This window comes from Blautia sp. NSJ-175 (assembly GCF_022867815.1).
Classification (GTDB): Bacteria; Bacillota; Clostridia; order Lachnospirales; family Lachnospiraceae; genus Blautia; species Blautia celeris.
Genome location: NZ_JALIFQ010000017.1, coordinates 57,672 through 115,342, shown reverse-complemented (window position 1 = coordinate 115,342; position 57,671 = coordinate 57,672). Strand labels below are relative to the sequence as shown.

Sequence of the window (57,671 nt, the reverse complement as noted above, 5' to 3'; positions counted from 1 at the left end):
ATCATTGCTCATGCGGATTCGCAACCCATTTGCTTCGATTTCAATCGTATGTGAATGGTCAAGGTACAGAGAACTGTTTCTTTTCATTGAAACCAGTTCCTCCGGTGTATTATCCGGCTCTATAGCAATCCGGACAACATCCTGTTTATGGGATGTAAGATCGAGAGTGCTGTCCTTTACAGATGGTTCTGGTATCTCGCAGGCTCTTTTGCGAAGTCTGCTGACAGCATTGTAAAAACAGCTGGGAGAAATCTCATTTTCATGGCACCAGGCAGCGTCGGTAAGACCGCTTTGCCTGCAGGCTGTCACCAGTTCCATCCATTCGTCCAGGGAACGACCTGGGGCACGTTTAGCATTCATAATGAAACCTCCAATTGTAGTAAAAAATCTATTTCCTATCAAGATGATGGAGTAAAAAACTATTTTCTATCATTATGAATGATAAAAGAGTAAATTTGTAGTTACCCAAAAATTAAGCGCTTACTGTCAAGGAAGAGCAAAGTAACACCTCTGGAAAAAGTAAAAGCCGTTGAACGATATCTGAATGGCGAAAACAGTCTGGGTGAGGCGGCTAATAGCCTCGGTGTCGGAACGACCAGTATTAGCAACTGGATACGAATTTACGAAGCAGAAGGCCCTGCGGGACTGCTTAACCAGGCCCAGAATAGATGTTATCCCAAAGAAATAAAACGCCAGGCTGTCAACGACTACCTGGACGGGAAAGGTTCCCTTTCCGACCTGTGTAAAAAATACGAAATTCGCTCAGAGAGGCAGCTCAGAGAATGGATAAAGATGTATAATACCGGTAAGGAGTTTAAAGAACTTACCGGAGGTGCATACATGAAGAAAGCAAGGGAAACAACACCAAAAGAGCGTTTGCAGATTGTCCGGGATTGCCTGGAACACAACCGAAACTATGGGGCGATGGCATTGAAGTACCAATGTTCCTACCAGCAGGTCCGCCACTGGGTCATGAAATATGAGAAAATGGGCAGCGCCGGGCTTGAGGACCGCAGGGGAAGGCGGGCTGGCTCCCAGCCAAGCCGAACCCCGGAAGAAGAAATGCGAGTTAAAATCGCAGAGCTGGAACGACGGAACAGGGACTTACAGATGGAAAATGACCTGTTAAAAAAAGTCAGGGAGCTGGAAAGGGGGAATCGCTATCTCTAGTACGCAGGCTGTGTACTTATCAGTCGGTTAAAGAACTATCCCAAACGAAAGGATACCCGGTAGAAAGGCTGTGCGCGTTCCTTAAAATCAGCCGCTCTGCCTACTATCACTGGATCAGGCACCCGGAAAGCAGCAGTGAGATCCAAAACAGTCGTATTGCTGTGGAAATCCAAAAGATACACGAAGCCCATCCGGACATGGGATACCGGCGCATCCGGGACGAACTTGATGTATACCATGGGATTCATGTAAACGACAAGCGGGTTCTGCGTATCTGCCGGAGCCAGAAGATACAATCCTCCATCAAATGGAAACCTAAGAGCTGTACACGGGCGGAGCGAAACCCGACCCACATCGCAAAGAACTACTTAAATCGCGAGTTCCACGCAGAAAAGCCAAAAGAGAAATGGTTGACGGATGTATCAGAATTTAAATACGATACTGGTATGGAGGTCCATAAAGTCTACCTGAGTGCAATCCTGGATTTATATGACAGGAGAATCGTGGCATTTAAGCTAAGTGACCGCAACGATAATGCTTTGGTCATGGATACATTTGATGAGGCGGTCCGGTGGGAAACGGAAGCGCATCCATTGTTCCATAGCGACAGAGGATTCCAATACACCAGCACACAGTTCCATACCCTCTTGAAGGACCATCACATGAAGCAGAGTATGTCGAGGGTCGCACACTGTATAGACAACGGACCGATGGAGGGATTGTGGGGAATCTTAAAGAGAGAAATGTACTATGGTCACCGCTATAAAAGCAGGGATGAACTGGTGCAGGGGATTAAGGGATACATAGATTACTATAATAATCAACGATTGTAGCGGAAACTAAATGTAATGTCCCCAATGGCGTTTCATGAATTGGGGTTAAAGGCAGCATAAAAATACCGCCAGCTGGTAAACCAGCTGACGGCAAAAAAGCTTATTATAAAGCTTATTATTTTTCATTGTCCTCTTGACGGGTAGCACACCACCCTATAAATATATCAGGCAGAAAGTAGATGTACGTTTAACACGCTCTGCTGTGGAAGTCTTCTACCACAATCAGCGGATCTGTTCCCATAAACGCCTGTATGGACATCCCGGTCAATACAGCACACTGGAAATTCATATGCCGGAAGACCATCAGAAATATCTGAAATGGGATGGGAACAGATTTATTGAATAGGCTGATAAAATCGGCACCAGTACAAACATTACAGAAAAATCGATCCTTTCCTCTTACAAAGTGGAACAGCAGGGTTATAAAGCCTGCATGGGACTTCTGAAGCTGGCGGATAAATATTTGGTGGAACGGTTAGAGGCTGCCTGTCATAAGGCACTTTCCTATACACCGCACCCCAGCTATAAAAGTGTTAAAAATATCCTTACCACAGGGCAGGATAAAATTGACATTCAGACAGAAGTACCTATAACACCACAACCGGAAAGCAATGCTTACGGTTACACCCGTGGCGCAGAATACTATGGAGGTAAGGATCAATGACAAATGAGGCAGCCATAAATAAATTGATTGAAATGCGGCTTACTACATTAGCAGACGCATATCGGACTCAGCTTTCCGATGATTCCATGCAGACAGTATCGTTTGAAGACCGTTTTGGTCTGCTAATAGACCTTGAATATACTACTCGTAAGAACAACAAGCGGCAACGGCTTATAAAAAAGCAGCTCTTGATCAGCCACAGGCAAATGTTCATGATATCAATTACACATCAGGCAGAAGGCTGGACAGAACCTTCATTGAGCGGCTTGCCACTTGTGAATACATACAGGAGAAGCACAATATCATTATTACCGGAGCAACCGGTTCTGGAAAATCCTATTTGAGCTGTGCCCTTGGTATGGAAGCCTGTAAGCGTTACTACTCAACAAAATATATCCAGCTGCTGGAACTCCTCTCAGAACTGGCAGTTGCCAGAGGAGAAGGAAAGTTCAAGGAAACCATTAAGCAATACCAGAAATATACACTGCTTATTCGGGATGAATGGCTTCTGGTAAAACTTACAGAAACAGAAGCAAGGGACTTACTGGAGATCATCCATGCCCGGCATCATAAGGCATCAACAATCTTTTGTTCTCAGTTTACCTCACTTGGCTGGTACAATAAATTTCCAGAAGGACAGATCGCAGATGCTATCCTTGACCGCATTGTTCATGACTCTTATATGATAGAGATTCAGTATATCGATAAAGAACATGACAAATCGATGCGGGAAGTATACGGTATTAAAGAAAACGGTTAACGGTTCCACACCGGAACCATTGGGACATCAGCCCGGACTGGTTGGAACCAACCTCTGGTCTGGGCGGTTCCAACCAGCGGAATATTCATGGAAGGATCTTATCGGTTATTTTGCTGACCATCTCAGCAGACATTTCAATTCCGTAAAGGTGAATATTCCGGGCGTGATTTCTCACTGAGACCGGACTTGTCAAATCTACCGGATGGATGAAAGAATCAGAGAACTGGATGATAAGCTGCTTAAGGCTTATATGGATTATGCGGAGAAGATTCTGGATGAGGAAGAGTATCAGTATATCAAAAATAAAATGTCTGTTGAGAGAGCCAATTTGAAGGAGAAACGGTCGGAACAGGAAACAAAGCTGAAGGAGATGGAGCTGGCAATCAAACGGTTCCACGCAATGGCGGATAAACTTAAGAAATATACGGATTCTATGGAGTTTTCACAGGAACTGGTGAAAGAACTGATCGATGAAATCTGGCTATATGAGGATGGTCAGAGAGTGGAAATCAAATTTAAGTGTCAGGATGTATTTACGGATGCTGTGATTGATGAATTTATTGAGGGAGGGGATGTATGTGACGATAGCACTTTATCTGAGGTTGTCGGAGGCTGATGGAGACTTAGGTGTAGACCATAAGGATGAGAGCAACAGTATTGAGAATCAGCGATTGCTACTGTACAGCTATATTCAGAACAGAGATGATTTGGCAGGTGAGATTAAGGAATATGTGGATGATGGATACTCCGGAACAAATTTCAATCGCCCTGCTTTTATGAGAATGAACGAAGATGCCAAGAAGGGATTGATACAGACTATTTTGGTGAAAGACCTTTCCAGACTTGGACGGGATTATATTATTACCGGCGATTATGTAGAGCAGATTTTCCCAATTCTTGGAATTCACTTTATTGCTGTGAATAATCGTTATGACAGTAAGAAGAACGGTTCAGGTTCCATGAGCTTTGATATGGCAGTCAGCAATCTGATCAATACTTTTTATAGCCGTGATTTATCGAAAAAGCTTAGAAGCTCCAATGCGGTAAGATGGAAGAAGGGAATCAGTACATCTGGGCAGGCTACCTTTGGCTACAGGAAGGATCCGGAGAATAAGGGGAAGTTCGTGATTAATCCTGAGGCAGCAGACATCGTACAGAAGATATTTGGACTTGCCTGCCAGGGGATGAATACCAGAGAAATATGTGATGCGTTAAACGAGGAAGGAATGCCTACTCCGCATACTTATCATAAATCCAAGGGGAAATACTCTCATGCCGAGCCGGTGACACCAGAAGCGGAAAGATTGTGGACGACGAAAAAGGTTGGATCGATTATCAAGAAATATGAATATACCGGCGCAATGATCATGGGGAGGAAGCGGAGTCAGATTGTGGGTGCGAAGACTGGGAAGCTGCAGGAAGCCGATAAATGGACCGTTGTTGAGGATATGAATCCTGCACTGGTCAGTAAAGAGGATTTTGCCAGGGCGCAATTGGCGATTCAAAAGCGTACTGCAAGTCGAAACACCAAAGAAAAAGAAGTATGCTCTGCGAGGTAAGCTTCGGTGTGGCAATTGCAGGCAATGTATGTCTTATGTGGATATGGGGACTGTTCCAGTATTTGTTTGCAGAAATAAGGCACGGGCTGGAAAGAAATCCAATTGCAGTGGTGAGCGATATGAGGTCTCTTATATTGATAATCTTGTATTTGATGTTCTCAAGTCTCATATCAAATTATTGAAGGAATGCGGTTTAATCAGGGAAAAGGAAGCAAAAGAAGCGATTCGTGTGAGCAAATCCCAGATCATGAATCTGGTGGTTCAGCTGGATGGACTGAAGGCTGATAAGCTGAGATTGTATGAGGCATATGCAGAGGGGCATTTTACGAAAGAAGTTTATCTCCACCCAAAACAGGAAGCACTTCGTAGGATCGAGGAGCTGGAAGAGCAAATTAAGGTATGTGAGGAAACCTTGGTTGAGAAGGCTGATATCCTGGATCATGCGAAGGAGATGGTTGAACAGGCAAATGGAAATGGGAAAGCGAAGAAACTTACGCGTGAGCTGGCAGATGTATTTATCCGTAATGTGTATGTATATAGTCAGAGCCAGATTGAGATAGAGTTTATCTATGAGGATGTGCTTGGTGAAATGATGAAAACAGAAGAATAATTTGTAATTAAACTTGCTTATGGCGGAATATAGAGGTACAATCCTTATGGGTGGTGATGATATGGCAAAGACAAAATACAAGATTATTCTGAGTGATGACGATATTGAGATGTTAAATTCCATACTTGCGGATGATGAGTCTTCTGACAGGATTAAGCTTCGTGCGAGGATCGTTTTATTATCAGATGAAAATAATAAAGAGAAGTTGTCTGTTCCAGAAGTGGCGAAACGCCTGGGAACAACGCATACAACAGTGCAGACAGTTCGGCAGACTTATGGTATGAACGGAGTTGAAGCGGCAGTTAGTAGGAAAAAACGAGTGGAGACCAAAGAGCACAGAGTTGTTCATAGAACAGATTATAGTAAGAGTCCCAGTAAACTGACTCCTGAGGTGGTGGCAAAGATATTTGAGATTGCTTCCAGTGATCCACCAGAAGGAATGAACAGATGGACTCAGAAGGCTATTGCAGAGGAAGGTATCCGACAGGGACTATTTGACAGCATAGCACAATCGACCATAGCCAGATTATTAAAGAATAAAGAAGTGTAAACAGAAAGCCCTTTCTGCTGGAGTAATTACTCTGGCGGAGAGGGCTATTTTTCTCTTTTCAAACAGTCTATGTGGTGGTTGATAGTGTGAAATAGACTGGTGCAGAAAGGGGGTGAAAAAGAGAAATTGAATGAGGGTAACAACATATTATTAGACGTTTCTGAGGAAGCCATACAGCAATTAGTGGAAGCGGAAGATCCATCTCCAACAGCGCCAGTGTTGCAGGTGAGAAAAACCAAGAAGAAAAAGAAGATTATGATTTCAAATAAGTCTTTTGAGGTTCAGGTTATTCCGGCAACGAAGGGAGTGGTTGCTCCTGGAGAGATAGCGCAGCTTAAGCAAGTTGCAGCATATTGCCGTGTAAGTACGGATGAAGAGGCACAGGCAACCAGTTATGAGCTGCAGGTTCAGTATTACACGGAGTACATAGGGGCTCATGATGGCTGGATATTGGCAGGAATATATGCTGACGAAGGCATCAGTGGAACTCAGACAAAACATAGGGAGCAGTTTAATCAGATGATTCAGGATTGTGAGGACGGCAAGATTGATATGATCATTACAAAGTCTATCAGTCGATTTGCCAGGAACACAGTGGATTGTTTGACGAATATTCGGAAATTGAAGAAGCTGGATCCGCCGGTTGAAATCTATTTTGAAAAGGAACGGTTGTATTTCCTGGATGATAAGACGGATATGGTACTCAGCCTGATGGCTTCAATTGCGCAGGAGGAGTCGCGCAGCATATCCGCAAATATTCGTTGGGCGATCAGAAATCGCATGAAAAACGGAACCCAGAAGATTACCTGTAGTGGTATACTAAATTTGTAACACCCTGTTCGGATAATATGATAAAATTTATTTATTATCCAAGGAGGACTAAGAGATGTCAGTACGTTACAATGATGACTTCAAAAGAGAAGTTGTAAGAGCCTATATGGCTGGTGATAAATCAACAGTAGAAATAGCTACGGAATATAACATTGCCAAAAGCACCGTTTCAGAATGGGCAAAGAAATATAGTGAAGAATGCCAATATAAAAAAAATACCACTCCTAAAACAAGTGAAAGTGATTCTGCCAAGGAAATCCGACGCCTAAATCAGGAACTTCGTGAGAAAGATAAAGAGATAGAGTTCTTAAAAAAAGCAGCGGCATTCTTCGCAAAGGAAATCGATTAGTGGTATATCGTTTCATTGACAATAACAAAGATTATTTTGGTTTAAGGTGGCTTTGCCATAGATTCGGCATCAGCCCTAATGGCTATTATAATTATTTAAAAAATACGAAAGGTGAATATCATAAGCAGCGTGAGACCATCTATGTAAGGATTAAGTATATTTATTACAACAACAACTGAACTGTAGGACACAGAGTTATGCGTGTATTCCTGTCACGATACGGAATTCATCTAAGTAAAACTACAGTACATAAATATATGAATAAAACACTCAATTTAGCGGCTGTCATTATGCGTAAAAAACCAGGATACACTGCTGGTAAAAAACACAAGATATTTCATAATCTTTTGAAACAAAAAAAGCAATGAGAAAATTAAGTCTAATTAAATATTAATTAAAGATTAGAAAAAAATGTTGCTTAAAATAAGAGACTATGAAGAAAAGTCTGTAAATAAGATTCTTCTATGATAATGAGTGGTGAAAAGTCTTAAGAATAGGCTTTTCACCCTTACTTTATATATAACAGTTACAAAAAGGCATGTCAACAGCAGGCGGTAAATCCGCCTGTTATTTGCTCATGTTCGATCACTCCGGAAGCCGTCCTTCGTACATGATACTTAATTCTCCATACACCTGAGCCCAGTTCCGGATGGTTGTGGTCCATTTCTTTGTGGCCTCAAAGGTTGCTAAATATAACGCTTTGAGCAACGCTGTGTCGCTTGGAAATACGCTTCTCTGGCGGTTCAGCTTTCGATAAGTGGAATTCAGCGATTCAATGGCATTTGTCGTACTATGCCGATATCGGCATAAGTCGTATATATGACCTTCCTGACCATTGCTGAAAACTTGAAAATTGGGGATATGGCATCCCAGTTATCCTTCCAGCGCTTCATGGAATTCGGATATTTGGGCGTCCATTTTTCTGTTACCCGGTCAAGTGCTGCCAGCGCCTTTTTTTCATCAGCTGCCTGGTAGATGGTCTTTAGATCTGCGGCAAATGCCTTCCTGTCTTTATCTGGAACATATTTTAAAGTGTTTCTTACCTGATGGACAATGCATCTCTGATATTCTGTTTTGGGGAATGCGGCAGCAATGGCTTCCTTTATTCCCGTAAGGCCGTCCGCACAGATGATGAGGATGTCTTTTACCCCCCGGTTCTTCAGTTCATTTAAAACAGACAGCCAGTATTTTGAACTTTTATTCTCTCCCACATGGATTGTCAGTACCTCTTTCTTTCCTTCTGTATTGATCCCAAGGATGACATAGGCGGCAAGCTTGCGGATCACACCATTGTCACGGACAGAATAGTGGATGGCGTCAATGTAAAGGATGGTATAGACATTATCCAGAGGACGGTTCTGCCAGTCTTCGATCTGAGGAAGGATCTTGTCTGTAACATCAGAAATAAATCCTTCCGAGGTCTCAAATCCGTAGATATCTTCAATAGTTTCAGATATCTGCCGGGTAGTCATTCCCTTCGCATACATGGAAATGATCTTCTGGTCAATATCAGAAATGTCTTTCTGGCGTTTTTTGACCACCTGTGGTTCAAAGGTAGATTTTCGGTCTTGCGGCACATCGATTTCCATGGAAGCGTAACTACTGTTGACCCGTTTTCGTTTGAAACCGTTCCGGTAATCATCATTGTCTGAGCGTTCCGATTTTTGATATCCCAGGTGATCATCCAGCTCAGCCTCCATCATTTCCTTGATGGTTCCGCCAAGAAGATCTTTCAGGGCATCCTGAATGTCTTCAGCTGTCTGAATATCGTATTCTTCCAAAAGCTGATGGATAATGCTGCGCTTTCCTTCCGTCATTTGTACTCTGTGTACTGGTTTCTTTTGTCTTGCCATAATAAAAGGCCCTCCTATGATTTTTATTTTATCATAGAAGAACCTTATAAATCCTATTTTACAGAAAAAGTTTCACACTCTCTAAAATAACGCGAAAAACAGTTTCAGCAGGGCCATCGCCCTGCTGAACTCCTTCCCATTTTTTAATCCCCTCAATACTTCCACTTCCCAAGCAATTCATCCTTCAACCCCAAATCATCAATCCCCGTCATATCCGCATACTTAATATCCTCCGGATAATTCTCCATCTCACTTTTCTGCCCCTTCAATATTTTCCCCGGATTATAATGGTCCTTATCATAAACCAAATACTCATTCACCAAATACTCAAACACATCCCTTACATCCCCCTTATCATCCTTCCCCTTCACAACACTAACCCCATCCAGCGAATACGGCGATCCGGATTCCGGATAGATCATCTTCAGCGGATTGCCATTATTGATTTCCGTCACCACCTGATAAGTAAGCGCCGTACCCACAGCGCACTCCCCTTGGATCAGCAGCTTCACCGGCCCGGAACCCGACTCGGAATACTGTTTCACATTATCATTCAGCTTATCAAAATACTCCAGCGTCTTCTCCTCTCCCCATATATTCCTGAGATTCAGATAGAAATTATACCCCGTAGAACTGGATTTTGGATTTTGAATAGATATCTTATTCTTAAATTCCGGTTTCAGCAAGTCCTCGTAAGTCTTCGGCTCCGCAATCCCATATTTCTTCAAAATCTCCGTATTTACCGCAAATCCGCCCCCATAACTTTCCCATATCAAATACTTCCCATGCTCCGGCAGCATACCGTCAATATAATCCAAATGTGAATATTCTGCCACATCAGCCAGTGAGTCCTTCATTTTCTCCATATACCCTGTCTCAACCCCCAGCACAATGTCCGCATCGGAGTGCTCTTTTTCTGTCTGAATCTTAGCAGCAACCTTAGCAGTGGGCATATACATGATCTGCACATTCAAATCCGGGAATTTCTCAGCCAGATGAGCCTTCAGATCATCATTCCTGTACTGCTCCAGCGCAGAATAGATCACTAAAGTATTGCTTTCCTGCTTATTTATCGCAAAATATAAAACCATGATTACAACAACTAACCCCGCTAATATTTTCTTCATCCCTCAATTCTCCTTCCTTGCAAAATACATTTTCAGGAAATAGATCACGCCCTTTGCAATTACATTGACCAGCAAAATAATAATGGAAATAAATGCAATAGGTTCAATCAGTGATTGAGAATCAAACTGCGGGATGAGAAGCGCCAGCGGCATATTTCTGAAATTTGCCAGGAAGGAAATCGCCGAAATGGTCACCATACAGTTTACAAAAATATAGCTGAACATTTCCAGAATCGTTCCTCTTGTACACGGCATATACACATCAACCAGCATTTTCATCTTAGAGATTCCCAGAGAATACGCGACATCCTCCAGATTACTGTTAAACTTAGAAAGCGAATTATAAGCCAGCAGATACGGCGATGCAAAAAAGTGAGTGATATTTACTGTGATCAAAATTGCGATCGTTCCATAAACAAAGCTTCCCTGAAAGAACAGTACATAGGACAAACCCAGCACAATACCGGGAAATGACAGGGAAACCAGAGAAATCAAATGAATAGCCATGGAAGAAAAGTTTTTCCCTGAGCGCGCCGTCACAAATGCAGCATAATATGTAATCAATGTACCGGCCAGAGCTGTCGTCAGCCCGATAAACAGCGAATTCAGCAGATACCCGCCAATCCCCAGATCCAGAGATTCCGTTATATTGTCAAAGGTAAAACTAAAGTCTACAGGATACTGTTTCACAAAACTCAAAATGACAAACGTAATAATCGGAAGGCTGATCAAAACAAGAGTTACAACACATACAACCCTGGAAAAAATATCTCGTTTCCTGTTCTTCCCAATCACATACGGTTTTGTGATTGTACTGTTTGTCCCGTTATCTTTATTTAACAGATCAATAATAAAGGCAATCACTGCCGGAATCAGCAGAATGACCCCGATGATTCCGCCCTTTGAATAATCAAGCAGCCCAATAACTTCCCGATACATATAGACCGGCAGAGTCATCATTTTCCCGCCTACTATTAACGGCACACCATAATCCGTGAATACGACGGTAAACACGGCGAAGAAAGCGGAGATTAACGGTTTTTTAAGATTTGAAAGTGTAATTGCCTTTAACTGCTGTTTCTTAGAAAGCCCCAGCACATCTGCCATCTCATATACCGTAAAATCCTCATATTGAAAGATATCTGTCAGCATTAAAAACGCCATCGGACAGGAATACAAAGTTGCGCCGATCACAATTCCGGTCAATCCATATAAATGGATGTTGATCCCGGTTAGATTTGTAAAAAATCCATTGTCACCAAATAACAGTGTCAGCCCCATACCATGGGAAATAGACGGGATCAGCATTGGCAGCGTGAATATCACGGACCATACACCCTTATGCCGGATATTTGACCTGTTGACACACCATGCCAGAAGCAGGGCAATGCTTACAGAGACAATAGTAGTCACAAGCGATGAAAGAAATGAATTCCAAAGCATTGGGGCAAACTGTGCGCTTGACAGGACTTCACTGATATCACCATAGGAAATATGAGTAGCTAAGGCGATGATTGGGCATAAAACATGCAGAATTAAAAATATGCCTATGAAAAGTTTCAGGCTCTGAAAGGTTCTGTTCTTCATATCTCCTCCGTCCTACAATCTGCCGATACATTTTGATAAAGAATCAAATTTCTGGTTTAAATGGTTCACCACAAATGTTCGGATGTATTCATTCGCAGGGCTATTGTATATTTCCAGAGGGCTGTCCAGCTGTTCAATCGTCCCGTTGCTCATTACCATGATCCTGTCGGACAGGAAGAAGGCCTCCTCCTGGTCATGGGTGATATAGATCATTGTGGAATGGAATTTTTTCTGAATGTCTTTCAGTTCCCTCTTCATGATCTCCTTATTTTCAACATCCAGTGCGCTGATTGGCTCATCGAGCAGAACAATGGATGGGTTTAAGGCGAGAGTGCGGGCAATTGCAACTCTCTGCTGCTGGCCTCCTGAGAGGTGATGGGGCTTTTTGTTCAATTGGTCACTCATGCCAATCATGTCTAAGGTTCTTTCGGCACGTTTTCTTGAGTCTGCTTTTGTTTCAGGTTTGATCTTCAGGGCATACTCTACGTTTTCCAGAACTGTCATATTGGGGAATAAGGCATAATTTTGGAATATGATTCCCATTCCTCTCTGGGATGCGGGAAGCTTGCTTATGTCTTTTCCGTCCAGCAGTATTTCTCCTGCGGTCTGGGATTCCAGACCGATGAGGATTCTTAACAGTGTTGTTTTGCCGCAGCCGCTGGGGCCGAGGACACTGAGGAATTCCCCTTCCTTTACTACGAAGGAAAGGGATTTTAGAACCTGTTCTCCGTCGTATTCTTTTACAAGATTTTTTACGATCAATTTCTCTGTCATATGAAATTCTCCTTGGTATGATAGGCCGTAGATTATCGGCTGTGTATTAATATCCCTGCGGTATTTACATTTGGGGAGGGGCCATTGATTTTGTCGGAGGCATGATTGGCGGATTCGGGCTGTGAATGGCAAAATAGGGGGTGTTTTATGGAAAATCATGAGTACACTTCCTTTTATATTTTGTTTCAGTATACCATTTATTACTATTTTATGCTACTGTTGTTGCAGATTAGTGGATAAAAGTAAGGTGTAATGATGGAAATTAAGGAAGGCTTATAAATATTTTTGCATATTCATGCATTTGGGGGTAATGTTGTCTGCTGTGTTATATACTGCAGAATAAAATATGATTTTGGTGTAAGTGCGAAGAGATAGACTGTTATATGCGGACAATGCTGAAAAGTGATGTGCTTTTATGAAAAGTTGACATCGTGATGACCAGACGTTAAAATGGAAGAGATTTTCTAAATATCACTCCGGCGTATAATTTATAGAGGCGGGGTTAAAAGTAAAATCCAGAACTGAAAAATTTGCAGTTATTCCCACGTTGTTTTGTTTATTATCTAAAAACCAGGAGTAAAATAAGAATAAAGCTGTCACAGGGATTTATTTACATGAAGCAGGAAAATCTGCGCATTAGCAGCAGAAGAAAGGCAGTTGTCAGATATATGGACTTAATAGAAATATTCAATAATCATTTTCCGAAGATATCGCAGAAGCAGATTATATTGTTCCTGATTCTCAGTATCCTGCTGGCTGCTGTCCTCATCTTCATGGTACAAAGAAAAATAATAAAGACAGGGCAGGCAGTCTGTATAGCAGGTGTATTTGTCTGGTTGTATATTGTTTTTTTGTCCACCGTTTTCTCACGGAATCCTTATCCGGAAATGAAATATGAACTGATGCCTTTTTGGTCCTATGTTTTTACCATACAGAATCGCAGCGTATCCATGGCAGAGGAAATATTTTTGAATGTACTTCTGCTGATGCCCATGGGAGTGCTGCTGTACGCGGCATTTGGCAGACGTGTTGGGGTGATGAGGATAACCGCGGCAGGACTGTCAGTGTCATTTTGTATTGAATTTTTACAGTTAGTATTAAAACGTGGGCTTTTTGAGTGGGATGACATGATCCATAATACCTTAGGGGTATATTTAGGATGCTGGATATGTAAAAAGATAATGGATGTCTGTAAAAAAAGATGAATCTGCCGTATATGGCCTGCAGGCGGGTTCATCTGTTGGCATTTGTGTTTTTTACTCTTTGTGTTTTGCCTTGAAGTTACATATCCATGCAGGACGGCAAAAACAGGATGATGGAACAGCATTCTGAGTCAGGCATATTTCATCACTTCTTTATCACATCTTTTCATTTCTTCGGAATAGCAGTGGACTTTACAGGCACTGCAGAATGTCTTTGGCTTTATGATGAGACATTTATCTGTTTGTTTCCGGGCGTATTCCTCAATTCTGCTTATATAATAAATATCAAAGACCACCAAACACTCAATTTTGAATAAGCATGCGATTAATATAGTAAAAATGACGCAATACAACAATAAAATACAATAAATATTGTGCAAAATGTATACATGGTGTATAATGGAAATGTAACCGAGAGATAAAATAGAGGAAGATAAATGTATTTAGCCCATATAAGTGATGATAAATTAAGAGAACAGACCATCAGAGAACACTTGGAGGGAGTCGCTAAATTAAGCGCTGAATTTGCAGCTTCTTTTGACAGTGAAGAATGGGGGTACGGCTGTGGTCTGGTTCATGATATCGGAAAATATTCCGCTGAATTTCAGAAGCGTCTGCGCGGAGGTGCGAAAGTCGATCATGCAACTGCGGGTGCTCAGGAACTATACCGCAATAAAAATGTCATGCAGGCATATTGTGTAGCCGGTCATCATTCCGGTCTGCCAGACGGCGGTTCACCTGCAGAACCGGCAGCATTTTATGGAAGAATGAAAAAAGAACTGAAAGATTATCAGGCTTTTAAGGAAGAGATTGAAATACCGGCATTTCCGGCCCTGCCGCTGAAACCTATAGGACGAGGCGGGTTTAGCGCAGCTTTTTTTATCCGTATGCTCTTTTCCTGTCTGGTAGATGCAGATTATCTGGATACGGAGCATTTTATGAGGCCGGAAAGCAATACCAGAGGAAATTATGATTCTATAGAGCAGTTGTTTGACAGGCTGTATGAGCATATAGCCTCCTGGCTGACAAATTATGATGAAAATACAGTGAATGGAAGACGTTCAGCCATTCTGCGGGCGTGCCTGGAAAAAGGTAAAAAGCAGCAGGGGCTTTATCAGCTGACAGTTCCCACCGGCGGAGGCAAAACCATATCGTCATTGGCATTTGCCCTGCAGCATGCAGGAGAGCATAATCTGAAACGTATTATTTACGTCATTCCCTATACGTCCATCATAGAACAAAACGCCCGGGTCTTTAAAGAAATCCTGGGCAGCAGGAATGTCCTGGAAAACCACTGCAGTGTAGTCTGTGACAATACCGAGGAACTGGAAAACATGCAGTTGGCGGCAGAAAATTGGGATAAACCGGTGGTAGTCACCACAAACGTCCAGTTTTTTGAATCCCTCTTTGCAAATAAATCTTCTAAATGTCGTAAAATACATAACATTTCCAACAGCGTTATCATTTTCGACGAGGCGCAGATGCTCCCGGTGAATTACCTGAAGCCATGCATCCGGGCAATAAGTGAACTGATCTATAATTATCACTGTACCGCGGTTCTGTGCACAGCGACACAGCCGGCACTGAAAGATTTTTTTCCGGACTTTATGAAAGCAGAGGAGATATGCCCAAATGTTAAGGGACAGTATGAGTTCTTCAAAAGAACAGAAGTCATAAACATTGGTGAGATATCAGAGGAAGATCTGATTTCATATCTTGAAGAAAAAGATCAGGTATTATGCGTCCTAAATAGCAGAAAACGTGTTCAGAGAGTCTTTGAATCCCTGAAGGGAGAAGATGTATATCACCTATCCACCTATATGTATCCCGCGCACAGACGAAGGATATTAAAAGAAATAACAGAGAGGCTGAAGGATGGAAGGGCGTGTAAGCTGATTGCAACGAGTCTGGTAGAAGCCGGTGTTGATTTTGACTTCGCCTCTGTTTTCAGGGAACTTGCCGGAATTGATTCTGTGATTCAGGCAGCAGGCCGATGCAATAGGGAGGGGAACAGGAACAGAGTGGATTGTGAGACAATGGTGTTCACCCTGGAGCAGGATGAGGACGTACATATTCCTGCGCAGTTGAAGCTGCCCATATCTGCAGCGAAACAAATTACGGGAAAATATGAAGACATCACATCGCCAGAGGCAATCCACGAATATTTCAAGAGACTTTACCGTTTCCGGGGAGAAGGTCTGGATACCAAAAGTATTCTTGAGGATTTTGAAAAGGGAATCCCGTCTTTTAGTTTTCCGTTTGCAGATGTGGCAGGTAAATTCCATATTATTGAATCAGAAACCAAGACGATTCTGGTGGATATGGAGGAGGAAGCCGCAGATATTGCGGAACGGTTGAGAAGGGGAGAACATTCCAGGGAATTATTCAGGGCTGCAGGGCAGTATTGTGTAAATGTTTATGAAAATGATTTCAATAATCTGGACGGGGCGGGTATGCTGGAAGCGCTGTGCACAGATATAGACACGGATTTCTATATGCTGCGCAGCAAAGAGCTTTACACAGAAGACAGAGGTCTGACTGTCAAAGCCGAGAGAGGAGATGCATTGTTTGGGTGATTACGGACAGAAAAATAGATTTCTGCAGTGTGATCCCGGCAGCATCCATACCAGGTATGCAGGCAGAACTCAGAATATAGATTCCAATAGATTAACGGGAGGAGGAGAGACATGAGCCATGGTGTGCGCGTAAGAGTCTGGGGGGACAGGGCACTGTTTTCCCGGCCGGAAATGAAAGTTGAACGTTGCAGTTACGATGTCATTACACCGTCGGCTGCAAGAGGGATTCTGGAAGCCATCTACTGGCATCCCGGCCTTCGCTGGGTGATAGACAAGATTTACGTCAGAAAACCCATACAGTTTACCAGTATCCGACGTAATGAAGTAAAAAGCAAAGTGCAGGCCGGAAATGTATTGAGTGTTATAAATGGGGCAAATAAACCGTTGTACCTGAGCACTAAGGAAGAGATCGTACAGAGGGCTGCCATTCTGCTGCAGGATGTGGAATATGTGATTGAGGCGCATTTTGACATGACTGACCAGGCAAATCAGACGGACAACTGCGGCAAATTTAAGGACATTATTATGAGGCGTCTGCGCAGAGGGCAATGTTATCATATGCCGTATTTCGGATGCAGAGAATTTCCGGTGAACTTTGAGCTTTTTGAAGAAGAGGAGGTAGAGACGGCTTATCCGGATACAGTAAAGGATTTAGGGTACATGCTGTATGATTTTGACTACTCGAACCCGGAGGATATCACTCCTATGTTTTTTAGGGCAGTCATGGAAAATGGTGTACTTGACGTACGGGATTGCGAGGTGGTCAGATGATCCTGCAGTCATTGGTTAGATATTATGAGGCACTGGAAAAGAAAGAGAAAATTACAAGCCCGGGATGGTGTACGGCAAAAGTCTCCTTTGCGCTGGATATTTCTGAAAAAGGTGAGCTTTTACGCGTGATTCCTCTTAAGTTAGAAAAGCAGAAGGGCAAGAAAACGGTAATGGAGCCGCAGCTGTTGAGAGTGCCCGAGATGGTGACACGTTCTTCCGGGGTATCATCTAACTTTTTGTGTGATAATTCGGGGTATTTCCTGGGAATTGATAATAAAGGGAAACCAAAGCGTTCAGAAGAATGTTTCGCTGCGGCAAAGAAAAAACATTTGGAAATATTGGATGGGGTGGAAGGAAACGCTGCTGCCGCAGTTCGGAATTTTTTTGAAACCTGGAATCCGGGCGGTGCCGCAGAACATCCTGCGCTTGCAGATAGCCTGGAAGAGATGATAGCCGGGGCAAATCTGATCTTCTGTGTAGATGGTGACTGGGTGCAAAATGATTATGATGTGAGAGAAGCCTGGGAAATCTACAGAGACGGCGCTGAAACGGACAATGAAGGAATCTGTCTTGTGACCGGGCAGAAGACAGAAATATCCAGAATCCATGGGTTGATCAAAGGAGTGCCGGGGGCACAGTCCAGCGGTGCGGCACTTGTATCTTTTAACGCACCGGCATTTGAGTCTTTCGGGAAAGAACAGGGCTACAATGCGCCTGTGGGGACCTATGCGGCATATGCATATACAACAGCCCTTAATCATCTCCTTGCGGATAAGTCCCATACAAGCCAGATCGGTGATACAACAGTTGTATACTGGGCTGAGGATGGTGAAGAAATATATCAAAATATATTCGGCGGAGCGGTTGAACCTACAGTTGACAATCAGGCGATTGTAGCGGGTGTGTTTAATAGTCTGGAAATGGGTAAGCCTATTGTCGTGGAGGAAGTGGAAGGAAGTTTGTCCTTGGACCAGCGTTTTTATATCCTGGGACTTGCTCCGAATGCGGCCAGGATTGCAGTGCGTTTTTTCTACCAGGACAGTTTCGGAAACATCCTCAGACATTTGAAAGAACATTATGACAGGATGGATATTGTACGGCCGGCAGCAGATGAAATGCGTTATATGGGTGTCTGGCGTATGCTTCAGGAAACCGTAAATAAAAAATCCAGGGATAAGAAGCCAACCGCAAATATGGCCGGAGCTGTATACCGGGCAATCATTTCCGGAGGGCAGTATCCGGCATCCCTGTTCCAGGGCGTAATGGGCAGGATCAGGGCAGAGCAGGATGATAAAGACAGCCATATACATAAGATCACAAAGGGCAGGGCATCTATTATCAAGGCTTATTTGATCCGTAATGGATATGATAAGGAGGAGGAGATAACTGTGAGTCTGAATAAAAACAGTAGAAATATAGCTTATATTTTAGGACGAGAGTTCGCGGTATTAGAAGCAATTCAGAAAGAAGCCAATCCGGGAATCAATGCGACCATCAAGGATAAGTATTTTAATTCGGCGTGTGCCACACCGGCAGCAATTTTTCCTGTGTTGTTTAAATTGAAGAATAGCCATATTAAGAAAATATCAAACCATAAAAAAGTCGGCGATTTTGAAAATTTGTTGAAAGAATTACAAGATATAATAGAAATAACAAATGAACAGGAAGATTCTTGTCCACGAAGATTGTCTCTTGAGGAGCAAGGAATGTTTATATTGGGTTATTATCATCAAAAGCCGGAGAACTAATAAAGATAAATAAGGAGGAAGCACAGGATGTCAGAGATAATTAAAAACAGGTATGAGTTCGTGATTTTATTTGATGTGGAAAACGGAAATCCAAACGGGGACCCGGATGCAGGTAATCTGCCCCGTATCGATCCGGAAAGCGGATATGGGATTGTCACAGATGTGTGTATCAAAAGAAAGATAAGAAATTATGTGGAAGCAGTAAAGGAAGAAGAGGAAGGGTATAAGATTTATATTAAAGAGGATGTACCGCTTAATCGGAGTGATAATACCGCCTACGAATATTTGAAGACAAATGAGAAGGAAATCAAGGAGTTAAAGAAGAAGGATCCGGATGTGGATAAAAAGATACGCGATTTTATGTGCGGCAACTTCTTTGATATCCGTACGTTTGGAGCTGTCATGACCACATTTGTAAAAGCTGCCCTCAACTGCGGGCAGGTCAGAGGCCCTGTACAGCTTGGATTTGCCAGGAGTATTGACCCGGTCGTGAGTCAGGAAGTGACCATAACCCGCGTTGCGATCACAACAGAAAAGGATGCAGAAAATAAGAGCACAGAGATGGGAAGGAAGAATATTATTCCATATGCGCTTTACAGAATGGAAGGATATATTTCAGCGAACCTGGCCAGAAAGGTGACCGGATTTACAGAGGATGATCTGGAACTTCTCTGGGAGGCCATTATCAATATGTTTGAGATCGATCATTCTGCCGCCAGAGGAAAGATGGCGGTGCGTGAGCTTATTATTTTTAAACACAGCAAAGAATTCGGAGACTGCCCGGCATATAAATTATTTGATGCAGTTGAGGTCAGAAAACATGAAGATGTGATTTATCCCAGAAAATATCAGGATTACAGCGTTGAAATCCATGAAGATCAGATTCCGGAAACAGTGGAGATTTCAAGAAAAATATGAAGGAATATAAAGAAGAGGATTACCTGATGCTCTCAGGAATCCAGCATTTTGCTTTTTGCAGAAGGCAGTGGGCATTAATACATATTGAGCAGCAGTGGCAGGAAAATGTCCGGACTGTGGAGGGGGAATTACTTCATAAGAGAGCACATGACACATATTCTTCAGAGAAAAGGAATGATGTGGTAATCAGCAGAGGGCTTCCCGTACATTCCAGTGAAATGGGGGTCAGCGGTGTATGTGATATTGTGGAGTTTCGCCGGGCTGAGGAGGGAATCACTCTTCACGGGCACCGAGGGACCTTTCAGGTCTATCCCGTTGAGTATAAAAGGGGGAAACCGAAAGATACGCAGATAGATATTCTCCAGTTGACAGCCCAGGCTATGTGTCTGGAGGAAATGCTGTCGTGTACGATCGCTGAGGGAGCCGTTTTCTATGGAGAGATAAAGAGGCGGGAAAGAATAGAATTTACCGATGAGTTGAAGGAACAGGTGAGAACCATGTTTTCAGAAATGCATCAGTATTTTGACAGAAAATATACCCCAAAGGTTAAATGGTCGAAAAGCTGTAACGCATGTTCCCTGAAAGACATCTGTCTGCCGAAATTAGGAAAAGCGGCTTCAGTAAAAGAATATATAAAATCTGCCATTGGGGAGGATGACAAATGAAGAAATTGCTGAATACGTTATATATCACCTCTCCCGACGGATACCTTTCCCTGGATGGAGAAAATGTAGTGGTGCTTGATAAGGAAAAGGAAGTGGGAAGGGTTCCGCTGCATAATCTGGAAGCCATTGTTTCTTTTGGCTACAGAGGTGCAAGCCCGGCACTTATGGGAGGATGTGCGGAAAGAAATATTTCACTTTGTTTCATGACACCCCAGGGCAGATTCCTGGCAAGAGTGACTGGTAATGTTAGAGGAAATGTTGTTTTGAGAAAGAAGCAGTACAAGGTTTCCGAAGAAGATGAGGCAAGTCTTGTAATTGCCCGTAATTGCATTTTAGGGAAAATATATAATTCACGGTGGGTTCTTGAAAGAGCAATAAGGGATCACGCACTTCAGATTGATGTTGAGGAGGTAAAACGTGCCTCTGTCAATTTGCAGCAGTCCTTAAATTATGTGAAGAGCTGTACAAGTATGGAACAGTTGAGAGGATATGAAGGGGAAGCGGGAAGCGTTTATTTTGGTGTGTTTAATGAACTGATTTTACAGCAGAAAAAAGACTTTAAGTTTGAAGGCAGAAACCGTAGACCACCATTAGATAATGTAAATGCAATGCTTTCATTCTTTTATACTTTGCTGACGAACATGTGCGCTTCGGCACTGGAATGTGTGGGATTGGACCCGTATGTGGGATTCATGCATACAGACAGGCCCGGAAGGGTTTCGCTGGCACTTGATATGATGGAGGAACTGCGGCCTGTCTTAGTGGATCGTTTTGTGCTCACCATGATCAATAGAAAGATGGTGAATAAGAAGGATTTTTCTGTTAAGGAAGATGGCGCGGTATTGATCAGTGATAAATGCAGGAAGCTGCTGCTGACAGAGTGGCAGAATAAAAAGAAAGATGTTATCACACATCCGTATTTGGGTGATAAAGTGGAGTGGGGAATGATACCATATGCCCAGGCAATGCTTTTGGCTCGTTATCTGAGGGAAGATTTAGATGAGTACCCGCCATTTTTCTGGAAGTAGGTGAGAGGATGCTGGTTTTGATTACATATGATGTAAATACTGAGACAGATGCCGGGAAAAGACGTCTAAGAAAGGTTGCAAAACAATGTGTTAATTATGGAAGACGGGTGCAGAATTCTGTTTTTGAATGCATTCTTGATAACACACAGTGTGTTTCATTGAAGGCTGTATTGGGGGATATTATTGATAAGGAAGTTGACAGCCTCAGGTTTTATTATTTGGGGAATAACTATAAGACTAAAGTGGAGCATATGGGAGTTGACAGGGGGATAGCAGCGGACTCGACTTTGATTTTCTAGTGCGAATAGGAAGTGAACAGAAAAACATTGGGAGATTCGCACCATATTTTGGGGTGTTGGGTGATGGAAAAAGGAGGAATAGAAGGGAAAGGGGTGGTGAGATTAGTGTGAAAGAGTCTATTAATTAGAAGTTTTATACAAAAATAGCTATGAAATTTGGGCATTTTTGCTGTCACCACCTTCGCGGTGGTGTGGATTGAAATCACCGTGCAAAGAAGTACGGGAAGTTAGAGTTGAGTCACCACCTTCGCGGTGGTGTGGATTGAAATACCAATCTGAATGTCATAATAAGATTTATCGATTGCGTCACCACCTTCGCGGTGGTGTGGATTGAAATCGTCATTCCGGTATCCTCCTTACAATATTTCCGTGTCACCACCTTCGCGGTGGTGTGGATTGAAATAAACGAATGGTAGATGGAGACTTTGAAGACTTTGTCACCACCTTCGCGGTGGTGTGGATTGAAATATCAGAGTTTATCGAGGATGAGCTAAAAAGGTTGCGTCACCACCTTCGCGGTGGTGTGGATTGAAATTCCCTGTTGTTGCCTCTGAGAAATCCAGAAACCCGTCACCACCTTCGCGGTGGTGTGGATTGAAATCGGATTTGAATCTGGGTTTGGGTCTGGGCCTGGAGTCACCACCTTCGCGGTGGTGTGGATTGAAATCATATTTGACCGATAAGGGCTTGAAAACCGAAAAACGTCACCACCTTCGCGGTGGTGTGGATTGAAATCGATTATGGGTGCCACTTTGATTGTTGGCCTTGTGTCACCACCTTCGCGGTGGTGTGGATTGAAATATCATCCGTGTCATCATCATCACGAGATTTATCCGTCACCACCTTCGCGGTGGTGTGGATTGAAATTGTTGATTACGCAAGCGGGTATAGCAACAGGGCAGTCACCACCTTCGCGGTGGTGTGGATTGAAATCTGTATACATTCAGATTCCGCTTCATCAGCAGGAGTCACCACCTTCGCGGTGGTGTGGATTGAAATACTTCAAAGCTCGAATTTCCAGATGCCTGTGTTGTGTCACCACCTTCGCGGTGGTGTGGATTGAAATTGCCTGGAACTCCTTTTGCGTCTGTTTGATGGAGTCACCACCTTCGCGGTGGTGTGGATTGAAATGTACGTCCGAACTTTTTTCGTCTTCTGCCTTTGTCACCACCTTCGCGGTGGTGTGGATTGAAATCGTTATGGGTTATTACGGTCTGTGCCGCCTGTGCGTCACCACCTTCGCGGTGGTGTGGATTGAAATCGTGTTTGATCGCGTAAAATATGAGATGCAGCAGGGTCACCACCTTCGCGGTGGTGTGGATTGAAATTGGTACTCTGTACTTGTATTAATCATCTATCATCGTCACCACCTTCGCGGTGGTGTGGATTGAAATCAATGTGATTGGCATAAAATATTACCTCCTATTCTGTCACCACCTTCGCGGTGGTGTGGATTGAAATCCACGCAATGCGTGGTATAATGTACCTAAGATAAAGTCACCACCTTCGTGGTGGTGTGGATTGAAATAGCCTTCTGGCAGTATCCTCAGCTACATCCCTGGTCACCACCTTCGCGGTGGCGTGGATTGAAATATTATAGTTGGACAGAATATATTAAACAGCATAAGTCACCACCCTCGCAGTGGTGTGGATTGAAATCGGAATCGGAATCGGTCATGATTCTGGCATACATTACTATGTCACTATCTACGCGGTGGTGTGGATTGAAATGTCTTGCCTCTATCAAAGAAAAGTTTGAATTGTTTGAATTTTGTCATCACCTGCGCAATAGCGTGAATTCAAATTTAGTGACCAGACCTTGCAGAAAGAGGTGAGCATAAAGATGAATACAGCAATAAAAAAGAAACTCCCAATTGGAATAGAGAACTTTGAAAAAATTCGGACAGAAGATTTTTATTATATTGATAAAACAGGTCTGATCAAAGACCTTCTATATAATTGGGGAGAAGTAAATCTCTTTACACGCCCCAGACGTTTTGGCAAATCCCTTAACATGAGTATGTTGAAAAGCTTTTTGGACATTGAGGGTGACATAACATATACAGAAAAGTTATTTAATGGATTGGAAATTTCAAAAGAAACAAGCCTTTGCAAAGAATATATGGGCGCATTTCCAGTTATTTCAATTAGCTTGAAAGGCGTAAACGGCATAGATTTTGCAGCTGCGCGGGATATGATGCGTTCCATCATTGGGAATGAAGCGCTGAGGTTCTATTTTTTATCCGAAAGCAATAACCTGAACGAGAAAGAAAAAATGCAGTACAATCAGTTGACTGCAGTGGATGAAAGCAACAGGCAGGGTTTTACTATGTCAGACACGCTGCTGATGGGAAGTCTGAAGACGTTATCCATGCTGCTGCAGAAACATTATGGCAAAAAAGTCATTATACTGATTGACGAGTATGATGTCCCCCTGGCAAAGGCCTTTGATAATGGCTATTATGAAGAGATGATTATGCTGATACGCAATCTGTTTGAGCAGGTATTAAAAACTAACGACAGCCTGCAGTTTGCTGTGTTAACAGGCTGTCTGCGGGTGTCAAAGGAAAGCATTTTTACCGGGCTGAATAATATGAAAGTGCTTTCCATCACGGATGTCCGGTTTGATGAATACTTTGGATTTACAGATAAAGAAGTAAGAGAACTTTTGGAATACTATGGACTTACTGCGTCCTATGAAACTATAAAGGATTGGTATGACGGTTATCGTTTTGGTGATGTTCATGTTTATTGTCCCTGGGATGTGATATGCTATTGTGATGAACTCAGATTTGATCCCAAAGTACAGCCAAAGGATTACTGGTCCAATACCAGCAGCAATCAGTCTGTCAGATACTTTATAGAAAATGCGGAAAGCAATACAACAAAACGTGAGATTGAGCGCCTGGTTGAGGGGGAAGCAGTTAGAAAAGAAATCCGGCAGGAATTAACCTATCGTGAATTGTACAGCGATACAGATAATATATGGAGTGTTCTGTTTACTACAGGGTATCTGACACAGCAGGGAAAATCTGATGATGATATATTTAACCTGGTAATTCCTAACCAGGAAGTGAGAAAGATATTTACGAGACAGATTATGGAATGGTTCCAGGATATGACGAAGAGAGATGGAGATACATTAAATATGTTCTGCGATGCATTTGAAAATGGTGATGCAGCAGGAGTGGAAATGTACTTTAATGCCTATCTTAGAAAAACTATCAGTATCAGAGATACTTTTGTGGGAAAATATAGAAAAGAGAATTTTTATCATGGGATTTTGCTGGGACTGCTTGGATTTAAGGATAGCTGGGGTGTATGGTCCAATCGTGAATCCGGAGATGGTTACAGCGATATACTTGTAGAAATTGAAGAAAAAGATTTAGGCATTGTGGTAGAGTTAAAATATTCTGAGGACTCCAACCTTGAGGCGGGATGCAGACAGGCATTGCGGCAAATTAAGGAGAAAAACTATACGGAAGAGCTAAAAGCACTCGGGCTAAATCACATATTAAAATTTGGAATAGCATGCTGCAAAAAGCGCTGCAAAGTTATGGTGGAATGAACCTCCGGTACTTTTATTTATGCTGTCTCTGAATAACATAGAAGAATGATCAATATTTTAGACTGTCTTAAAGCTCACGTAAAGATAATCAAGTACCATAACCACTGGAGATAGTTCCATCAAAATAAACGAGGATTCCCTCACCCCCATAGCGGAAGGGAATCCTCAAACCAATCTTAACAGCAGTGCAGACCCGAGAAATACCTGCATCCCCACTGACATAATCCCACATAAACCCAGGTCTTTCATTTATATCATATATGCCCGCATTCAGCAAAACTTCATCTTACCCCAACAGTCTCCCATCTCCTCCTCCATTTTCCCGTCAAATACCACCCAAACGATATCACATAATTGGCGGCCCACCCCATAGGCACAGCCATCCATGCCACTTGAATGCCATACACCGGCGCGAACACATTTGTCACGACCACCCGGATAGAGAGATTCACAAGATTAGCCACTGTAAAAGCCTTCACATCCCCGGCCCCGCGCAGCAGTCCGTCTGTGGATGCTTTCAGCCCGATAAAAGCGTAAAAGAACGAAAGAAACTTCACATAATCCAGTCCCGTCTGAAAAGCGGCACTTCCATTTCCGGCGTCCAAAAACGCTGAGACGAACACATTCCCAAACAACTGATAGAGAATACACAGAAATGCCCCGGCACTCAGCACCGCTGCATAACACATCCGATATCCCTTATTCACCCGTTCCAATTGTCCGGCACCCACATTTTGGGCAGTGAAGGTGGACATGGCATTTCCCATAGCCAGCATAGGCACAATGCTGATAGACTCGATTCGCATTCCCGCGGAATAACCGGCCAGCACAGAAGCTCCGAAGCTGTTGACAACCGACTGAACCAGAAGAATCCCAATCTGCACAATAGACTGCTGGATAATAGAGGGAACCGCAATCCTTACCATGGAAAACATAAGCCCGGCATCATATACACGCCAGTGTTCATCTGTTTCATACCCCTTCAGCTTCCGCAGAAGCAGCCCAAACGAAATTACAGCAGACACTCCCTGAGCAATCAGAGTACCCACAGCAACCCCTCTCACCCCCTGCTGAAACCGTATGACAAACAACATATCCAGGAAAATATTCAGCAGAGAGGAAAATATCAGCAGATACAGCGGCGTCCTGGAATCTCCCAGCGCATTGAAAATGGACGCCTCCACATTATACATAAACAAAAACGGCAGCCCGGCAAAATATACAGCCAGATAAAGCGCTGCGTCCGAAAAAACCTCTCCGGGCGTATTCACCCATCCCAGAATCCGGTGATTCAGGAAAAGTCCCAGCGCTCCCAGGCAAATACTCACCACAAGGAAGTTGATAAGCGTGGTGAATACGGCTGTCTTCATTTTGCCTTTCTTTCCTGCGCCGAGACATTGGGAGATGATCACAGAACTTCCGATTCCTCCGCCGATAGCAATGGCAATAAATACATTTGTAATCGCATAAGAGGCACCTACAGCGGCCAGCGCCCGTTCCCCAACAAAATTTCCAACGATCACAGAATCTGCGATATTATAAAACTGCTGAAAAAGATTCCCTAAAATCATAGGCAGCGCAAAAAACAGCAGCGAGCGCCCGGGTGGGTCTGTCAGCATATTGTATGTTTTCTTCTTCATCATTCTTTTGTCCCTCTCTTCTGCGGCATTTTTCTTCTGTTTAATCCAGAAACGCTGCCTCGGTATTCCTTCTATAATAATAGAATAACCGAAACAGCGTTTTTTACGATAAACTGCAGTATAAACTATAAAATTTTACCTTCAGAAGTCTTCCCTGTGTTTCTTCAGCATATTCAAAATAGTTTCCTGTGTATACGCCCCCAGACGTTTTTTATCTTCCTTTGAAAGCTGGTCCGGATAAATGGGTTTTCCATACTCCACGATCACTTTAGCAGGTTTGATCTTAGGAAAATGTGCCTCAAAAATTTCAGCGGAATTGGTGATCGCCATAGGGATAATAGGACATCCTGATTTGGTGGCTATCTTAAAGCTGCCTTCATGGAAGGGAAGCATATCCAGTTCACTTTCATTTTTATTTCTGGTTCCCTCGGGGAAGATGCAGATGGAAACGCCGTTTTTCGCCTCATCAATGGCAGTCAGAATGGTCTTCATACCCGCTTTGATATCCTTTCTGTCCAGAAACAGACAGTGCAGGTATTTCATCCAGTTGGACAAAAGGGGAATCGGCTCCATTTCTTTTTTGGCAACATATCCGGTCAGATCCGGGCACAGGACATAGGTGAGAAGAATGTCAAAGAAACTTCTGTGGTTTCCTATGTAAAGGACTGCCGTGTCATGGGGGACATTTTCATGGCCGATGATTTGGATATCAGACCCTGTAATCTTAAGGACACATCTGAAAACTGCCTGGACAATGCGCAGGGAGCTGATGTCCTTTGCCCTCCGGTTAAATTTACCGATCACCCATTCAACCAGCAGGATCGGAATGGATAAAATAAGAAATCCTACAACTACAATGCATACAAGAATAAAGCGGAACATAACACTCACCTTTCTATACCGTTTGGTATACCTTACGGGGCACACTTGCTGTGCTATAAATTACGGGATGCCATTTATGGTATATGTTATTGGATAAGAAACCAGATATGCCGTAGGCATACCTGGCCGGAAATTTTATATATGATGTGCCGTATCCAATACCTGGAACTTCTTATATTATACGGAAAACAGGAAAGGGATGCAAGCCATATTTAGCCCTAATATACAGAAAATACACAACTCCGGCCAAAAGCATCTCTCCATATACAGAAGTTTTTAACAAATCCTGTTATTCTAACGAAAATCCCCGCGAAAAATCGTCATTATATTCCAAATTATTTTCTTTACAAAGAAGATTTCCTGTAGTAAGTTATGTAGTATATCGCTGATTTTAGGGGGGCTTAGAGAAAAATGGGAAAGACCGGAGTGATGAAGAAATTCATCGGAGATAAAAAATTTTATAAGATGATCCTGGCTATTGCCATACCTATTATGATACAGAACGGCATCACCAATTTTGTCAGTCTTCTGGATAATATCATGGTAGGAAGAATCGGTACGGAGCAGATGTCAGGTGCTGCGATCGTAAACCAGCTTATCTTTGTTTATAACCTCTGTATTTTCGGAGGTGTGTCGGGTGCCGGTATATTTACGGCACAGTATTTTGGACAGAAGGATAATGAGGGTATCCGCAATACCTTCCGGTATAAATTGTGGATGGCTCTGATCCTGACAGTGGGCACTGTCATCGTTTTCCTCATTGGAGGGGAACAGCTTATCAGCATGTACCTTCACGGGGAGGGCAGCGCGGAGAATCTGGCGGCTACACTTGCTTACGGGAAACAGTACCTTTACATTATGCTGATAGGGCTTCCGCCGTTTATGATGGTTCAGGTATACGCCAGCACTCTGCGTGAGTGCGGGGAGACGGTTACACCTATGAAGGCCGGTATCACGGCCGTTGTCATTAACCTGGTGTTCAACTACATATTGATCTACGGAAAATTCGGATTTCCGGTACTGGGAGTGCGGGGTGCAGCCATAGCGACCGTTCTTTCCAGATATGTGGAGGCTGCCATTGTCATTCACTGGACACACAAGCATAAAGAGGTCAACCAATATATTGAAGGGCTGTACCGCACGCTGAAGGTCCCGGCACTGCTGACGAAGAAGATACTGATCAAGGGTACGCCCCTTCTTCTGAACGAAGCTCTCTGGGCGGCCGGGATGGCTATGCTGACCCAGTGTTATTCCATCAGGGGATTAAACGTGGTGGCTGCCCTGAACATTGCCAATACCATCAATAATGTATTCAACATAGTATTTATAGCCCTGGGAGATTCCGTGGCCATTGTGGTGGGACAGCTTCTGGGTGCGGGCAAGATGAAGGAGGCCCGGGATACAGATACGAAGATGATAGCCTTCTCCGTATTCTGCTGTACCGGTGTGGCTCTGCTGATGCTCCTTCTTGCGCCGCTTTTCCCCATGCTTTATAACACCAACCAGGAGGCAAGGGAGCTGGCGAAATACTTTATCATGGCAACCGCGGTCTTCATGCCGCAGAATGCCTTCCTCCACGCCGCTTACTTCACCCTGCGTTCAGGAGGAAAGACAATTGTCACCTTCCTGTTTGACAGTGTGTTCATCTGGGCAGTGAGTGTGACCATAGCCTTCTCTCTGAGCCATTTTACCCTGCTGCCCGTAGTGGCAATCTATATACTGGTGCAGATGGGAGATATGATAAAATGTCTCATTGGATTTATATTGGTGAAAAAGGGAGTATGGCTGCAGAATATTGTGGCGGATTAGAAAATTAAATACAGGGACTGCCCGGCAGAATAAAAGGCAGTCTGAAAAGAGGAACAGGAAATGCGGCTAGGCATATCCTGTTCCTTTTTCATGTGCGTCAAATATGACAGGGAATCCTGTGTGGACGTGTGACCACATATAGCGATATTGATAAAACATGGCGAAAGAAATATGATTATCCTATCAGAAGTCATAAAGATAGGAATTTTTACAGGCCTTATTGAGAAAATTGTGCACAATAAGCAAAAGTTCAGTTAATGGAACTATCATCACAATAATAAGGAGTAAAGACATGCCGTCCAGAAACACAGAAAAGCCTATAACAAGAAAAGACATAGCAGAATTACTTGGCGTATCTGTATCAGTTGTATCAAGAGCTCTGAACAACAGCGGGTATGTGGAAGAAAAAAAGAGACAGAAGATTATAAGGACAGCAGAAGAGCTGGGATATGTTCCGCAGCCTGTGGCCATGAGCCTGCAGGAGAGACGTACAAAGCAGATTCTTTTTTACTGCAAGGATCTCAATAATGAATTTAATCTGGAAATGTACCGGGGTATGTGCAAAACCGCTAATGAGCGGGGGTATATGGTCGTGATGAATGGTGTTCTGTCTTTTGCCAGGATTCGTGACACAATGATTGACGGAATCATAATGCCCAATGAGAACCTGACGGAATATTATCTGGAACAGGTGGGAAAGAATTATTATCTTCCCGTTGTGAGTGCGTCCTATTGCAATCCGGTGAACCTTCCAAAATCAGTTCCTTTGGTGGAGATAGACATGTACCGGGCTATGGAGGTTGGTATGCAGTATCTGTTCCATATGGGACATAAGCGGATCGCCTTTGGGTTCCCATATTCCACTACAAACCCTAACTCCAGGCTTCTTGCATTCAAGGAGCAGATCAGCCTGAAGTCTGACAGAAGATGGCAGGACTGGGTCGTCAGTGTACATTGGCTGGATAAACGGGATGACATCCGGCTTATGGCCTTCAAGGAGGATATGGAGGATAATTCTCTGAAAATGGAGGAGGACTTTTTTGCAAAAGGCGAGATCGCAGCGCAGCTCTTTCAGGAGAGAAAAATGGATGCCACGGCGGTCATCTGTTTCAATGATGAGTTTGCTCTGGGTATGATGAGGGAGTTACAGAGAATGGGGGTGAAAGTGCCCCAGGACATTTCCATAGTGGGTATAGACGGCACAAGAGCAAGGAGATATGTTACACCTCTTTTGACAACCGTGGATGCAAATCCACAGAGGCAGGGCGGCGAGTGTGCAAAAATTCTTATAGACATGATTGAAAAGAAGAATACAAAATATATTGTTCATCAATCAGTAAGGCTTCTGGAAGGAGAAAGTGTTAAGGATTTGAGAAGCAGACGTTAATGATATCAGGAGGAAAAGATATGAAGAGAATGAAAATGATGAAAAAAGCAGCCATTTGGATGCTGACCGCTACCATGGCAGCAGGGCTTACCGCCTGCGGAGGTTCCGGCGCGGAAGCCGAGGATACTGGAGATATCTCAGACCCGGAATCCGTAAAAGGAACCATCACAGTAGGCGGCTGGCCATCCGGCGATGATGCATTTAAGGCTGCTCTGGAGGGGTTTCACAAAGAATACCCCAACGTGGAAGTGAAATTCCAGTTTACAGATACAACTGCTCATCATCAGGCTCTGCAGACAGCACTTTCCGCCGGTTCAGGCGCACCGGATGTGGCGATGATAGAAGGAGCTTATGTTGCTCAGTACAGGGATTCCGCGGCGCTTACGAATTTAAAGGAAAAGCCGTACAATGCAGATGAATTAAAGGATGATTTCGTAGAGTTTAAATGGGACCAGTGCATTTCTGCGGACGGAAATGCTGTCCGCGCAATCCCATGGGATGTTGGTCCATGCAGCTACTTCTACCGTACGGATATTTTTGAGGAGTGCGGACTTCCAACGGACCCAAAAGAAGTGGCAGAGCTTATGAGTACCTGGGACGGCGTTCTGGAAGTGGCACGCAAAGTTTACATACCGGGAGAGCGCTGGCTCTTGCCGGATGCTTCCTATCTCTACTTTGAACTTTTCTGCAACAGGGATTATTACGATGAAGATCTGAACCTTAAAATTGAAAGAGAGGGAGACCTGGACTGCTTAAACGCTGTAATAAAAATGCGTGAAGAAAAATTGGACATGAATGTTGATATGTGGGGTACTGAAGCTACAGCTGCCTTTGGAGACGGGACCCTGGCGTCAGTATGCACAGGAAGCTGGTTCGGCGGATTCCTGAAGACAGATTATGCACCTGATGCAAGTGGAAAATGGGGTGTGACCACCATGCCGGGCGGCGTGAAGGCATCCAACTGGGGGGGTTCCTTCCTTGTGATCCCGGAACAGTCTAAAAATAAAACAGCAGCATGGGCGTTTGTAAAATACATGCTGGCAACCGCACAGGCACAGAATGAAATGTTTGAGGCAGTGGACTATTTCCCTGCATACAAACCTGCCTATGATGATGCAGACATTTACGGTATGGAAGACCCGTATTTCTGCAGCCAGAAGACAAAAGAACTGTGGGTGGAATTGGCAAATGAACTGAAACCCGTCACCACGACTATGATGGACACCACAGCGGAGGGGTGCATTTACAGTTCAGTCAATGCAGGACTGGAAAAAGGACTTGGTGCGGAGGAAATCAGGGATTTGGTTAAATCAGATATTGAGAAGGCAACGGCAGAAGTAAAAGAACAACAGATACAGACATTAAAGGATGCCGGTGTCTGGGACAAATAATAAGATTCAGTCAGCCGCTGTACGGCCGGTGCCGCACAGCGGCTGCTTTAAACAGACAGGAAAGGAGAACGATTGTGAATACTGTGAAAAAAAAGACTGGTTTCCTTTATACTCTGAAGAAAAATAAGGTTGCTTATGCCTATATTGCTCCTTTTTACATTCTCTTTGCCATCTTTGGCCTCTTCCCCATAGTGGCAGGATTCGGCATCAGCTTTTTCAGATGGGACGGTATCTCAGCCATGCATTTTATGGGACTTGATAACTATATCAACCTCTTTAAGGATACGTTATTCTGGAAGGCCATGGGAAACACCTTGTTTATCGGAATCATTGCCCACATACCCATTCTTCTGGGCGGCCTTGCACTGGCGTACATATTAAATTCCAACCTGGTCAAAGGGGAAAACATTTTCAAGACCATCTATTTTATGCCCATGGTAACCAGCTCTGTTGCCATTTCCATTATTTTTCAGAACTTGTTTGGCAACAACTACGGAATCATCAACTGGTTTTTAGGTCTTTTCGGGCAGGTACCCATCAACTGGCTGGGGGGAGACGGCAGCCTGATCAAAGTTGCGGTCATCGCAATGTTTGCATGGAAATGGGTGGGCTGGAACATGGTGATCTATCTGGCCGGTATGCAGGGCATCAACGCGGACATATACGAGGCGGCAAAAATAGACGGAGCCAGCAACAGCCGCGTTATGTTCAGCATTGTCATTCCGCTGCTGAAACCTATTATCATCTTTACTATCATTCAGTCCAGCATAGGTATGTTCAACCTGTTCACAGAACCCTTCATCCTTACAAATTCAAGCTGGACAGGCGGTGTCAATAACGGCGGACTGACACTTATGATGTATTTGCTGAATAAAGCACCTCAGGGAGGAAACTCATATGGCTATGCCTCCGCGTGTGCTTATGTCATCACCATTATCATTGTGATCATTTCTGTAGGTGTCAACCAAATGACAGAAGACAAACCAAACGGAAGGAGGAAACACTTATGAAAATGCTGCTTTTTCTTATTATGGCAGTTGCACTTGTACTTATTATAATAGCAAAAGTACACCCTGCCGGCAAAAAGATATCTCTGTATATCGTTCTGGGTCTGATCGCACTCATCATGCTCCTTCCTTTCTTCATGATGTTTGTCATGGCCACACACACTACCAGTGAAATCTTTTCCTTTCCGCCTGCCATGTGGTTCGGCGGCAGTCTGTCAGAGAATCTGGCAAACATGAACCTGCTGGTGGATTTTCCGAAGTCCTTCCTCAATAGCTGTATTGTAACCGGTCTGAACACCATTCTTGTACTGCTGTTCTGCTCTGTGGGAGGCTACGCTTTTGCTGTGTATGATTTTCCGGGCAGAAAAGCATTGTTTGCTGTTTTACTTGCAACTATGATGGTTCCCTGGACAGCGGGAATCATTCCCTGGTTTCTCATGATGTCAAAACTGGGATGGCTGAACACATTTCAGGCATTGATCATCCCCAGCTGTGCCAACGCCTTCGGCATTTTCTGGATGCGTCAGTATTGTCAGAACAATGTACCTGTATCCCTGACAGAAGCCGCAAGAATAGACGGCTGCAGCGAGTGGACTATATTTTTCCGTGTGGTAGCCCCCATCCTGAAGCCGGCATACGCGTCTCTGGGAATCATGCAGTTTGTCAATGTATGGAATGACTTTATGCAGCCTCTCATGATCTTAAGAGAACCCGCCAAAATGACTCTTCCCCTGATGCTGAAGACCATGGTGGGAGACAGAGGCACAGACTACGGCGCCCTGATGCTGGCCAGTACCTGCGCGGTACTTCCCCTGCTCATCGCATTTCTGTGCGCATCTAAATTCTTTATGTCAGGTCTGACCGCCGGAGCAGTGAAAGAATAACAAATATAAAATTGGAGGATAAATAATGGAACTGATAAACGGACAAAAAATAACACTGGGAACCTGCTACTATCCGGAGCACTGGGACAAAAATCTCTGGAGAGAGGACCTGGAAAGAATGAAAGAATGCGGTATTGAAGTTGTCCGCATAGCAGAATTTGCCTGGAGCAAAATCGAACCGCGTGAAGGTGAGTTCACTTATGAATTTTTTAATGAATTTCTGGACCTGGCATATGAGATGAACGTTAAAGTCATTTTCTGCACCCCGACAGCAACACCCCCTGCCTGGCTCACGGAAAAATATCCGGAGACACTCAATGCAGCCATAGACGGCACTCTCTACCGACATGGCGGCCGCAGGCATTACAATTACAATTCCCCAAAGTACCGGGAACTGGCCAAGAGGATTGTAGAAAAATCCGCATCCCATTACGGTCCGCATCCCGCTATTATCGGCTGGCAGATAGACAACGAGATCAATTGTGAGAAAAGTGAATTTTATTCCGAGAGCGATACCGCGGCATTCCGCATCTGGCTTCGGGAAAAGTACAATACTCTGGATACTCTGAACGAAGCCTGGGGAACTGTCTTCTGGAACCAGACCTACACGGATTGGAGCCAGATTTACGTCCCCCGTCCAACTCCCAGCAGCAGCAACAACCCTCATCAGGTTTTGGACTATACCCGCTTCATCTCAGACAGTGCCTGCAGATTTGCTGCCCTCCAAAGCAGTGTCATCCGAAAATACAAAAAACCGGAAGATTTTATTACTACAAACGGAATTTTTTCCAATCTGGACAATCACCGTATGAGAGAGGAAAGCCTGGATTTCATTACCTATGACTCCTACCCAAACTTTGCTTACTGCCGTGACCGCTTTGATCAGAAGGAAGATTCACTGCGCGACAGAATGTGGAGCCGCAACCTGATGGAAGTCCGCTCCATCTCATCGAATTTTGGTATCATGGAGCAGCAGTCAGGCGCCAACGGCTGGAATACCGGTATGGCGGCCCCTACTCCCAAACCCGGTCAGATGACCCTGTGGACCATGCAGAGCATAGCTCACGGAGCTGACTACATCAGCTATTTCCGCTGGCGTACCTGCACCGTAGGAACGGAAATCTACTGGCACGGCCTTCTGGACTATTCAGGCCGCGACAACAGAAGAATCGCTGAGTTAAAAGAGATTCACAAGAAAACCCAGTGTTTAAGTGAACTGGCCGGTTCTGTCTATAAAGCTGAAGCAGCTGTAATCCGTGAATATGACAATATATGGGACAGCCAGCTTGATACCTGGCACAATGCTGTAGAGTGGCAGAGTCAGCTGTCTATTTTCCGGGCCGCCCAGAAGACTCACACCCCTCTTGATTATGTATATTTAAGAGAAACCACCACCATAGAACAGCTTCAAAAATACAAGGTCCTGTTCTATCCCCACCCGGTCCTCATGTCCCCCGAAAGAGCATCCCTTCTGGAACAATACACAGCTCAGGGCGGCACTCTTATCATAGGATGCCGAAGCGCATATAAAGACATGAATGGCCGGTGCACCACGGATTGTCTTCCGGGTCTTTTAAAACCCCTGACCGGTACTGATATCCCGGAGTACACCCTGGTCTCCCCTGAGGACACACCGCCTCTTATCAATTGGGACGGCCAACTTTTGGAAGCCGCTGTTTTCAACGATCAGTTAACCCCGGCCCTCCCCACCGCCCAGGTCCTGGCGCTCTATGAAAACTGCTACTACGAAGGCACCCCTGCCCTCATAAAGAATACCATCCAAAAAGGCACAGTATACCACTATGGTGCCGCTTTCACCGAGCAGGCAGCGGAAGTTTTCCTTGAAAAATTAGACCTGAAGACTCCCTATGAGGCCCATTTCACTCTCCCCCCACAATGTGAAATAGCCCCCCGCACCAAAGACGGTACAACCTACTACTTCATCCTCAACTACTCCAACACCCCTGCCGTCATCTGCCTTCCTCACCAAAAGAAAGACCTTTTCACTCAAACGTATGCCCAGGGAACGATAACGCTTCCGCCCTACGGCGTAAAAGTATATCAATAACCTTCTGACAAAGTATCATTCCAAATACCAAAGCATGCCCGGTTTCCTGTATCTCCACAAAAACCGGGCATACTTTCTTTCTATCTTCTATAAAAGCAGTATCACACTACGCTGTCCACAGAAAAAATTCCTTGTCATATTCCCCTTTTCCTCCACATACACTATTGCTAAGAGCACCCAAAACCAAAGGCGGTCCCCCCAACATTGAAAAAATTAATCCTAACACTATGTTTCATCTGCCTCCTGACCCTCCCTCTGACATCCTGCAGCATAGAAAAAGTCAAAGCCCAGGACGGAGTCAAGCCAGAGTACACAGTGATGAAGGAAGAGGATTTTCCTGATAAAGTCAAGGAACTGATAGAAGAAAACAAAGAATCAGAATTCCAGCTTACATATCAGGACGGTTCCTATCTATACCTTCTCAAAGGCTATGGCAAACAAGAGACAGGAGGATACAGTATCCAAATTGAGGACTTGTCCCTGTGGGACAATGCCATCCATCTACAGACCACCCTAATAGGGCCGGAGGAGGACAAAGACCTAAAAGACGAGCCATCCTATCCATATCTGGTGGTGAAAATGAAATATCGGGAAGAACCGGTAATCTTTGAATAGAAAAGAGGGCTTATTGTGGAATTAATAACAAAACAGATGCGTATGATGCATACAAAATGTGAAGCTGTCAGCCAGATTACCTTTGACGAAGATTTAAATGTGCCGGATATCAAGCCGGACGTAGGCCGGATGATCCAGAAAAAAGGTGAGATCCATATAGATGATGTCCAGATATCCGAGGGCCATGCTTTCCTGACAGGCGCTTTGATGGTCTATCTCCTCTATGTCAGCGACAGTGAGGAGCGTAAGATCCAAAGTCTCCTGGGCACCCTGCCCATTGGGGAGACCATGCATCTGGAGGGCCTGGAAAATGGTGACAAGGTTCGGGTAAAATGGGACATTGAGGACCTGAGTGTCCAGCTTATCAATTCCAGAAAGCTGAACATCAAAGCCCTGGTCACCTTTACCGCATCCGTGGAGGAAATGCAGGAGACAGACCTGCCTGCAGGTGTGGATGCGGAGGGCATTTCCCAGAAAAAAAGGGACATCTCCGTCATGGGGATCGCGGTGCATAAAAAGGATACCATGCGGGTAAAAGAGGACATTGCCCTTGCATCCAACAAGCCCAATATCCACGAACTGCTGTGGAACACCGTGGAGGTCCGCGGCATGGATATCCGGGCTGAAAATGATAAGATAGGCGTAAAAGGCGAACTCTTCATATTTGCCCTGTACCGGGGTGACGATGACAATAATTCCCTGCAGTGGCTGGAGCACTCTGTCCCCTTCTACCAGGAGCTGGAGTGCGTGGGCTGCACTGTGGATATGGTGCCAAACATAGATGTGACAATGCCTCAGAGCAAGCTGGAGGTAAAAACAGACAGTGACGGGGAGGAACGCCTTATAGGCGTGGACGCTGTTCTGGAACTGGAGATGAAGATTTATGAGGAAGAGGAAATGTCCCTTCTTCTGGACGTATACACCCCGGTAAAAGAATGCGTCCCCATACGTGAGAACAGAAAGCTGGAAAGCCTGCTGGTAAAAAATAATTCCAAATGCCGGGTAGGCGACCGCATTAAAATGGAACAGAACCAGGGAAAGATCCTTCAGATCTGCCACAGCGACGGCAATGTGAAAGTAGACGACACCCATCCTGTGGAAAACGGCATAGAGGTGGAGGGTATTGTGCAGGTGAGAATCCTCTATATTATAGGGGATGATGATATGCCGTTCTATTCCATGGATGCCATGATCCCCTTCTCCCATGTGGTGGAAGCTCCGGGAATAGGGAAAAACTGCACCTATCACCTGCGGACGGATCTGGAACAACTGTCAACCACCATGATTGACAGCGATGAGATAGAAGTAAAGATCGTTATGAATCTAAATGCCCTTGTGTTAAAGCAGACAGACACAGGCATTATCCGGGAGATAGAAGAGCGGGAGCTGGACAGGGAGAAGCTCCAGAGCATGCCCGGAATTGTGGGCTATCAGGTACAGCCCCAGGATACACTCTGGGACATCGCCAAGAAATTCTACACGACGATCGAAACCATTGTGCAGCTCAATAATCTGGAAAGTGATGAGGTAAGACCGTATGATACCTTGATTTTAACAAAGAAAGTGGAATCGTAACAGGTGAAAGTGCAATCATAATATTTTTAGGTGTTGAAAAAAGGAGGCATATCGTATAGAATAAAGTGTATAAAAACGAATACAATATACAATAAACATTTAATGATTCGCCTTTGGGCGCATGGAAGGAAACACAGGAGATAAAGATGAGATTAAGGGCACTGGCGAAAATTAATCTGGGATTGGATGTAGTCAGAAAACGTGAAGACGGTTATCATGAGGTCCGCATGATCATGCAGACTATCAACATGTATGACCAGTTAGAAATTGATATCAAAGAGGAACCGGGGATTTCCATTACTACAAATCTGCCGTTTATTCCCACGAACGAGAACAATCTGGTCTATAAAGCAGCGCAGCTTTTAATGGATGAGTTCAAAGTGAAGAAGGGGATAACTGTGGATCTGCAGAAATTCATACCGGTCGCTGCCGGCATGGCAGGCGGGAGTTCGGATGCCGCCGCTGCCATGATCGGAGTGAACCGACTGTTCGGACTGGGGCTTACTGTGCGGGAGCTTATGGAGCGGAGCGTGAAAGTCGGTGCGGATGTTCCGTACTGCCTGCTTCGGGGCACTGCGCTTGCAGAGGGAATCGGAGAGAAGCTGCGTGCTCTGCCGCCCTGTCCGGACTGCTACGTGCTCATTGGGAAGCCGCCTGTCAGCGTGTCCACGAAATTTGTCTATGAGAAGCTGGATGCATCGGAGATCGTGCAGCATCCGGAGATAGACAGAATGCTGGAGGGGCTCCAATGGCACAATTTGAACAGGATTGCCGAACATATGGGAAATGTTCTTGAGAGCGTGACAATTCCGGCATACCCTGTGATCGAGGAGATCAAACAACATATGAAGGACCACGGCGCAGTCAATGCCATGATGAGCGGCAGCGGTCCTACGGTCTTCGGACTCTTTGATGACAAGGCGACAGCAGAGCAGGCCTGTGAGGCACTGCGCGAGAGCAAGATCGCCAGAACCGTTTTCTTGACTACAGTATTCAATAATGGAGGAAGACACAGATGACAACGGATTTGGAAATGCATATGGATGAATACCTTCCGCTGCGGGATGTGGTTTTCAATACTCTGCGGAGGGCAATATTAAAAGGTGATTTAAAACCCGGTGAGCGGCTTATGGAGATTGCCCTGGCTGAGAAACTGGGTGTGAGCAGAACCCCCATCCGGGAGGCTATCCGGAAGCTGGAGCTGGAGGGCCTGGTAGTCATGGCTCCCAGAAAAGGGGCAAAAGTGGCTTCTATCACAGAGCGTGACCTGAATGATGTGCTGGAAGTCAGAAAAGGTATGGAGGAGCTGGCCATCCGTCTGGCCTGTGAGCGGATCACCCCTGAGGAGCTGGAGGAGCTTGATAAGGTGGAGCAGAGGTTCCTGAGCCTGACCGAGAACGGGGATCTGACTGAGCTTGCGGAGATGGACGTGGCGTTTCACGATATCATTTATAAGGCCACCAATAACAAACGGCTGGTACAGTTGCTGAGCAACTTAAGGGAACAGATGTACCGCTACCGCATTGAATATCTGAAGGATATTGCCGTGCGCCGTACCCTTGCCCAGGAGCACAGGGCCATCTGCGAGGCACTGCGCAAAAAGGACAAGGAGTCCGCACTGAAATACGTCTATGTCCATGTGGACAACCAGCAGAAGGCCATCATCCGAAGCCTGAATGAGCAGGAATAATAATAGAAGAAATGGATATTCTAAGAGAGATGTAAAAATTACGTCTCTCTTTTTTGTGCTGCAAATGCGGTCTGATACCGTATATACCACAGCATCACGAGAGCGGAAAGGGGCCTTTCAAATGAAAAATAATGACGAGATATCCATTCATATACAGGAAAATGAAGACTATATCAGAAATACACTGAAAGACTGTGCTGACATCATTATCCGTCCCATGATTCTGGGACAGGAGCCGAAGATACGCTGTCTTGTAGTCTATATTGAGGTGGCAGTCAGCAATATGATGCTGGAGGACTCCGTCATCGGCAAGCTGGTAAACCATATGTGGGAAATGCCGAAGGATGAGATCCTGGAGTTCGTGGATGAAAACGGCCTGGGAATCTCCGACGTTAAAACACTGGACACCATGTCAGAAGCCCTGGCAGCCATGTTTGCGGGAAATGCTATTTTCTTCTTTGACGGCTATCCCCATTCCATCAAGGTATCCAGCAAGGGGTATCCCAACATGGGCGTACAGGAGGCATCCAGGGAAAAGGTGCTGCGCGGTTCCAAGGAAGGGTTTTCCGATGTAGTCAAGACCAACTCTGCCCTTGTGCGGAAAAGGATCAGGAATGCGAAGCTGAAAGTCAAGGAAAAGACCCTGGGTGTCAGAAGCCAGACCCTGGTGCAGATTCTGTACATGGAAGAGCTGGTGCGTCCGGAGCTTTTGGATGAACTGGACAGACGGCTGGAGAGCTTTGAAATCGACGGTGTCATGGACAGCGGCATAGTGGAGCATCTGGCAGAGGAAAACTGGCTCTCCCCATTTCCGCAGTTCCAGACCTCCGAGCGCCCTGACAAGTGCGCCATGGAAATCTTAAACGGCAGAGTCCTGGTATTGGTGGACAACTCCCCTATGGGTATCCTGCTCCCGGCTGCCTTCAATGATTTTCTGCAGGTGAGTGAGGATGAGTACAACCATTTTGAGCTGGCGTCCTTTTTGCGGATCATCCGGTATATAGCCGCTGCATTTGCCATGCTCTTTTCAGGTGCTTATCTGGCGGTGACGAATTTCCACACACAGGTACTGCCCACAAACCTGATTCTCTCCTTTGCGGAGGCCAGAAAAGGTGTTCCTTTTCCGGGAATCCTGGAAGTCTTCTTCATGGAAGTGGCATTTGAGAGTATCCGGGAGGCGGGGGTCCGCGCGCCCGGGCCTTTGGGCGGAACCATCGGTATTGTGGGAGGCCTGATCATCGGACAGGCGGCTGTGGAAGCCAATCTGGTCAGTCCTATCGTGGTGGTTGTGGTGGCAGTGACTGCGCTGGCTACCCTTGCCATTCCAAATGAGGAGTTTACCGCCCCGTTCCGGCTTTTGAAATTCGGTTTTATCCTTTTAGGAGGCACTATGGGCGTCTTCGGCATGCTTCTGGGCCTTTACCTGGTCATCAGCCATCTGGCAGGCCTGAAAAGCTTTGGTATTCCTTATCTGACCCCATTTGCCGCACAGAGAAATGCGGGATACAGGGGAGAGTCAGACGGCATTGTCCTGGCACCGCTCCGGTTTATGACCAGGAGACCCCTCTATGCCAGAAGGGAACAACAGGTACGCCTGAAAACAAAAGGAGGACAGAAGCATGTTCGCTGACAATCAACGGATTTCCCACAGACAGCTTTTCAGACAGCTTGTTCTCGGGCAGCTCGGCATCTATCTGGTCACCATCCCTGTCACCTCATATCTGGAGGGCAGGCAGGGGGTGCTCTCCCTTCTTTTGATGGGGGTTCTCTTCTTTGCAGCCAGCATATTTTTTATCCGCATGAAGCCCTGCTATTTATGTCCTGAACGGTATATGGGAAAATACGCGGGAAAGATTTTCTGCCTTCTGCATCTTTCCTATCTCTTTATTACCGGTGTTTTCCTGCTTCTTGTGACCAGCAGGATCACGGGCCGTTTTTTCATTGAGAGCAGCAAGCCCTTTGTGATCATCACCGTTACGGCTGTGGTATGCTATCTGGGAAGCCACCAGGGGCTGGAGCGCAGGGCGCGTATGGCTGAGATATGCTTTCCCATCATTTTATTTGTCCTGGCGGCCATGTTTCTGCTGTCTGTGACAAGAGTCGAAGGTATCTATCTGGAGAAGACCGGGTCTCTGTCACTGCAGGGGCTTATACAGGGATGTTACCGGGTATTCTGTACCTTCCTGCCTGTATTTTTCCTTCCCTTTACCCTGGGGAATGTGGACCGGGCGGGCAACGCGGGAAAGGCGCTGAACGGTTCCGTGTTTCTGCTGCTTGGCATTCTCTCTGCAGCCCTCATACTTCTGCAGGGGGCATTCGGCGCCGGAGGCTATGTGCAGAAATCCTACCCGCTGTTTGATATGATGGCAGGCGTGGACCTGCCCGGTGATTTTCTGGAGCGCGTGGACATCTTTTTCATCGCTGCAGTTATGTTCTGCATCTTTTTTGCTGTGGGCAGCATTTTTTTCTATAACCATGAACTGTTAAAACGCGGCCATATGGAAAAGGGGGCGCCTTATCTTGCTGCAGGGATCCTGGTGTGTGCTTTGGGATGTGAAAAGGCAGGTATTTCCCTGGAATGGTACCGGGAGGTTCTGCAGAATATTTACGCGCCCCTGTTCCTTCTGCTGGCACTCTGGGCGGGAATCGCGTACGGAAGGGGGAAACATCATGATAAGGAAGAAAAGTAAGACAGTGCTCCTGGCTGTTATCCTGGCCTGTAATCTGACGGCCTGCGGGGTGGCCCTGGAGAACCGCAGCTTTCCCCTCTCCATGGGTGTGGATTTTAAGGACGGTGCATACCAGGTCTATTACGGCCTTCCCGACCTGTCCGGTGTGACCGGACAGAATAAGGACGGGGAGAACCAGAAAGCCGGGGAAAAGGCGGATTTTTATCAGGGAAAGACCATGGAGGACGCGGAAAAAGACTTTCAGAACAGCCAGGAGGACTACCTGGATACAGGACACCTGAAGGTTCTGCTTCTGGGAAAGGGCCTGCTTGACCATGAGGAGGCATATAAGAACCTGCTCCACTATCTGGAGGAAAAACCTTCGGTGGCGGGAAATATTTACGTGTTCTCCTGCAGTGAGCTGGGTGATGTTATGGGCATGGACGGGCAGCAGATGGATTCCCTTGGGGATTATCTCACCGGCATTGTGGAGAACCGGCCCGACAGCCGGGCACAGGATCAGACAGACCTTCAGGACTTATATAACGCATGGCACAACGGGGAAGAGCGGCCCGTTCTCGGAGAGGTAAGCGCATTGGATGATAAAATTATGCTGAATCAGGAATAGGCCTGTAAAGATGCGGCAATACTCTGTCTATAGAAAATAAATGGTTACTGTTCACACGCCACTGTCCCGCGAGGTGTTTTCAGGCTGAAGGCATGAAAATCCCGAGGCAGCCAGCGCAATATGGAGCAGAATGCTCCATATCTGTGCATCGCGAAGCGTGTTGCTGGGCACGCAGTGAACAGAAGTAAATACCGGTCATACGGTGCGGAGGCATAAAGTTTTCCGCGCCGGTATGCCGGATAAGACGGAGGGATTTGCTGTGAGAAGAAGAATACAGAGAAATATCTGGATCGCCGCTACAATCATAGGCCTGCTTGCCACTGTGCTGGTCGGCGCTGTGCGTATACATACACTGAAGAGAGAAAAAGAAACCGTTCAGACACGTCTGGAAAATGAAGTACAGCAGGGGATCGCAAAGGAAATCTTCCGCCTGCACGTGGTTGCCAACAGCGATACGGAGGAGGACCAAAACCTGAAGCTTCACGTTAAGACCAAGATTGTGGATTATCTGGAAGGAATTTTGGGGGAAGACAGATCCCTGGAAGCGACCAGAGAGGCTGTCAAAACGCATCTGGATGAGATTGAGGAGGCTGCCGGACAGGTGATCGCGGATGAAGGGTATGATTACCCTGTTGCTGCCGCCGTGGAAAAGACGTATTTCCCTGACAAGACCTACGGGGACTGTACCTTTCCTGCAGGAGAGTATGAGGCCCTGAATGTGAAGATCGGGAAGGCAGAAGGGCACAACTGGTGGTGCGTCCTCTATCCGAGCCTGTGCTTTCTCGATGAGTCCCACGGAATTGTTTCTGAGGAGAAAAAAGAAGATTTGAGAGAAGTCCTCACAGAGGAGGAATTCCTGACAATTCTGAATGATCCGGAAAAAAGGGATCAGGTGAAAATAGGATTTAAGTGGTTTTAAAGGTTGCGGCTTGCATTCTGGCCTCAATGAGGGTAAAATGGAAACACGGTTAAAATAGAAAATAAATTTTAAGAGGGTTTTCATATGAACCAGAATAAACAGGCGCCGATCGGTGTTTTCGATTCCGGCGTGGGCGGACTTACAGTTGCCAGAGAGATCATGCGCAATCTGCCCAGTGAGAGGATAGTATACTTTGGGGACACTGCAAGAGTGCCCTATGGAAGCAAGTCAAAAGAGATCGTGTTGAAATATTCCCGTCAGATTGTACGTTTTCTGCAGACACAGGAGGTAAAGGCCATTGTAGTAGCGTGCAACACTGCCAGTGCCATGGCATTGGAAACTATACGGGAGGAGATAGATATTCCCATTATCGGTGTGGTGAAACCGGGAGCAAAAGTGGCTGCCCGGACGACCAGAAATAAGAAGATCGGCCTGATCGGTACAAGAGGAACGGTGAATTCCGAGCTGTACCCTGCCATTATACATGAATATGATCCCCGGATCCAGGTAATCGGCCAGGCCTGTCCCCTGCTGGTCCCCCTGGTGGAGGAGGGATGGCTGAAGGATGAAGTGACGGTTGAAGTGACAAAACGCTATCTGGACCCCCTTCTGGAACAGGGCGTGGACACCCTGATCCTGGGCTGTACCCACTATCCGCTGCTGCGTTCCCTGATGCGTCAGGTGGCAGGGGAAAGCGTTACCCTGGTAAACCCCGCCTATGAGACTGCCAGGGCACTTCGGGAGCTGTTAAAGGAACATGGGATTGAGAATGACGGACACGAGGAGGAGGAGTTCCCCTACCGCTTCTATGTCAGTGACGCGGAGGAACGTTTCCAGGAGTTTGCAGGTTCTATCCTGCCCTACGATGTGAGGATGACCAAGCAGATTAATATTGAGGAGTATTGAACATGACAAAAGATGTACTGATAACAGTAAAAGGGATGCAGGCGATTGAAGCCGGGGAGAAGCCGGAAGAAGTGGAAGTGGTGGCAAAGGGAGATTATTACTACAGGAATGGCCATCATTTCATCTGCTATGAGGAAGTGCAGGAAGGATATGACACTATCACAAAAAATATGATCAAAGTGATGCAGGGCTATGTGGAGGTGCAGAAAAAGGGCCTCACCAACACGCACATGATCTTTGAGGAGGCCAAGAAGAACCTGACCTATTATGCAACTCCTTTCGGAGATATGCAGATGGGAATCTCAGCAACCAGGATAGATGTGCAGGAGCAGGAGGAGAACATTGATATCCTCATTGACTACGCTTTGGAGATCAACGATATACATACAGCGGACTGCCAGATCTGTGTAAATGTGAAGCCCCAGGCCGCAGGCAATTTCCACCTGGCATCATAAAAAAGCCGTCCGGGTTTCGTTTCCCGGGCGGCAGTTTTTTACTTTTTCTTTTTCGTATCCTTACTCTCTGTTTTGTTTCCCTTGGCAATGTTTTCCGCTTTGAGGCGCATTCTCTTGAAGAACCCTTTCTTCTTCTGGGGAGCTTCCAAAGCACCGCGCAGTCCGCGGACACCGGTGATATAGATACCGCTTACTTCTGCTTTGACTTCCTTCTTTACGGGGATGATCTCAAAGACCTGCTCGTCCGCCACCAGGGTAACGATCCTGGGACCGATTTTTGCCTTTACGATGGGGAGTTTGGAACGTCTCATAAGCTTCGGTGTCTGATCGATCACCATCTGGGGAAGACCGGACTGTTTAATGGGAAGCCTCTTTTTATCGATAACCAGCATAGAGACGGACTGCTTTGCTGCTTCTATCTGCTCCTGCTGTGCTTCCTGCTTTTTCTGTGCCCTCTTGCCAAGAAAATATAAAACGGCAAGAACGACTACCAAAACGATTAAAATAATCAGTAGAACTTTCCACACCATTTGTGTTAGACCTCCTAAAATCTGGACTGATAACGCAACTATTATTTTAGCATTGTTTCTGTGAAAAGGCAATAAAAATGTGAAAGAAAGGGTTCCTTTTTCAGGTCATGTGTGGTATAACTTCCTTATGCGGAAACCAGAAACCACAGACGAAAGGAATTGTATATGAAGAAAAAACTGATCATGGCGCTATTGGCTCTCAGTATTGCAGTGATGGCAGCAGGATGCGGTGACAAGAAGAGTGACAAGAGCAAAGACGATGATAAAAAGACTGAGACATCCGCGGAGGATACGGCAGTAGATACCAACAGCAAGGGCAATGTGGTGGCTGTCGATGTGGATGATATCAGCAAATATGTGAAACTGGGAGATTATAAGAACCTGGAAGTCACAGAGACAAAGACAGAGATCACGGACGCTGATGTGGAGGATTACATCAGCCAGCAGCTCACCTACAAGGCAGAGGAGATCACAGAGGACAGACCGGTACAGGAGAACGATACCGTCAATATTGATTACACAGGATACCTGGACGGAGAGGCATTTGACGGCGGTTCCGCCACGGATTCAGATCTGCTCATCGGCTCTAATTCCTTTATCGACGGATTTGAGAGCGGCCTGATCGGTAAGAGCAAAGGGGAGGAAGTCACCCTTGACCTGACCTTCCCGGACCCGTACAGCAACAATCCTGACCTGGCCGGCAAGCCGGTGCAGTTCAAGGTGAAGATCAATGCCATCAAGGCAGCGCCGGAGCTGACAGATGAGTGGGTAAAGAACAATACAGACAAGCAGACCGTGGATGAGTATAAAGAGGAGATCAAAAATTCCCTGAAGGAGAATGCTGACCTGAACTATATGAGTCAGCTCAAATCCGACCTGTTCCAGAAAGTTGTGGAAAGCTCAGAGATCACGGAATACCCGGAGAAACCCATGTCCGAGACCATGGATTATGTAAAGAACAAGATCCAGGAGCAGTATGCCAGCCCAAGCGGCATGACTCTGGAGGAATACTGGGAGTCCCAGAGCATTTCCACAGAACAGGCAGAGGAGACCATGACACAGATGGCACAGAACATCCTGCAGCAGTCTCTGATCGTGCAGGCTATCTTCGATGCGGAGAAAGTAGAGATCTCTGTGGAAGACTATGAGGCAGAGCTTGAGAAGTTTGCCAAAGACTATGGCTTTAAGGATGCTGAGGCCCTCAAGAGCGCGTACAGCGATGAGACCATGGTGAAGGCCAATGTACTCTGGAGCAAATCCTGTGAGATCCTCCAGGAGACTGCAAAAGTGACCGATGTGCCTGCAGATGCGCAGAACACCGGTGACGGGGACGCGAAAACCGAATAAAGAAAATACTTGACAATAAGTCCTACAGGTGTAATATATTGGGTGAAACTATATCTTACATTTGTAGGATTTTTGTATAGGGAGTGTATTTACATGAAGGAGGTTATTTTATGAAGCGAAAGAAAGCAGCGGCAGTGATAGGCATCGCGGCGGCCATCGCCGTGTGTGCGGCGGGCCTGGTTCTGTACAAGGTAAAGTTTGAGGAGAAGCGTGAGGATGTGCTGAAGGAGTACATGGGTTATATCGAGAAGGGAAGATATGACAAAATGTATGCACTGCTTGACGAGGCCAGCAGAAATACCGTGAATGCAGAGGACTTTGTCGTCAGGAACCAGAAAATATATGAGGGCATAGAGGCAGAGAATATCCGTCTGGACATTTCCGAGGAGCAGGAGAAAAGCCAGCCCATATCCTATAAAGTCACCATGGATACCGTGGCAGGGGAAATCTCCTTCGACAATGACGCTTTTTTTGAGAAGGAGAGCGGAAAATGGCGCATTAAGTGGAGTGATTCCATGATATTCCCCAATCTGAAGGCTGCGGACAAGGTGAGTGTTGTCAGCATAGACGCAAAGCGGGGAGAGATATATGACAGAAACGGTGAGCTTCTGGCAGGCCAGGGGACGGTTGCCAATGTAGGGCTTGTTCCGGGCAAAATGGCGGTCCAGCCCCAGGAGGAGCTGGAAACCATGGCAGCGCTTCTGGGGACCACAGCCGGCAGTATTTCCGAAAAGCTGGATGCTTCCTGGGTGAAGGATGATTCCTTTGTCCCTGTGAAGAAGATGAGCAGCAGCCAGCTGGAGACCCCTGTGGGTGAGGGGGAGGCCACCCTGAAGGATAAACTGCTGGAACTTCCCGGTGTGATGATCTCCGATGCGGAAAGCAGGGTTTATCCCTATGGGGAGTGCACATCCCATCTTCTGGGTTATGTCCAGGAGATAAACGCAGAGGAACTGGAAGAATTAAGGGACAAAGGCTATGACGAACAGAGCATTCTGGGAAAAAGCGGTCTGGAGAAATTATTCGAGAACAGGCTGAAGGCCCGGAAAGGCTATAAGATTTCCATTGTGGACGCAGAGGGCAGCGAAAAGGAGGCACTTGCCATGGCAGCCCCGAAGGACGGGGAGAATATTACCCTGACCATTGACGGCCACCTGCAGCAGAGTGTGTATGAGCAGTATAAGAACGACAAGAGCAGTTCCATTGTCATGAACCCTAAGACAGGTGAGGTGCTGGCAATGGTATCCACACCCACCTTCAACAGCATGGACTTTGTACTGGGAATGTCTCAGGAGAAATGGGATTCCCTGAACAACGATGAGGATAAGCCCCTGTACAACAGGACAAGGGAAAGCTGGGTGCCCGGTTCCTCCTTCAAACCTGTCATCGGCGCGGTGGGCCTTACAACGGGAACCCTTTCGGCGGACGAGAACCTGGGAGCCAGCGGCCTTTCCTGGCAGAAGGATGAGAGCTGGGGGGATTACCGGATCACAACGCTGCATGAGTACGGGGATGAGGCGGTTCTGCGGAATGCCCTTGTCTACTCAGACAACATTTATTTTGCCAAGGCAGCGCTGAAAATCGGGGCAGATACACTGACGGAACAACTGAAAAAACTGGGATTCGGGCAGGAGATACCATTTGAGATCGGTATGAGCAAATCCCAGTATTCCAATGAAGACGGAATCACTTCGGAGATCCAGCTTGCGGACAGCGGATACGGCCAGGGACAGATTCTGATGAATCCCCTCCATCTGGCCTGTATTTACTCCGCGTTTATAGGCGACGGAAATATGATAAAGCCATATCTGGAGATGACAGACAATAAAACACCGGAATACTGGATCGCAGGTGCCTTTTCCAAGGAGGCTGCCGCTGTGATAAAAGAGGATCTGACGGCAGTCATCGAGGATGAGAACGGGACCGGCCACGGTGCCTATACAGAAGGAGCGAACCTGGCCGGCAAGACGGGAACCGCGGAGATCAAAGCATCCCAGGATGATGAAAATGGTACGGAGCTTGGATGGTTTGCCGTATTCAATACGGACGGGGACAAGACAGACAGTTTCCTGATGCTCAACATGGTGGAGGATGTGAAAGACCGCGGAGGAAGCGGTTATGTGGTGGATCTGGACAGACCACTGTTGGATGAAATGCTGGCAAAGGAGTGACGTGGTGTGAGATTAAAAGGGGTTATGATGTGTGTGACAGCAGTAAGCCTGATCCTGGGCGGATGCGGAGACAAGGTACAGCAGAAGGAAGAGGTGACTGTCAGTGCCGATACCGCCAAAGAAGAGGACCGGGAGGCTGTAAAAGAGGAAAACAGCTATTATGAGATGGAAATACCTGCCGATGAGTCAGAAACCCTGACAGAGGCCGCTGTCCAGGCTGCAAAGAGCTATCAGGACCTTTTAGTTCAGGCAAAGAAGAACAGCGGCAAGGAGGAGGTGCTTTCCATGGACACTGTGGCAGCCCTGGTAAAGAAGATGGGAAGCCAGGGGTATGCTGCCCTGGATAACAGGAACAGGGAGAACATGGAGAACTACCAGCTTGCGGAGAAGTTTTTGGCAGGTCAGGAGAAAAAAGAGGATGCAGCTGTTTCCATCTACCGCATTCACGATGACGGAGGAATGGAAAAGATAGATTTTACCTCAGACAAAACAGGAGCAGTGACCATCACCTCCACGATCGTGGACTGGAATAAAAAGCAGGAGCCATATGTGGTGGATATGGTGCGGTACAAAGCCTGGAAATGGGCGTATACAAAGAAAGGCTACCTTTTCTATGAGAGATATATTCCGGAGGGGATGGAGGCAGACGGTACCGATGCCATACGCGTGCTCCCCCTGGACGAAGAGCTGCGCAAAATGTGTGAGCAGTACATAGAGCCCATCGGTTATGAGGGAAACAATCTGTTCCTTGTGGAATGGGATGAGTCCAACTTCCGGCAGGTGAACTTCAACGACCTGTATGATGTGCTCTACCGAATTGACCAGGGGAGCCTGCCGGACAGTGCCCAGTATCCGGAGGGGATCGGCAGCAGTGAATTTGAAGATCTGATCGAGAAATATTTCAGTATACCTGTGGAGCAGTTAAGGGTGCAGGCAGGATATAACAGCGGAACAGGGACATATCCCTGGATACAGATCGCGGGCAGCAACACTGCTGACTGGACAGAGAGGATTCCGGAGGTGGTGGATTTACAGGATAACGGGGATGGAACCCTGACCCTGACAGTTGATGCGGTCAGTCCACAGCTTAAAAATGACAGGCTCTTTACCCATCGGGTCACCATACGCGGGGCAGATGACGGGGATGGTTTCACCTATGTGTCCAACACCATAGAACCCGGGGGGCAGGTACCGCCCTACACGCCCAGGACCGCTGTGGAACAGTGACGCGGGTTTCTTTTCTGCATATACTGACTATGAGAAGAATCAGTGAGGTTTTTTATGGCAGTTAAGAAAGCGGACCCCAGGGAAGAGATACTGGGGCAGGAGCGGGTGATGCAGCAGGATATGCGGCGCCTGCGCGCCAATTACCCGGAAAACGCCGCATACATCCAGTGTTATGTGGAGGATGCATGTGACCGTATGGATTATGAGGGCAGCAGGATGTACGATGAACATCCGGACAAATACATGATGCGCAAAGTCTGCGATTCCATCCACAGCCAGATACGCAGAGATAGCGGAAGGATGGGAGTGGAATCCGGTTTCTGCAGAAGATGCGGCAACCTTCCGGACGAAGCGCTGCAGGATCTGATAGAGGTCCTGTTCTTCAACGAAGTGTACAGACGCAGATGCCGGCGCAGGCGCTGCAGAAGATTATACCGCTGAGTGTCAGCAAAAGTAAGAAGAGTCTCAAGAAAACTGCACTTGGGGCTTGCGGTTTTGTCATAAAACTTTTACAATAGTAATGATGCTGAGGAAAGCATTTTATTTAGGAGAGAAAATATGACAGAACTGGAAAAATTTCTGGATTTATATATAAATGAAGATTTGATCAGAATTATCATCAGCGGCCCCCGCCAAAAAGAGGGGCCGTCTAAAATACAGATACGCCCTCTGCTTTTAAAGGGCCAGGTTATGTATCAGGTTACAAGGACTGTGGGACAGAAGGAGCTTCATGAAAACCATCAGAGGGATGAAGTCCTCTGTCTCACAGACAACTGGATGCAGCAGGAGTTCCGCCAGCTTCAGCTGGAGGCAAAAGGCGTTCAGGGGACAGTGCTTGCCAGCAAGAAGGGCAGACTGACCATCAAGACTAAGAAAATACAGGGCAGGGAGGATTTTGTCCCTATGCTGACCCACAACCGGCAGAAGAAATATCTGCTGCAGGAAGGGGTGCCGGTGCCCTATCTGATAGATTTGGGAATCATGAATGAGGCGGGTAAGGTGAAACATGCCCGTTATGATAAATTTAAGCAGCTCAACCGCTTTCTGGAGTTTATTGAGGACATCCTGCCAAGGCTCCCGAAAGACAGAGAAGTGAATATTATTGACTTCGGGTGCGGCAAATCCTATCTCACATTTGCCATGTATCACTATCTGCATGAGCTGAAAGGCTATGATATCCAGGTGATCGGTCTGGATCTGAAGGCGGACGTCATTGAGACATGCAGCCGTCTGGCAGAAAAATATCATTACGAAAAACTGCATTTTTATCAGGGAGATATCGCATCCTATGAAGGGTGCAGCCATGTGGATATGGTTGTGACGCTTCATGCCTGCGATACCGCTACGGACCATGCCCTGGCAAAAGCAGTGAGATGGGGTGCCTCTGTCATCCTGTCTGTGCCCTGCTGTCAGCATGAGCTGAACAGGCAGATCTCCAATGACACATTGGCCCCTGTACTTGGGTACGGCATATTAAAGGAGCGTTTTGCGGCCATCCTCACAGACGGGCTCAGGGCGCAGATGCTGGAAAGCGCAGGGTACGACACGCAGATCCTGGAGTTTATTGATGTGGAGCACACGCCCAAGAATCTGCTCATACGTGCAGTGAAAAATGAAAACAAAACAGTCAGCAGACAGCAGAGAGAAGCATGGGTAAGATGCGCCCGGGAGTTTCAGGCAGAACCCACCCTTGCATCACTGTTGTTCTTAGAAGGGAACGATAGATGAAAAAAGTATTGACAAAGCTGGGAGTCCTGCTGCTCATATTTATCCTGGGTGTTATCGGATTCTCCAGTTTTATGAATAAGGAGACAACAGAGAACAAGATGGACATGGAGGAGGCGTCCCTTCCCGTGCTTTCCATGATGTACGAAGGCCAGGAGATGAACCGTATGTACGGTTATGCACAGGAAATGCAGGTGGATTTCATGAGAGACAGCCTGACTCCTGTGGGAACAGACAAGAAGATGACTGTCAGCATTCTGCCATACGACCATAAAATAAAAAACCTTGTCTATGAGGTCAGGACCTCGGACGGCAGCAAAGTGGTGGAAAATGCCAAGATCAAGAACTTTGAGGAGAACGGCAGTGCGCAGACTGCCACGTTTGCCCTGGAGAATTCCATTTTGATGAACCAGGAGTATACCCTGGTCTTTACCCTGAATACGGACAAGGGTTCCTGGCATTATTACACCAGGGTGATTCAGCGTACAGGTCTGAACGTTGACAAATACCTGGAGTTTGTGCAGAGTTTTTCCTCCAAAACCTTCAGCAAAGACAACGTGGGAGAGCTGAGGACGTATCTGGAGTCAGATGATACCGCTGTAAACAACAGCTTTACCAATGTGAACATCCACTCAAGCGCGGATATGGTCACCTGGGGAAGCCTTGCCCCAGCCATCAGCAGAAAGGGAGTTCCGACAATCAAGGATATCAACGAGACTACAGGAAGCCTGACCTTAACCTACTACATTACCGCAAAGGATGAGGAGGGATATGAGGAATACTATCAGGTGGATGAGTTCTACCGCATGCGGTATGGGGATACCAGAGTCATGCTTCTGGATTTTAACCGTTCTGCAAAGCAGATTTTTACGGGAAATGAAATGTCAGTGTCCTCGGGCAAGATCAATCTGGGTGTCACACCGAAGAATGTCCAGTTTGCAGCCAGCCAGGCGGGAAGTGTTCTGGCCTTTGTACAGCAGGGGGACTTGTGGTCCTACAATACCAGTACCAATAAGATGACGCAGATTTTCAGCTTCCGGGAAGGCCGGGACACGGATGACAGATACGACTACTCCATGCATGACTTTAAGATCGTGCGTGTGGAGGAGAACGGAGATATGGATTTTGTGTTCTATGGTTATATGAACCGGGGAGAACATGAGGGATACACCGGGACCTGTGTATACCACTATTACAGTGAACAGAATGTGCTGGAAGAAAAATTTTTCCTTCCGACCACCAAATCTTATGAATTTATGAAGCGGGATGTGGAAATCCTTTCTTATGTGAGCACGGATGATCTGCTGTACCTCATGCTGGACAACAGCCTGTATCAGATCAATATGCAGGACAAGACATACAAGGTTGTAAAGGAAGAGATCGCGGAGAATTGTTTTGTAGCGTCCAATACCAACCGGCATGTGGCGTGGATGGAGGAAATGGACCCGCTGCAGACCATGAACATTATCTTTATGGACCTGGAGACCGGAGAGCAGAAGCGCATTACCGCGGATGAGGGTACAAAGATAAGGGCCTTCGGCTTCATCAATGAGGACCTGGTCTACGGCGTAGCCAGAGACGGGGATATTGTGGTGGATGCCACAGGAAGCCTGCGCTATGCCATGCATGAAGTAAAGATCCAGAAATTCTCAGGCAAGCTTGTGAAGGATTACCAGCAGGACGGCGTATATATTATGGATGTGGATATCCAGCAGGGACTTCTGGAGCTGAAACAGGCGCAGTGGAATGTGGACCGGTATACAGAGATTCCAAGTGAGCACATTATGAACAATGTGAAGAATGCGGAGGATGAAGTGATCTCCATTGCCACCGCCACAACCGTGCGGCAGGCAAATATCACAAGACTGATCTTCTCCGAGGACAGCAGGAACAAGAATCCCCTCAGGATGGAGACAAAGCTCATGGTGAATGAGAACGATACCGTGCTGAACATGGATATAAAGGAAAAAGCGCTGGACGGATATTTTGTCTATGCAAAAGGCAGCCTGGCGGGTATCTACAGCAGCCCGGCCCAGGCCATCAGAGCAGCGGATGAAATGATGGGGGTAGTCTTAAACCGTAACCAGCAGTATGTGTGGGAGAGAGGAAACCAGAAGACAAAGGTGACCCTGAACCTGGATGACATACCGGAAGGCTTCCGGTCAGCCTCCCTTGACACTGCCGCCCTGCAGGAGAGTCTTGGGGATACGGGGACTGTGCTGAACTTAACGGGATGTACACTGGAAGAGGTACTCTATCAGGTGAGCGCTCAGAGGCCGGTGATCGTATCACTGGGGGAAAATGACAACAGGGTCATTGTAGGATATGACGGTTATAACACCCTGCTGTATGATCCGGCAAGCGGTGAGACAAAGTATATGGGGCTTGATGACAGCACCAAAGCCTTTGAAGCGGCAGGAAATGTATTTATCAGCTATATTGAGACACTGCCGGAATAAGCGGCAGTGCCCGGCAGGGAATAAGAATGGAAGGCAGGACAACTTATGGATGAGAGAATCAGGAAACTGGCATACGGGCTTGTGAATCACTCCTGCGATGTGCAGAAGGGAGATAAGGTCTATATCCATTACACAGGATATTCCACCACAGAGCTGGCAAAGCAGCTTATCCGGGAGGTATATCAGGCAGGGGGAGTTCCCTTCCCGCATTTTACCGACCCCAGAGTGCAGAGGGAAATGCTTCTTCACTGTACTAGGGAGCAGGTTGAACTTATGGCCAGGGTGGACAGAGAAGAGATGGAGGCCATGGACTGTTATATCGGCGTGAGAGGCGCGGACAACATTACAGAACTGTCCGATGTTCCGGCGGAGAATATGGCTGTCTATGATAAATATTATAATACCCCGGTACACCATGAGGTGAGGGTGGCTAAGACAAGATGGGTAGTCCTCCGCTACCCAAATGATGCCATGGCACAGTTGTCCGGCACCAGCACAGAAGCTTTTGAGGATTTTTATTTCGATGTATGCACCCTGGATTACCGGAAAATGGGTAAGGCCATGGAGAGCCTGGTGGAGTACATGCAGCGCACAGACCGGGTCAGGATCACAGCACCAGGCACGGATCTGACTTTTTCCATCAAGGATATTCCCGTGGTTCCCTGCAGCGGTGAGAGCAATATCCCGGACGGTGAAGTGTTCACAGCTCCGGTCCGGGATTCCGTCAATGGGACCATACGCTACAATGCGGCGTCCTCCTACCAGGGATTCGTATTTGAGAATGTAACCCTTACCTTTGAGAACGGAAAGATCGTGAAGGCGGAGGCCAACGACACGGAGAGGATCAACGGAATTTTTGATATGGATGAGGGAGCCCGTTATGTGGGGGAATTTGCCATAGGGGTGAATCCCTATATCCTGCACCCCATGAAGGACATCCTGTTTGATGAAAAGATTCAGGGCTCCATTCATTTTACTCCGGGAAGCTGTTATGATGATGCCTGGAACGGAAATGTATCGGCTATCCATTGGGATCTGGTACTGATCCAGAGACCGGAGTACGGTGGCGGAGAAATCTATTTTGACGATGTGCTCATACGGAAAGACGGGCGCTTCGTGGTTCCTGAACTGGAAGTGCTGAATCCGGAAAACCTTCAGTAGGGAATGATGAAGAAAAAGTTTCTTATACCGGTCCTGATGATGGCAGCCCTGTTTCTGATCGCGGGCTGCGGCAGCAAAGAGCAGATGGTGCTGTCTTTTATCAACATTGGAAAAGGAGATGCTTTCCTGATCCGGGTGCCCGGAGGCGGATATTATATGTGCGATACGGGAAAAAAAGAGGACTATGCAGTCATGGACCGTTTCCTGGAAATGAAGAAGGTGGAGCATCTTGACGGGATTTTTCTCTCCCACGGACATAAGGACCATGCGGGCGGGCTGAAGCTGATACTAAAGAAGTATCCCACAGATAAAATCTATCTCTCTGGAAAAGATGACATGACCTATAAAAAAACAGATGTAGAGCAGACCGCCGCGGAATATCAGACAGAGATTGTAAAGATGCAGGGCGGTGAAGTGCTGGAACTTGGAGGGGCCAAGGTACAGGTATGGATTCCACCGGACAAGGACCCGGAAAATGAGAACAACAACTCCATGGTGGCGCGCTGGTCCTTTAAAGATACCTCATTTCTTATGACAGGGGACATGGAAAAAGGGGAAGAGAAGCAGTTTCTGGAATCCTTTCGGGACTGCAGGGCAGATGTCCTGAAGCTGGGGCATCATGGAGAAAAGGACGCTGCATCCAAATCTCTTTTAAATGCCGTTATGCCTGCCTATGGGATCATAACAGGAAATGAGGAAGAAAATCCGGATTCCGTGAACAGTAAAACTGCCCGGCGGCTTAAGAAATATGGGATAAAGGCATATTACTCGGAAGGGGAACAGATTGCCTGGGATTTCATCGCGGACGGTACATCAGTGAAAGCAGTCAGGATTATGGACAACAGTGCCGGTGCCCGCAACGGGAACGATGCGGTAGACGAAAAAGAGGAAGAGTGACCGCACTCTTCCTCTTTTTCGTATATTAAAGTTTATGCATATAATAAAACTTCAGGCAGACACCGAGAAGGATCTGGCATAAGCCGGCGGCTAAAAGGGTATAGAAAATAATGATATTGTAATACCCTCCGAAGATGCCTGCAAAAATCATAACTATGGATGTTATGAGCAGAGCCGGCATCCCGGC

52 protein-coding genes, 3 pseudogenes and 1 CRISPR repeat array (2 of these 56 cut by a window edge) are annotated in these 57,671 nt (G+C 46.1%); of the genes and pseudogenes, 45 read left to right on the top strand and 10 right to left on the bottom strand.

What is annotated here, in order from left to right; genetic code table 11:
- A protein-coding gene (gene tnpA, locus MUB35_RS22415; RefSeq protein ID WP_244806881.1) for an IS66 family insertion sequence element accessory protein TnpA crosses the window boundary here: on the bottom strand, nt 1–360 show its 5' portion. Its footprint begins 57 nt before the window's first position; the window shows 360 of its 417 coding nt (coding positions 1–360); it begins with the start codon at nt 358–360; its stop codon lies off the left edge, out of view.
- 93 nt (nt 361–453) lie between these two features.
- On the opposite strand from tnpA, the pseudogene MUB35_RS31070 reads away from it, so the two are divergent.
- The 12 genes and pseudogenes from MUB35_RS31070 to MUB35_RS22365 form a co-directional block, all read left to right on the top strand.
- Nucleotides 454–801: pseudogene (locus MUB35_RS31070) on the top strand (helix-turn-helix domain-containing protein); the annotation flags it as partial.
- 39 nt (nt 802–840) lie between these two features.
- A complete protein-coding gene (locus tag MUB35_RS22410; protein ID WP_244806880.1) occupies nt 841–1,170 on the top strand; it encodes a helix-turn-helix domain-containing protein in 330 nt (109 codons plus the stop codon).
- Nucleotides 1,171–1,178: 8 nt separating this feature from the next.
- Complete coding sequence (locus MUB35_RS22405; RefSeq protein WP_255786254.1) at nt 1,179–2,003, top strand: IS3 family transposase; 825 nt, start codon at nt 1,179–1,181, stop codon at nt 2,001–2,003.
- 202 nt (nt 2,004–2,205) lie between these two features.
- Nucleotides 2,206–2,349, top strand: coding sequence for a hypothetical protein (locus MUB35_RS31065; RefSeq protein ID WP_442863165.1), 144 nt, complete (start codon nt 2,206–2,208; stop codon nt 2,347–2,349).
- An 87-nt stretch (nt 2,350–2,436) separates the two neighbouring features.
- Nucleotides 2,437–2,667 (top strand): hypothetical protein, encoded by a 231-nt coding sequence (locus tag MUB35_RS22400; RefSeq protein ID WP_244806879.1) that lies wholly within the window; start codon nt 2,437–2,439, stop codon nt 2,665–2,667.
- Nucleotides 2,664–3,427, top strand: a pseudogene (istB, locus tag MUB35_RS22395) (IS21-like element helper ATPase IstB). The gene MUB35_RS22400 and the pseudogene istB overlap by 4 nt, the downstream one beginning before the upstream one ends.
- A 202-nt stretch (nt 3,428–3,629) precedes the next feature.
- Nucleotides 3,630–4,043 carry a hypothetical protein gene (locus MUB35_RS22390; protein ID WP_244806878.1) on the top strand — a complete coding sequence of 138 codons (414 nt, stop codon included), beginning with the start codon at nt 3,630–3,632 and terminating at the stop codon, nt 4,041–4,043.
- Nucleotides 4,006–4,986 carry a recombinase family protein gene (locus tag MUB35_RS22385; RefSeq protein ID WP_244806877.1) on the top strand — a complete coding sequence of 327 codons (981 nt, stop codon included), beginning with the start codon at nt 4,006–4,008 and terminating at the stop codon, nt 4,984–4,986. The genes MUB35_RS22390 and MUB35_RS22385 overlap by 38 nt, the downstream gene beginning before the upstream one ends.
- Before the next feature lie 28 nt (nt 4,987–5,014).
- Nucleotides 5,015–5,596, top strand: coding sequence for a hypothetical protein (locus tag MUB35_RS22380; protein WP_244806876.1), 582 nt, complete (start codon nt 5,015–5,017; stop codon nt 5,594–5,596).
- Nucleotides 5,597–5,642: 46 nt separating this feature from the next.
- On the top strand, nt 5,643–6,146 hold the full coding sequence (locus tag MUB35_RS22375) for a helix-turn-helix domain-containing protein (RefSeq protein ID WP_244806875.1): 504 nt from the start codon (nt 5,643–5,645) through the stop codon (nt 6,144–6,146).
- Between the two features lie 126 nt (nt 6,147–6,272).
- Nucleotides 6,273–6,977: a recombinase family protein gene (locus tag MUB35_RS22370; RefSeq protein ID WP_244806874.1), complete on the top strand. Its 705-nt coding sequence runs from the start codon at nt 6,273–6,275 to the stop codon at nt 6,975–6,977.
- Between the two features lie 55 nt (nt 6,978–7,032).
- A complete protein-coding gene (locus MUB35_RS22365; RefSeq protein WP_244806873.1) occupies nt 7,033–7,326 on the top strand; it encodes a helix-turn-helix domain-containing protein in 294 nt (97 codons plus the stop codon).
- A gap of 585 nt (nt 7,327–7,911) precedes the next feature.
- Here the strand turns inward: MUB35_RS22365 and MUB35_RS22360 are convergent.
- The 4 genes and pseudogenes from MUB35_RS22360 to MUB35_RS22345 form a co-directional block, all read right to left on the bottom strand.
- Nucleotides 7,912–9,179: pseudogene (locus MUB35_RS22360) on the bottom strand (IS256 family transposase).
- Between the two features lie 152 nt (nt 9,180–9,331).
- Nucleotides 9,332–10,306 (bottom strand): extracellular solute-binding protein, encoded by a 975-nt coding sequence (locus MUB35_RS22355; protein ID WP_227246606.1) that lies wholly within the window; start codon nt 10,304–10,306, stop codon nt 9,332–9,334.
- Nucleotides 10,307–10,309: 3 nt separating this feature from the next.
- The gene (locus tag MUB35_RS22350; protein WP_033141974.1) at nt 10,310–11,893 is read right to left on the bottom strand and encodes an ABC transporter permease subunit; all 1,584 of its coding nucleotides are present in this window, start codon (nt 11,891–11,893) and stop codon (nt 10,310–10,312) included.
- Between the two features lie 12 nt (nt 11,894–11,905).
- Nucleotides 11,906–12,667 (bottom strand): ABC transporter ATP-binding protein, encoded by a 762-nt coding sequence (locus MUB35_RS22345; protein ID WP_054353592.1) that lies wholly within the window; start codon nt 12,665–12,667, stop codon nt 11,906–11,908.
- Between the two features lie 614 nt (nt 12,668–13,281).
- Between MUB35_RS22345 and MUB35_RS22340 the strand changes: the two genes are divergently transcribed.
- On the top strand, nt 13,282–13,872 hold the full coding sequence (locus MUB35_RS22340) for a VanZ family protein (protein WP_244806872.1): 591 nt from the start codon (nt 13,282–13,284) through the stop codon (nt 13,870–13,872).
- 128 nt (nt 13,873–14,000) lie between these two features.
- Here the strand turns inward: MUB35_RS22340 and MUB35_RS31060 are convergent, their stop codons facing one another.
- Nucleotides 14,001–14,165: a nitrous oxide-stimulated promoter family protein gene (locus tag MUB35_RS31060; RefSeq protein ID WP_197064112.1), complete on the bottom strand. Its 165-nt coding sequence runs from the start codon at nt 14,163–14,165 to the stop codon at nt 14,001–14,003.
- Between the two features lie 141 nt (nt 14,166–14,306).
- Between MUB35_RS31060 and cas3 the strand changes: the two genes are divergently transcribed.
- From cas3 to MUB35_RS22300, 8 genes are all read left to right on the top strand, one after another.
- Nucleotides 14,307–16,445, top strand: coding sequence for a CRISPR-associated helicase Cas3' (gene cas3, locus MUB35_RS22335; RefSeq protein ID WP_244806871.1), 2,139 nt, complete (start codon nt 14,307–14,309; stop codon nt 16,443–16,445).
- Nucleotides 16,446–16,556: 111 nt separating this feature from the next.
- Nucleotides 16,557–17,216, top strand: coding sequence for a type I-C CRISPR-associated protein Cas5c (cas5c, locus tag MUB35_RS22330; protein WP_244806870.1), 660 nt, complete (start codon nt 16,557–16,559; stop codon nt 17,214–17,216).
- Nucleotides 17,213–18,964: a type I-C CRISPR-associated protein Cas8c/Csd1 gene (gene cas8c, locus MUB35_RS22325; RefSeq protein ID WP_244806869.1), complete on the top strand. Its 1,752-nt coding sequence runs from the start codon at nt 17,213–17,215 to the stop codon at nt 18,962–18,964. Before cas5c ends, cas8c begins: the two co-directional genes overlap by 4 nt.
- Nucleotides 18,965–18,991: 27 nt before the next feature.
- Nucleotides 18,992–19,882 (top strand): type I-C CRISPR-associated protein Cas7/Csd2, encoded by an 891-nt coding sequence (cas7c, locus tag MUB35_RS22320; RefSeq protein WP_033141980.1) that lies wholly within the window; start codon nt 18,992–18,994, stop codon nt 19,880–19,882.
- The gene (gene cas4 / locus MUB35_RS22315) at nt 19,879–20,547 is read left to right on the top strand and encodes a CRISPR-associated protein Cas4 (RefSeq protein ID WP_244806868.1); all 669 of its coding nucleotides are present in this window, start codon (nt 19,879–19,881) and stop codon (nt 20,545–20,547) included. Before cas7c ends, cas4 begins: the two co-directional genes overlap by 4 nt.
- Nucleotides 20,544–21,575, top strand: a complete 1,032-nt coding sequence (gene cas1c / locus MUB35_RS22310) for a type I-C CRISPR-associated endonuclease Cas1c (protein ID WP_118594100.1) — start codon at nt 20,544–20,546, stop codon at nt 21,573–21,575. The genes cas4 and cas1c overlap by 4 nt, the downstream gene beginning before the upstream one ends.
- Nucleotides 21,576–21,583: 8 nt before the next feature.
- Nucleotides 21,584–21,874, top strand: coding sequence for a CRISPR-associated endonuclease Cas2 (cas2, locus tag MUB35_RS22305; RefSeq protein WP_033141982.1), 291 nt, complete (start codon nt 21,584–21,586; stop codon nt 21,872–21,874).
- A 171-nt stretch (nt 21,875–22,045) separates the two neighbouring features.
- Nucleotides 22,046–23,605: direct repeats of the CRISPR family, unit length 32 nt; unit sequence GTCACCACCTTCGCGGTGGTGTGGATTGAAAT.
- A gap of 112 nt (nt 23,606–23,717) precedes the next feature.
- Nucleotides 23,718–25,442, top strand: a complete 1,725-nt coding sequence (locus MUB35_RS22300; RefSeq protein ID WP_244806867.1) for an AAA family ATPase — start codon at nt 23,718–23,720, stop codon at nt 25,440–25,442.
- A 281-nt stretch (nt 25,443–25,723) separates the two neighbouring features.
- Here the strand turns inward: MUB35_RS22300 and MUB35_RS22295 are convergent, their stop codons facing one another.
- Together MUB35_RS22295 and MUB35_RS22290 are read right to left on the bottom strand one after the other, a co-directional pair.
- Entirely contained in the window at nt 25,724–27,082 is a 1,359-nt protein-coding gene (locus tag MUB35_RS22295; RefSeq protein ID WP_244806884.1) for an MATE family efflux transporter, read from the bottom strand.
- Nucleotides 27,083–27,223: 141 nt separating this feature from the next.
- Entirely contained in the window at nt 27,224–27,964 is a 741-nt protein-coding gene (locus MUB35_RS22290; RefSeq protein WP_227246591.1) for a lysophospholipid acyltransferase family protein, read from the bottom strand.
- A gap of 411 nt (nt 27,965–28,375) precedes the next feature.
- On the opposite strand from MUB35_RS22290, the gene MUB35_RS22285 reads away from it, so the two are divergent.
- From MUB35_RS22285 to MUB35_RS22210, 16 genes are all read left to right on the top strand, one after another.
- Nucleotides 28,376–29,773 carry an MATE family efflux transporter gene (locus MUB35_RS22285; protein WP_081960410.1) on the top strand — a complete coding sequence of 466 codons (1,398 nt, stop codon included), beginning with the start codon at nt 28,376–28,378 and terminating at the stop codon, nt 29,771–29,773.
- Between the two features lie 292 nt (nt 29,774–30,065).
- On the top strand, nt 30,066–31,160 hold the full coding sequence (locus tag MUB35_RS22280; protein WP_033141986.1) for a LacI family DNA-binding transcriptional regulator: 1,095 nt from the start codon (nt 30,066–30,068) through the stop codon (nt 31,158–31,160).
- Between the two features lie 20 nt (nt 31,161–31,180).
- Entirely contained in the window at nt 31,181–32,551 is a 1,371-nt protein-coding gene (locus tag MUB35_RS22275) for an ABC transporter substrate-binding protein (RefSeq protein ID WP_244806866.1), read from the top strand.
- Nucleotides 32,552–32,625: 74 nt separating this feature from the next.
- On the top strand, nt 32,626–33,561 hold the full coding sequence (locus tag MUB35_RS22270) for a carbohydrate ABC transporter permease (protein ID WP_244806865.1): 936 nt from the start codon (nt 32,626–32,628) through the stop codon (nt 33,559–33,561).
- Complete coding sequence (locus MUB35_RS22265; protein WP_103731460.1) at nt 33,558–34,442, top strand: carbohydrate ABC transporter permease; 885 nt, start codon at nt 33,558–33,560, stop codon at nt 34,440–34,442. The genes MUB35_RS22270 and MUB35_RS22265 overlap by 4 nt, the downstream gene beginning before the upstream one ends.
- Nucleotides 34,443–34,467: 25 nt before the next feature.
- Entirely contained in the window at nt 34,468–36,510 is a 2,043-nt protein-coding gene (locus MUB35_RS22260) for a beta-galactosidase (protein WP_244806864.1), read from the top strand.
- Between the two features lie 204 nt (nt 36,511–36,714).
- The gene (locus MUB35_RS22255) at nt 36,715–37,125 is read left to right on the top strand and encodes a protease complex subunit PrcB family protein (RefSeq protein WP_018595706.1); all 411 of its coding nucleotides are present in this window, start codon (nt 36,715–36,717) and stop codon (nt 37,123–37,125) included.
- Nucleotides 37,126–37,140: 15 nt separating this feature from the next.
- A complete protein-coding gene (locus tag MUB35_RS22250; RefSeq protein WP_033141989.1) occupies nt 37,141–38,700 on the top strand; it encodes a DUF3794 and LysM peptidoglycan-binding domain-containing protein in 1,560 nt (519 codons plus the stop codon).
- Between the two features lie 113 nt (nt 38,701–38,813).
- Nucleotides 38,814–39,719: a 4-(cytidine 5'-diphospho)-2-C-methyl-D-erythritol kinase gene (gene ispE, locus MUB35_RS22245; protein ID WP_255786244.1), complete on the top strand. Its 906-nt coding sequence runs from the start codon at nt 38,814–38,816 to the stop codon at nt 39,717–39,719.
- Nucleotides 39,716–40,390 (top strand): GntR family transcriptional regulator, encoded by a 675-nt coding sequence (locus MUB35_RS22240; protein WP_033141991.1) that lies wholly within the window; start codon nt 39,716–39,718, stop codon nt 40,388–40,390. Before ispE ends, MUB35_RS22240 begins: the two co-directional genes overlap by 4 nt.
- 121 nt (nt 40,391–40,511) lie before the next feature.
- Nucleotides 40,512–42,020: a spore germination protein gene (locus MUB35_RS22235; RefSeq protein WP_033141992.1), complete on the top strand. Its 1,509-nt coding sequence runs from the start codon at nt 40,512–40,514 to the stop codon at nt 42,018–42,020.
- On the top strand, nt 42,010–43,080 hold the full coding sequence (locus MUB35_RS22230; protein ID WP_225305195.1) for a GerAB/ArcD/ProY family transporter: 1,071 nt from the start codon (nt 42,010–42,012) through the stop codon (nt 43,078–43,080). Before MUB35_RS22235 ends, MUB35_RS22230 begins: the two co-directional genes overlap by 11 nt.
- The gene (locus MUB35_RS22225) at nt 43,061–43,687 is read left to right on the top strand and encodes a Ger(x)C family spore germination protein (protein ID WP_244806863.1); all 627 of its coding nucleotides are present in this window, start codon (nt 43,061–43,063) and stop codon (nt 43,685–43,687) included. Before MUB35_RS22230 ends, MUB35_RS22225 begins: the two co-directional genes overlap by 20 nt.
- Nucleotides 43,688–43,946: 259 nt before the next feature.
- Nucleotides 43,947–44,606, top strand: coding sequence for a stage II sporulation protein R (spoIIR, locus tag MUB35_RS22220; RefSeq protein ID WP_227246582.1), 660 nt, complete (start codon nt 43,947–43,949; stop codon nt 44,604–44,606).
- Nucleotides 44,607–44,690: 84 nt separating this feature from the next.
- Complete coding sequence (murI, locus tag MUB35_RS22215) at nt 44,691–45,512, top strand: glutamate racemase (RefSeq protein ID WP_118743656.1); 822 nt, start codon at nt 44,691–44,693, stop codon at nt 45,510–45,512.
- A 2-nt stretch (nt 45,513–45,514) separates the two neighbouring features.
- Nucleotides 45,515–45,967 carry a DUF1934 domain-containing protein gene (locus MUB35_RS22210; RefSeq protein WP_033141994.1) on the top strand — a complete coding sequence of 151 codons (453 nt, stop codon included), beginning with the start codon at nt 45,515–45,517 and terminating at the stop codon, nt 45,965–45,967.
- A 38-nt stretch (nt 45,968–46,005) separates the two neighbouring features.
- Here MUB35_RS22210 and MUB35_RS22205 read toward each other — a convergent pair whose 3' ends face one another.
- Nucleotides 46,006–46,497 carry a hypothetical protein gene (locus MUB35_RS22205; RefSeq protein ID WP_033141995.1) on the bottom strand — a complete coding sequence of 164 codons (492 nt, stop codon included), beginning with the start codon at nt 46,495–46,497 and terminating at the stop codon, nt 46,006–46,008.
- Nucleotides 46,498–46,662: 165 nt separating this feature from the next.
- Here MUB35_RS22205 and tig point away from each other — a divergent pair, with 165 nt between their 5' ends.
- The 8 genes from tig (at nt 46,663) to MUB35_RS22165 (ending at nt 57,484) form a co-directional block, all read left to right on the top strand.
- Nucleotides 46,663–47,844 (top strand): trigger factor, encoded by a 1,182-nt coding sequence (tig, locus tag MUB35_RS22200; protein WP_244806862.1) that lies wholly within the window; start codon nt 46,663–46,665, stop codon nt 47,842–47,844.
- 110 nt (nt 47,845–47,954) lie between these two features.
- Complete coding sequence (locus MUB35_RS22195) at nt 47,955–50,015, top strand: penicillin-binding transpeptidase domain-containing protein (RefSeq protein WP_244806861.1); 2,061 nt, start codon at nt 47,955–47,957, stop codon at nt 50,013–50,015.
- Between the two features lie 6 nt (nt 50,016–50,021).
- Entirely contained in the window at nt 50,022–51,242 is a 1,221-nt protein-coding gene (locus tag MUB35_RS22190) for a DUF6070 family protein (RefSeq protein WP_244806860.1), read from the top strand.
- A 54-nt stretch (nt 51,243–51,296) separates the two neighbouring features.
- Nucleotides 51,297–51,683 (top strand): hypothetical protein, encoded by a 387-nt coding sequence (locus MUB35_RS22185; protein ID WP_052099540.1) that lies wholly within the window; start codon nt 51,297–51,299, stop codon nt 51,681–51,683.
- 117 nt (nt 51,684–51,800) lie between these two features.
- Nucleotides 51,801–52,970, top strand: a complete 1,170-nt coding sequence (locus MUB35_RS22180) for a class I SAM-dependent methyltransferase (RefSeq protein WP_118743652.1) — start codon at nt 51,801–51,803, stop codon at nt 52,968–52,970.
- Nucleotides 52,967–55,426 carry a hypothetical protein gene (locus MUB35_RS22175; protein WP_244806859.1) on the top strand — a complete coding sequence of 820 codons (2,460 nt, stop codon included), beginning with the start codon at nt 52,967–52,969 and terminating at the stop codon, nt 55,424–55,426. The genes MUB35_RS22180 and MUB35_RS22175 overlap by 4 nt, the downstream gene beginning before the upstream one ends.
- 45 nt (nt 55,427–55,471) lie before the next feature.
- Nucleotides 55,472–56,587 carry an aminopeptidase gene (locus MUB35_RS22170; RefSeq protein WP_054353106.1) on the top strand — a complete coding sequence of 372 codons (1,116 nt, stop codon included), beginning with the start codon at nt 55,472–55,474 and terminating at the stop codon, nt 56,585–56,587.
- 6 nt (nt 56,588–56,593) lie between these two features.
- On the top strand, nt 56,594–57,484 hold the full coding sequence (locus MUB35_RS22165; RefSeq protein ID WP_244806858.1) for a ComEC/Rec2 family competence protein: 891 nt from the start codon (nt 56,594–56,596) through the stop codon (nt 57,482–57,484).
- Nucleotides 57,485–57,509: 25 nt separating this feature from the next.
- On the opposite strand, the gene MUB35_RS22160 is transcribed toward MUB35_RS22165, so the two are convergent.
- A protein-coding gene (locus tag MUB35_RS22160; RefSeq protein ID WP_033142000.1) for a hypothetical protein crosses the window boundary here: on the bottom strand, nt 57,510–57,671 show its 3' end. The gene runs 285 nt beyond the window's last position; the window shows 162 of its 447 coding nt (coding positions 286–447); its start codon lies beyond the right edge, outside the window — the gene reads right to left on this strand; it ends in the stop codon at nt 57,510–57,512.

What these genes read in the sequence shown, in the direction of transcription:
- MUB35_RS22410 (WP_244806880.1), top strand. Translation starts at nt 841, where the DNA reads ATGAAGAAAGCAAGGGAAACAACACCAAAAGAGCGTTTGCAGATTGTC.
- MUB35_RS22400 (WP_244806879.1), top strand. Translation starts at nt 2,437, where the DNA reads ATGGGACTTCTGAAGCTGGCGGATAAATATTTGGTGGAACGGTTAGAG.
- MUB35_RS22390 (WP_244806878.1), top strand. Translation starts at nt 3,630, where the DNA reads ATGGATGAAAGAATCAGAGAACTGGATGATAAGCTGCTTAAGGCTTAT.
- MUB35_RS22380 (WP_244806876.1), top strand. Translation starts at nt 5,015, where the DNA reads ATGTCTTATGTGGATATGGGGACTGTTCCAGTATTTGTTTGCAGAAAT.
- MUB35_RS22375 (WP_244806875.1), top strand. Translation starts at nt 5,643, where the DNA reads ATGGGTGGTGATGATATGGCAAAGACAAAATACAAGATTATTCTGAGT.
- MUB35_RS22365 (WP_244806873.1), top strand. Translation starts at nt 7,033, where the DNA reads ATGTCAGTACGTTACAATGATGACTTCAAAAGAGAAGTTGTAAGAGCC.
- MUB35_RS22355 (WP_227246606.1), bottom strand. Translation starts at nt 10,306, where the DNA reads ATGAAGAAAATATTAGCGGGGTTAGTTGTTGTAATCATGGTTTTATAT.
- MUB35_RS22350 (WP_033141974.1), bottom strand. Translation starts at nt 11,893, where the DNA reads ATGAAGAACAGAACCTTTCAGAGCCTGAAACTTTTCATAGGCATATTT.
- MUB35_RS22345 (WP_054353592.1), bottom strand. Translation starts at nt 12,667, where the DNA reads ATGACAGAGAAATTGATCGTAAAAAATCTTGTAAAAGAATACGACGGA.
- MUB35_RS22340 (WP_244806872.1), top strand. Translation starts at nt 13,282, where the DNA reads ATGAAGCAGGAAAATCTGCGCATTAGCAGCAGAAGAAAGGCAGTTGTC.
- cas3 (WP_244806871.1), top strand. Translation starts at nt 14,307, where the DNA reads ATGTATTTAGCCCATATAAGTGATGATAAATTAAGAGAACAGACCATC.
- cas5c (WP_244806870.1), top strand. Translation starts at nt 16,557, where the DNA reads ATGAGCCATGGTGTGCGCGTAAGAGTCTGGGGGGACAGGGCACTGTTT.
- cas8c (WP_244806869.1), top strand. Translation starts at nt 17,213, where the DNA reads ATGATCCTGCAGTCATTGGTTAGATATTATGAGGCACTGGAAAAGAAA.
- cas7c (WP_033141980.1), top strand. Translation starts at nt 18,992, where the DNA reads ATGTCAGAGATAATTAAAAACAGGTATGAGTTCGTGATTTTATTTGAT.
- cas4 (WP_244806868.1), top strand. Translation starts at nt 19,879, where the DNA reads ATGAAGGAATATAAAGAAGAGGATTACCTGATGCTCTCAGGAATCCAG.
- cas1c (WP_118594100.1), top strand. Translation starts at nt 20,544, where the DNA reads ATGAAGAAATTGCTGAATACGTTATATATCACCTCTCCCGACGGATAC.
- cas2 (WP_033141982.1), top strand. Translation starts at nt 21,584, where the DNA reads ATGCTGGTTTTGATTACATATGATGTAAATACTGAGACAGATGCCGGG.
- MUB35_RS22300 (WP_244806867.1), top strand. Translation starts at nt 23,718, where the DNA reads ATGAATACAGCAATAAAAAAGAAACTCCCAATTGGAATAGAGAACTTT.
- MUB35_RS22295 (WP_244806884.1), bottom strand. Translation starts at nt 27,082, where the DNA reads ATGAAGAAGAAAACATACAATATGCTGACAGACCCACCCGGGCGCTCG.
- MUB35_RS22290 (WP_227246591.1), bottom strand. Translation starts at nt 27,964, where the DNA reads ATGTTCCGCTTTATTCTTGTATGCATTGTAGTTGTAGGATTTCTTATT.
- MUB35_RS22285 (WP_081960410.1), top strand. Translation starts at nt 28,376, where the DNA reads ATGGGAAAGACCGGAGTGATGAAGAAATTCATCGGAGATAAAAAATTT.
- MUB35_RS22280 (WP_033141986.1), top strand. Translation starts at nt 30,066, where the DNA reads ATGCCGTCCAGAAACACAGAAAAGCCTATAACAAGAAAAGACATAGCA.
- MUB35_RS22275 (WP_244806866.1), top strand. Translation starts at nt 31,181, where the DNA reads ATGAAGAGAATGAAAATGATGAAAAAAGCAGCCATTTGGATGCTGACC.
- MUB35_RS22265 (WP_103731460.1), top strand. Translation starts at nt 33,558, where the DNA reads ATGAAAATGCTGCTTTTTCTTATTATGGCAGTTGCACTTGTACTTATT.
- MUB35_RS22260 (WP_244806864.1), top strand. Translation starts at nt 34,468, where the DNA reads ATGGAACTGATAAACGGACAAAAAATAACACTGGGAACCTGCTACTAT.
- MUB35_RS22240 (WP_033141991.1), top strand. Translation starts at nt 39,716, where the DNA reads ATGACAACGGATTTGGAAATGCATATGGATGAATACCTTCCGCTGCGG.
- MUB35_RS22235 (WP_033141992.1), top strand. Translation starts at nt 40,512, where the DNA reads ATGAAAAATAATGACGAGATATCCATTCATATACAGGAAAATGAAGAC.
- MUB35_RS22230 (WP_225305195.1), top strand. Translation starts at nt 42,010, where the DNA reads ATGTTCGCTGACAATCAACGGATTTCCCACAGACAGCTTTTCAGACAG.
- MUB35_RS22225 (WP_244806863.1), top strand. Translation starts at nt 43,061, where the DNA reads ATGATAAGGAAGAAAAGTAAGACAGTGCTCCTGGCTGTTATCCTGGCC.
- murI (WP_118743656.1), top strand. Translation starts at nt 44,691, where the DNA reads ATGAACCAGAATAAACAGGCGCCGATCGGTGTTTTCGATTCCGGCGTG.
- MUB35_RS22210 (WP_033141994.1), top strand. Translation starts at nt 45,515, where the DNA reads ATGACAAAAGATGTACTGATAACAGTAAAAGGGATGCAGGCGATTGAA.
- MUB35_RS22205 (WP_033141995.1), bottom strand. Translation starts at nt 46,497, where the DNA reads ATGGTGTGGAAAGTTCTACTGATTATTTTAATCGTTTTGGTAGTCGTT.
- tig (WP_244806862.1), top strand. Translation starts at nt 46,663, where the DNA reads ATGAAGAAAAAACTGATCATGGCGCTATTGGCTCTCAGTATTGCAGTG.
- MUB35_RS22195 (WP_244806861.1), top strand. Translation starts at nt 47,955, where the DNA reads ATGAAGCGAAAGAAAGCAGCGGCAGTGATAGGCATCGCGGCGGCCATC.
- MUB35_RS22185 (WP_052099540.1), top strand. Translation starts at nt 51,297, where the DNA reads ATGGCAGTTAAGAAAGCGGACCCCAGGGAAGAGATACTGGGGCAGGAG.
- MUB35_RS22180 (WP_118743652.1), top strand. Translation starts at nt 51,801, where the DNA reads ATGACAGAACTGGAAAAATTTCTGGATTTATATATAAATGAAGATTTG.
- MUB35_RS22175 (WP_244806859.1), top strand. Translation starts at nt 52,967, where the DNA reads ATGAAAAAAGTATTGACAAAGCTGGGAGTCCTGCTGCTCATATTTATC.
- MUB35_RS22170 (WP_054353106.1), top strand. Translation starts at nt 55,472, where the DNA reads ATGGATGAGAGAATCAGGAAACTGGCATACGGGCTTGTGAATCACTCC.
- MUB35_RS22165 (WP_244806858.1), top strand. Translation starts at nt 56,594, where the DNA reads ATGAAGAAAAAGTTTCTTATACCGGTCCTGATGATGGCAGCCCTGTTT.